47 protein-coding genes and 1 pseudogene (1 of these 48 running past the window's edge) are annotated in these 57,671 nt (G+C 56.0%); 21 read left to right on the forward strand and 27 right to left on the reverse strand.

Translation table 11 applies throughout. The features are described 5' to 3' along the window. Window positions 1-221: 221 nt before the first annotated feature. The 3 genes from PGS25_RS07240 to pgeF are packed head-to-tail and all read right to left on the reverse strand — an operon-like array spanning window position 222 to window position 3,825. Window positions 222-1,118, reverse strand: a complete 897-nt coding sequence (locus PGS25_RS07240; protein WP_118753670.1) for a DMT family transporter — start codon at window positions 1,116-1,118, stop codon at window positions 222-224. Between the two features lie 30 nt (window positions 1,119-1,148). Next, window positions 1,149-3,005, reverse strand: a complete 1,857-nt coding sequence (locus PGS25_RS07245) for an ABC transporter substrate-binding protein (RefSeq protein ID WP_118753669.1) — start codon at window positions 3,003-3,005, stop codon at window positions 1,149-1,151. A 19-nt stretch (window positions 3,006-3,024) separates the two neighbouring features. Further along, entirely contained in the window at window positions 3,025-3,825 is an 801-nt protein-coding gene (gene pgeF / locus PGS25_RS07250) for a peptidoglycan editing factor PgeF (protein WP_118753668.1), read from the reverse strand. Between the two features lie 506 nt (window positions 3,826-4,331). Here pgeF and rny point away from each other — a divergent pair. Next, on the forward strand, window positions 4,332-5,876 hold the full coding sequence (gene rny, locus PGS25_RS07255) for a ribonuclease Y (RefSeq protein WP_117752096.1): 1,545 nt from the start codon (window positions 4,332-4,334) through the stop codon (window positions 5,874-5,876). A 59-nt stretch (window positions 5,877-5,935) separates the two neighbouring features. On the opposite strand, the gene PGS25_RS07260 is transcribed toward rny, so the two are convergent. From PGS25_RS07260 to PGS25_RS07280, 5 genes are all read right to left on the reverse strand, one after another. Then, entirely contained in the window at window positions 5,936-7,663 is a 1,728-nt protein-coding gene (locus PGS25_RS07260; protein WP_270418122.1) for a sensor histidine kinase, read from the reverse strand. Continuing rightward, a complete protein-coding gene (locus PGS25_RS07265; protein ID WP_270418123.1) occupies window positions 7,660-8,337 on the reverse strand; it encodes a response regulator transcription factor in 678 nt (225 codons plus the stop codon). Before PGS25_RS07265 ends, PGS25_RS07260 begins: the two co-directional genes overlap by 4 nt. A gap of 155 nt (window positions 8,338-8,492) precedes the next feature. Continuing rightward, window positions 8,493-9,284 carry an HAD-IIA family hydrolase gene (locus PGS25_RS07270; protein ID WP_270418124.1) on the reverse strand — a complete coding sequence of 264 codons (792 nt, stop codon included), beginning with the start codon at window positions 9,282-9,284 and terminating at the stop codon, window positions 8,493-8,495. A 487-nt stretch (window positions 9,285-9,771) separates the two neighbouring features. Next, on the reverse strand, window positions 9,772-11,097 hold the full coding sequence (gene aspS / locus PGS25_RS07275) for an aspartate--tRNA(Asn) ligase (RefSeq protein WP_110435888.1): 1,326 nt from the start codon (window positions 11,095-11,097) through the stop codon (window positions 9,772-9,774). 108 nt (window positions 11,098-11,205) lie between these two features. After that, window positions 11,206-12,651, reverse strand: a complete 1,446-nt coding sequence (locus tag PGS25_RS07280; RefSeq protein WP_270418125.1) for a lipopolysaccharide biosynthesis protein — start codon at window positions 12,649-12,651, stop codon at window positions 11,206-11,208. A 184-nt stretch (window positions 12,652-12,835) separates the two neighbouring features. Here PGS25_RS07280 and csaB point away from each other — a divergent pair, with 184 nt between their 5' ends. From csaB to PGS25_RS07340, 12 genes are all read left to right on the forward strand, one after another. After that, window positions 12,836-15,058, forward strand: a complete 2,223-nt coding sequence (gene csaB, locus PGS25_RS07285; protein ID WP_270418252.1) for a polysaccharide pyruvyl transferase CsaB — start codon at window positions 12,836-12,838, stop codon at window positions 15,056-15,058. Window positions 15,059-15,182: 124 nt separating this feature from the next. Further along, entirely contained in the window at window positions 15,183-16,370 is a 1,188-nt protein-coding gene (locus tag PGS25_RS07290; protein WP_270418126.1) for a glycosyltransferase, read from the forward strand. A gap of 277 nt (window positions 16,371-16,647) precedes the next feature. Then, complete coding sequence (purE, locus tag PGS25_RS07295; protein ID WP_119190085.1) at window positions 16,648-17,139, forward strand: 5-(carboxyamino)imidazole ribonucleotide mutase; 492 nt, start codon at window positions 16,648-16,650, stop codon at window positions 17,137-17,139. Window positions 17,140-17,275: 136 nt separating this feature from the next. Then, window positions 17,276-17,986: a phosphoribosylaminoimidazolesuccinocarboxamide synthase gene (gene purC / locus PGS25_RS07300; RefSeq protein WP_110435883.1), complete on the forward strand. Its 711-nt coding sequence runs from the start codon at window positions 17,276-17,278 to the stop codon at window positions 17,984-17,986. A 42-nt stretch (window positions 17,987-18,028) separates the two neighbouring features. Further along, a complete protein-coding gene (gene purF / locus PGS25_RS07305; RefSeq protein WP_118761493.1) occupies window positions 18,029-19,501 on the forward strand; it encodes an amidophosphoribosyltransferase in 1,473 nt (490 codons plus the stop codon). 161 nt (window positions 19,502-19,662) lie between these two features. Next, complete coding sequence (gene purM, locus PGS25_RS07310) at window positions 19,663-20,703, forward strand: phosphoribosylformylglycinamidine cyclo-ligase (RefSeq protein ID WP_270418127.1); 1,041 nt, start codon at window positions 19,663-19,665, stop codon at window positions 20,701-20,703. Window positions 20,704-20,853: 150 nt separating this feature from the next. Beyond that, complete coding sequence (gene purN / locus PGS25_RS07315; protein ID WP_118286178.1) at window positions 20,854-21,477, forward strand: phosphoribosylglycinamide formyltransferase; 624 nt, start codon at window positions 20,854-20,856, stop codon at window positions 21,475-21,477. 17 nt (window positions 21,478-21,494) lie between these two features. Next, window positions 21,495-22,208 carry an IMP cyclohydrolase gene (locus PGS25_RS07320; protein ID WP_117492078.1) on the forward strand — a complete coding sequence of 238 codons (714 nt, stop codon included), beginning with the start codon at window positions 21,495-21,497 and terminating at the stop codon, window positions 22,206-22,208. 30 nt (window positions 22,209-22,238) lie between these two features. Continuing rightward, on the forward strand, window positions 22,239-23,414 hold the full coding sequence (locus tag PGS25_RS07325) for a phosphoribosylaminoimidazolecarboxamide formyltransferase (protein WP_118753662.1): 1,176 nt from the start codon (window positions 22,239-22,241) through the stop codon (window positions 23,412-23,414). Next, window positions 23,414-23,947, forward strand: a complete 534-nt coding sequence (locus PGS25_RS07330) for a hypothetical protein (RefSeq protein WP_270418129.1) — start codon at window positions 23,414-23,416, stop codon at window positions 23,945-23,947. Before PGS25_RS07325 ends, PGS25_RS07330 begins: the two co-directional genes overlap by 1 nt. Next, window positions 23,948-25,198 carry a phosphoribosylamine--glycine ligase gene (gene purD / locus PGS25_RS07335; RefSeq protein ID WP_270418130.1) on the forward strand — a complete coding sequence of 417 codons (1,251 nt, stop codon included), beginning with the start codon at window positions 23,948-23,950 and terminating at the stop codon, window positions 25,196-25,198. A 76-nt stretch (window positions 25,199-25,274) separates the two neighbouring features. Further along, window positions 25,275-25,799 carry a hypothetical protein gene (locus PGS25_RS07340; RefSeq protein WP_270418131.1) on the forward strand — a complete coding sequence of 175 codons (525 nt, stop codon included), beginning with the start codon at window positions 25,275-25,277 and terminating at the stop codon, window positions 25,797-25,799. Between the two features lie 292 nt (window positions 25,800-26,091). On the opposite strand, the pseudogene PGS25_RS07345 reads toward PGS25_RS07340, so the two are convergent. Then, window positions 26,092-26,409, reverse strand: a pseudogene (locus PGS25_RS07345) (MobA/MobL family protein); the annotation flags it as partial. Window positions 26,410-26,426: 17 nt separating this feature from the next. Then, complete coding sequence (locus tag PGS25_RS07350) at window positions 26,427-27,140, reverse strand: peptidoglycan DD-metalloendopeptidase family protein (RefSeq protein ID WP_270418132.1); 714 nt, start codon at window positions 27,138-27,140, stop codon at window positions 26,427-26,429. 357 nt (window positions 27,141-27,497) lie between these two features. Between PGS25_RS07350 and PGS25_RS07355 the strand changes: the two genes are divergently transcribed. Both PGS25_RS07355 and rmuC read left to right on the forward strand, forming a co-directional pair. After that, a complete protein-coding gene (locus PGS25_RS07355; protein ID WP_117492072.1) occupies window positions 27,498-28,163 on the forward strand; it encodes a GTP pyrophosphokinase in 666 nt (221 codons plus the stop codon). An 11-nt stretch (window positions 28,164-28,174) separates the two neighbouring features. Continuing rightward, window positions 28,175-29,638, forward strand: a complete 1,464-nt coding sequence (gene rmuC / locus PGS25_RS07360; protein WP_243022911.1) for a DNA recombination protein RmuC — start codon at window positions 28,175-28,177, stop codon at window positions 29,636-29,638. A 653-nt stretch (window positions 29,639-30,291) separates the two neighbouring features. Here the strand turns inward: rmuC and PGS25_RS07365 are convergent. The 13 genes from PGS25_RS07365 to hcp all read right to left on the reverse strand — a co-directional run bounded on the left by PGS25_RS07365 (window position 30,292) and on the right by hcp (window position 47,326). Further along, window positions 30,292-30,576, reverse strand: a complete 285-nt coding sequence (locus PGS25_RS07365) for a hypothetical protein (RefSeq protein WP_270418134.1) — start codon at window positions 30,574-30,576, stop codon at window positions 30,292-30,294. Window positions 30,577-30,734: 158 nt separating this feature from the next. Then, on the reverse strand, window positions 30,735-31,031 hold the full coding sequence (locus PGS25_RS07370) for an alcohol dehydrogenase catalytic domain-containing protein (RefSeq protein WP_270418136.1): 297 nt from the start codon (window positions 31,029-31,031) through the stop codon (window positions 30,735-30,737). Between the two features lie 73 nt (window positions 31,032-31,104). Beyond that, entirely contained in the window at window positions 31,105-32,034 is a 930-nt protein-coding gene (gene pfkB, locus PGS25_RS07375) for a 1-phosphofructokinase (protein WP_118729169.1), read from the reverse strand. A 227-nt stretch (window positions 32,035-32,261) separates the two neighbouring features. After that, on the reverse strand, window positions 32,262-32,771 hold the full coding sequence (locus PGS25_RS07380; RefSeq protein ID WP_442865249.1) for an IS3 family transposase: 510 nt from the start codon (window positions 32,769-32,771) through the stop codon (window positions 32,262-32,264). Between the two features lie 221 nt (window positions 32,772-32,992). Next, window positions 32,993-36,583: an S-layer homology domain-containing protein gene (locus PGS25_RS07385; RefSeq protein ID WP_270418137.1), complete on the reverse strand. Its 3,591-nt coding sequence runs from the start codon at window positions 36,581-36,583 to the stop codon at window positions 32,993-32,995. A gap of 181 nt (window positions 36,584-36,764) precedes the next feature. Continuing rightward, a complete protein-coding gene (locus PGS25_RS07390; RefSeq protein ID WP_270418138.1) occupies window positions 36,765-37,898 on the reverse strand; it encodes an ABC transporter substrate-binding protein in 1,134 nt (377 codons plus the stop codon). A gap of 313 nt (window positions 37,899-38,211) precedes the next feature. Next, window positions 38,212-39,771 (reverse strand): response regulator, encoded by a 1,560-nt coding sequence (locus PGS25_RS07395; RefSeq protein WP_270418139.1) that lies wholly within the window; start codon window positions 39,769-39,771, stop codon window positions 38,212-38,214. Next, a complete protein-coding gene (locus PGS25_RS07400; RefSeq protein ID WP_215705374.1) occupies window positions 39,768-41,204 on the reverse strand; it encodes a sensor histidine kinase in 1,437 nt (478 codons plus the stop codon). Before PGS25_RS07400 ends, PGS25_RS07395 begins: the two co-directional genes overlap by 4 nt. Further along, window positions 41,197-42,141 carry a substrate-binding domain-containing protein gene (locus PGS25_RS07405; protein ID WP_270418140.1) on the reverse strand — a complete coding sequence of 315 codons (945 nt, stop codon included), beginning with the start codon at window positions 42,139-42,141 and terminating at the stop codon, window positions 41,197-41,199. The genes PGS25_RS07400 and PGS25_RS07405 overlap by 8 nt, the downstream gene beginning before the upstream one ends. 404 nt (window positions 42,142-42,545) lie before the next feature. Next, complete coding sequence (locus PGS25_RS07410; protein WP_270418141.1) at window positions 42,546-44,198, reverse strand: putative manganese-dependent inorganic diphosphatase; 1,653 nt, start codon at window positions 44,196-44,198, stop codon at window positions 42,546-42,548. Window positions 44,199-44,427: 229 nt separating this feature from the next. After that, window positions 44,428-44,868 carry an L-2-amino-thiazoline-4-carboxylic acid hydrolase gene (locus PGS25_RS07415; RefSeq protein ID WP_270418142.1) on the reverse strand — a complete coding sequence of 147 codons (441 nt, stop codon included), beginning with the start codon at window positions 44,866-44,868 and terminating at the stop codon, window positions 44,428-44,430. A 383-nt stretch (window positions 44,869-45,251) separates the two neighbouring features. Continuing rightward, window positions 45,252-45,659, reverse strand: coding sequence for a flavodoxin family protein (locus PGS25_RS07420; RefSeq protein WP_270418143.1), 408 nt, complete (start codon window positions 45,657-45,659; stop codon window positions 45,252-45,254). Window positions 45,660-45,754: 95 nt separating this feature from the next. Further along, the gene (gene hcp / locus PGS25_RS07425) at window positions 45,755-47,326 is read right to left on the reverse strand and encodes a hydroxylamine reductase (RefSeq protein ID WP_116705611.1); all 1,572 of its coding nucleotides are present in this window, start codon (window positions 47,324-47,326) and stop codon (window positions 45,755-45,757) included. Between the two features lie 60 nt (window positions 47,327-47,386). On the opposite strand from hcp, the gene PGS25_RS07430 reads away from it, so the two are divergent. Beyond that, complete coding sequence (locus PGS25_RS07430; protein ID WP_270418145.1) at window positions 47,387-47,515, forward strand: hypothetical protein; 129 nt, start codon at window positions 47,387-47,389, stop codon at window positions 47,513-47,515. A gap of 402 nt (window positions 47,516-47,917) precedes the next feature. Continuing rightward, complete coding sequence (gene mgtE, locus PGS25_RS07435; RefSeq protein ID WP_270418147.1) at window positions 47,918-49,312, forward strand: magnesium transporter; 1,395 nt, start codon at window positions 47,918-47,920, stop codon at window positions 49,310-49,312. Window positions 49,313-49,371: 59 nt separating this feature from the next. Here mgtE and PGS25_RS07440 read toward each other — a convergent pair whose 3' ends face one another. Beyond that, window positions 49,372-50,622, reverse strand: a complete 1,251-nt coding sequence (locus PGS25_RS07440; protein WP_270418148.1) for a Cna B-type domain-containing protein — start codon at window positions 50,620-50,622, stop codon at window positions 49,372-49,374. 43 nt (window positions 50,623-50,665) lie between these two features. Here PGS25_RS07440 and srtB point away from each other — a divergent pair, with 43 nt between their 5' ends. Next, window positions 50,666-51,211: a class B sortase gene (srtB, locus tag PGS25_RS07445; RefSeq protein WP_270418149.1), complete on the forward strand. Its 546-nt coding sequence runs from the start codon at window positions 50,666-50,668 to the stop codon at window positions 51,209-51,211. A gap of 51 nt (window positions 51,212-51,262) precedes the next feature. Here the strand turns inward: srtB and PGS25_RS07450 are convergent, their stop codons facing one another. After that, entirely contained in the window at window positions 51,263-52,153 is an 891-nt protein-coding gene (locus PGS25_RS07450) for a LysR family transcriptional regulator (protein WP_117752182.1), read from the reverse strand. 348 nt (window positions 52,154-52,501) lie between these two features. On the opposite strand from PGS25_RS07450, the gene PGS25_RS07455 reads away from it, so the two are divergent. From PGS25_RS07455 to sdaAA, 3 genes are read left to right on the forward strand one after another with little or no spacing between them, the layout of a single operon-like run. Continuing rightward, a complete protein-coding gene (locus PGS25_RS07455) occupies window positions 52,502-53,722 on the forward strand; it encodes a dicarboxylate/amino acid:cation symporter (RefSeq protein WP_118479883.1) in 1,221 nt (406 codons plus the stop codon). 12 nt (window positions 53,723-53,734) lie between these two features. Beyond that, the gene (gene sdaAB / locus PGS25_RS07460) at window positions 53,735-54,403 is read left to right on the forward strand and encodes an L-serine ammonia-lyase, iron-sulfur-dependent subunit beta (protein ID WP_116705615.1); all 669 of its coding nucleotides are present in this window, start codon (window positions 53,735-53,737) and stop codon (window positions 54,401-54,403) included. Window positions 54,404-54,418: 15 nt separating this feature from the next. After that, window positions 54,419-55,288 (forward strand): L-serine ammonia-lyase, iron-sulfur-dependent, subunit alpha, encoded by an 870-nt coding sequence (sdaAA, locus tag PGS25_RS07465; RefSeq protein WP_270418151.1) that lies wholly within the window; start codon window positions 54,419-54,421, stop codon window positions 55,286-55,288. 158 nt (window positions 55,289-55,446) lie between these two features. Here the strand turns inward: sdaAA and PGS25_RS07470 are convergent, their stop codons facing one another. Both PGS25_RS07470 and PGS25_RS07475 read right to left on the reverse strand, forming a co-directional pair. Continuing rightward, window positions 55,447-56,454 (reverse strand): ATPase P, encoded by a 1,008-nt coding sequence (locus PGS25_RS07470; RefSeq protein ID WP_270418153.1) that lies wholly within the window; start codon window positions 56,452-56,454, stop codon window positions 55,447-55,449. 83 nt (window positions 56,455-56,537) lie between these two features. Continuing rightward, window positions 56,538-57,671: the 3' portion of a carbon starvation CstA family protein gene (locus PGS25_RS07475; RefSeq protein ID WP_270383954.1), read on the reverse strand. 372 nt of this gene lie beyond the right edge of the window; 1,134 of the gene's 1,506 nt are visible here — the last part of the coding sequence; the start codon falls outside the window, past its right edge; its stop codon occupies window positions 56,538-56,540.

Raw genomic sequence — 57,671 nt, forward strand, 5'->3', positions numbered from 1 at the left:
ACCGCTCATCAACAGCTTATTTAGTATATCAAAACCAGAAGTGTTTGTCAAGAACTTTTTTCAAATTCTTTTTTGAAGAATCAAGTCGTTCCAAATCAAACTTTTCGGTTTTGCGCTTGTCTCTGAGAGACAGCTTTAATAGAATACCAAATCCCGGAGCATTTGTCAAATACTTTTTTCGTTTTTTGCAAAGAATTTTGCTGCAAACGAAAAACGGCGGCTCACGCCGTCGTTTTCTCTTTCTCTCGATGTTCGGACAAAATCAAACCGCTGAGCGCCAAAACCGTGCCAAGCCACATGATCGGCGTCATGGTTTCGTGCAGAATCAACGCTGAGCTTACTATTGTAATAACCGGCGTTGCATAAATGTACACGCTGGTTTTCACCGGACCAAGCAGGAAAACCGCGCGATTCCACGTCACAAAGCACGTTGCAGACGCACAAAGGCCCAGAAACAGCAGATTTGCCAGATGAACCGGCTGCGTCCACACGCTCAAACCGGGCGGAAACCCTTCAATCACCGCAGGAACGAGCAAAAACAGCAAACCGTATCCAAAAATGCGGCAGGTAAGCGGAATGGTACGGTAGCCCATGTGACCAAGCTGGCGCACGAGCACCGAGTACACACCCCAGACCAACGCCGCGCCTACGCCGAGCAGTGCGCCAATCGGGCTGAAATGCAGCTCACTGACGCCCGCGAGCGACACGAGCGCGACACCCGCCATCGCACAAACAAAGCCGAAAAAGAACCATTTGCTGAGTTTTTCGTGCAGCACGACCGCTGCGATCAGTGCGGTAAACAGCGGCGCTGCCGCTACGATAACGCCGACCAGCGACGCGGAAATGTACGTCAGCGCAATATTTTCCATCAAAAAGTACAGCGTAACGCCCGAAAGACCGGCCAGCGCAAACAATCCCTCATGCCACCTTTTCTGCGGGCGCATGAGGCCCTTGCCCACGATGAGCAGCACCAGAAAGCCGAGCGTGAACCGCGCCACCATAATCTCCAGCGGCGTGAACGCGCGCAGCAGCACCTTGGTGGAGACAAACGTCGTACCCCAGACAAGCACGCTGAACGCGCCGAACAAATGCCCCTGTATTCTGTGATTTTCCTGCATGATATTCTCCTTTTCAGCGAAAACGAGCGGTTACGGCTTGACCCAGTTCTCCTGTCCTGCGAATGCGTTATACGGTGCCGGATTGAAATGATTGATCAGACCGCTTCTGAGCACAACCTGCTGCCGCTCAAATGCCAGCGGAATGAGCGGCATTTCATTCAGGAACGTCGTGTACAGGCCCTCCGTATTCTCGCCGCTGCGGTACGCCGTGATGGCATTGCTCATGTCCTCACTCGAGTACGAGCCATAGTTCAGTCCGCCCTGTGGAGACAGCAGCGGGCGCAGATCAAAGTCCGGCGTCAGCTGAACTTCGCCGTAGTACGCGTCGAACGAGCCGCTCTGCAGCATGGAAACATAGGTGTCATACGGCTCCTCATCCACCGTGACATTGACGCCGTTCAGTGAATTCCACGATGCCGCAACCTGTTTTGCCGCCGCTACTTTAAACGCGTTGTCCGAGTTGACGAGCAGGCGGAACGAAAGCTGCACGGTCGCCGCGTCTGTCACTATCGTATCGGTTACTGTGGTATCGGTCGAGCCGGAATTGTCTGCAGAATCGGTCGAATCGCCGGAATCCGTGTTCTCATTGTCCAGAAGCACAACTTCCCCGTCCGAAACCGTCGAATCAGTCTGTTCCTTCGACGTGCGCACGGTCAGAAAATCCACCTTGTAATCGGTATCGCTTGCCCGGCCGCTCGTATAATAGATAAAGTCGCCGTCCTCGTCGTAGTAGCCGTCCTCCTCAGAAGAGTCCGAGTCATCATCGGAACCGTCTGTAGAATCCGAACCTCCGTCCGAAGAATCGGTGCTGCTGTCACTGCTGCCCGCAGAAGATGCACCTTCCTGTGCCGCCTCGCGCAGCAGCTGCGCCGCGGTCATCAAATCTGCCGACAGGCTGTACGACACGCCGGTATCTGCCGGCTGCGGATTGATCGGCAGCACCGCCGGATCGGCATAATCCTGCAGCTGGGTTGCGCACAGTCCCTGACGGCTGATCGCCATGGAAAGCGCCTGCCGCACTTTTGCATTTGCGAACTGGCTGTTATTGTAATTCAAACCGATATAATGCAGCATAGCACTGCTCACCGGAACGGTATCGACCTCGCCGGTGAACGCAATATTCTGGTCGTCCGGCGCAATACGCGCGCTGCGCATGATGGATACATCGCCGGTGCGGAAGCTGGTGTCCGCCGCATCCGCGCGCGTCATTTTGACCAGCGTAATGTGCCGAATGGTGCCGAGAAAGCCGCCGTGCCAGTTCTCGTTGGCCTCCAGCGTCCATGCGGCGCCGTTCTGAACCGGCTTGTACGGTCCGGTGCCCTCTGCGAACTCTCCTTCGTCCGTCGTACCCGCCCGATAGATCGGAATATCCAGCAGTTTCGGGAAGTTGACGTTCGGCGACGCAAGCGTAATGCGAACCATGCGCTTTGTCACCGCTTCGATTGAGGAAACCTCGGTCAGTCGGTTGTGATACGGCGAACTTTCGTTTTCCAGCACAGTCTTGAGACTTTCGGCAACATCACTTGCCGTCAGCTCCGCACCCGACCAGAACTTGATGCCTTTTTTAATCGTAAAGCTGAACGTGGTTCCGTCGCTCGTATAGTCCTCGCACAGCTCGTTTTCGAGTGTAAAATCGCTTTTTATCTCAAAAAGGCCCTCGTAGAGCGCCTCACGCAGCATGCTGTTTACCTCGGTGCCGTCCATGACCGGATTGAGCGTTGTGCCCGAGCGATACCACGCCAGACCGAAATACGCGTCCGACACATCCACGTTGTCTACCGGTGCGCCGTCGCCGTCGTTTCCCTTTCCGAACGGGAACGTGCAGCCGCTGAGCACGACCAAAGTTGCCATTGTCAGCGCCAGCGCACGTTTTTTCCAACTTTTCATTGCATTTGATCCTTTCCGCTTACAGACAGATCATGCCGCCCTGCACGCCGCGCACGCCGTGCGTTACGCGGTGCGACCAGAACTCATCCGAATGACACATGGTGCAGATGCCGCTGTCGATCACATTTTCCGCCGAAAGTCCGGCATCCTTCAGCAGCTTTACGCCAATGCCCTGCAGGTCCACATGGAATTTCGGACCTTTCTCCATGATGAACGGATGCACCTGTGCACCGAGCAGCTCTTCCATCGCTTCCGGCACATCCGCATCGGTCTCGAAGCACTCCTGCCGGATGGACGGACCGAGCACCGCAAACAGGCTTTCTCGCTTGGTGCCGAGCTGCTCCGCCATGACGTCCACGGTTTTGGGCAGAATGCCCGCCGCCATGCCGCGCCAGCCGGAATGACACACGCCTGCGGTGTGCGTCGCAGGATCATATAGTAAGGTGACAACACAGTCCGCATAAAAGCCGATGATGGGCGTATCCGGCAGCGCGGTCACGATCGCGTCCGACTGCCACTCCATCGGGCGGTGCAGCCCCATGCCGACCTTGTCCTCGGTCACGACCGACACCTGCGTGTCGTGGATCTGCTTGGTGAGCGTCATGCGCGTCTCATCCACGCCGAGCGTCTCGCCCAGCAGGCGATAGTTTTCGCGCACATTCTCCAACTCGTCGCCGCGGTTGAAGCCTAAATTCAGGCTTTCGCACGCGCCTGTGCTCACACCGCCGAATTTGGTGGTGAAGGCATGCCGCACCGGAATCCGTCGGCAGGTATAATATACGAAAGAACCGCGCTGTACGCGGCACATAGACTCGTTCATAGTCGTTCCTCCTCGTCTCTTCCATGAGGGAATACAGAATTATTATAGCAAATCGCCCTGCTGTTCACAAGAGCGCACACCGACCGTTTTCAAAAAACACCAAAAACCGCGTATGTCAGCTTGTCTTTTTCTTGACAGTTTGACGAATAGGCTTTACAATTAAACATAGTATAATACCTGCTGTAACAGAGCCGGTGCCAATGGTGAGCACGGCTTTTTTCAAAGGCATTATCTGATTGAACCGATAGCTTTATTTCTATCGGAACCGCATTTTTCTTTTGACAGCGCAAAACCCTGATTTTTTCGAGCGAATCTTCGCTTTTTCGGCGTATTCTGCCTTTATTCTTCGCGCAGTGCTCATGCATGCTGCGCGTGTTTCACCGTGGAATCAGCTTGTTTTCTGCCGAACTGCCGCTCTATTGAGAAACAGCACCGCAGATCTGCGGTATTGTCTTGGTTTTGTGCCGTCTCCCAAAATTCGTAAATAGGAGGACACACCAACAGACATGAGCAACATCATCATACCGATCATCACCGGTATCGTGTGTCTCGCAGTAGGCGTAATCATCGGATTCCTGTATCGCAAGAGCGTTGCGGAAAAAGAGATCGGCTCTGCCGAGACCGAGGCCACCCGCATCATCAACGAAGCAATCAAGGCCGGCGAGACCAAAAAACGCGAATCCATACTCGAGGCAAAGGACGAAATCCACAAGCAGCGTGTCGAAGCCGACCGCGAGCTGAAGGAACGCCGCAATGAGACCCAGCAGCTTGAGCGCCGCCTGATTCAGCGCGAGGAAGCACTGGACAAGAAGAGCGATATGCTCGACCGCAAGAATGATGACCTTAGCCGCCAGCTGGACGCAAGCCAGAAGGAAAAGGAAGAACTCGAGCGCATCAAGCTCGAGCAGGTAGAAAAGCTGGAGCAGATTGCCAGCATGACCCGTGACGAAGCACGCGATATGCTCGTCCAGTCCATTGAAAACGAAGCAACCCACGATGCAGCCGTCAAGCTGCGCGAGATCAATCAGCGCCTGAAGGACGAGAGCGAGCAGACTGCCCGTGAGATCATCTCGACCGCAATCCAGCGCTGTGCCGCCGATCAGGTATCCGAGGCAACCGTTTCGGTTGTTCCGCTGCCGAACGACGAGATGAAGGGCCGCATTATCGGCCGAGAGGGCCGCAACATCCGCACGCTGGAAACCCTTACCGGCGTAGACCTCATCATCGACGATACGCCCGAAGCTATCACCCTGTCCTCGTTCGATCCGGTCCGCCGTGAGATCGCACGTCTGGCCCTCGAAAAGCTGATCGTTGACGGTCGTATTCATCCGGCCCGCATTGAGGAAATGGTTGACAAGGCTCGCCGTGAGGTTGAGCAGATCATCAAGAGCGAAGGCGAGCGTGCTACCTTCGAGACCGGCATCCACGGCATTCACCCCGAGCTGGTCAAGATCCTCGGCCGCCTGCGCTACCGCACCAGCTACGGTCAGAACGTCCTGCAGCACTCCATCGAGGTGGCTCACATTGCCGGCATGATGGCCAGCGAACTGGGTCTCGATCCGGTTCCGGCACGCCGCGCAGGCCTGCTGCATGATATCGGCAAGGCCATCGACCACGAGGTTGAGGGCAGCCACGTTCAGATCGGCGTAGACCTTGCCAAGAAGTACAAGGAATCCCAGCCGATCATCCACGCCATCGAGGCACACCACGGCGATGTAGAGGCAAAGACCATCGTAGCATGTCTGGTTCAGGCAGCCGATGCCATCTCCGCTGCACGTCCGGGCGCTCGCCGCGAGAACCTGGAAAACTATATCAAGCGTCTGGAAAAGCTCGAGAGCATCGCCAACGAGACGCCCGGTGTTTCCGGTTCGTTTGCCATTCAGGCAGGCCGCGAGATTCGCATTATCGTCAATCCGGAGAAGGTTTCGGACGACAAGATGGTGCTTCTCGCCCGCGAAATCGCCAAGAAGATCGAGAACGAGCTGGACTATCCCGGCCAGATCAAGGTCAACATGGTACGCGAAACGCGTGCGATCGACTACGCAAAGTAAGCAAAATCATACCCCGCAAGAGATTCTCTTGCGGGGTATTTTTATGCCCTTTTCAGCTTTTAATCTTTATTGCAGACAATGAACCGCATGCCGCCCTTTATATTTTCCGCCTTGCAGGTCAGACCGTGCAGCGCAAGGATTTTCTGCAGAATGGCCAGTCCCAGTCCGTGCCCGCCCGCTCGGTCGCGGGCCTTATCGCCACGGTAGAACATCTCGAACAGGCGCGGCAGCTCGGTCTCCGGAATGGGTTCGCAGTCGTTTTCGACGGTCAGCAGGTGATTACGGCTGTTCGTCAGCCGAACGGACACGCGCCCGTTTTCCGGCGAATACTTGGCGGCATTCTCCAGCAGACAGCCGACGGCACGCCGCAGCAGCGTTTCGTCGCCGCGGATACGCACGCCGTCCGCAATATCGGCGGTCAGGCGGCGTTTTTCGAACAGCGGCGCGTACTCGGTCAGTACATCGCGCACAAGTGCGGTCAGATTGAGCGTTTTGCGGTTTTTCAGCTCGTCCGTGCGGTCCAGACGGGTGTAATCCAGCATTTCCCGCACCAGACCGTTCATCCGGTCGGTCTCCTGCTCGATGGCGGCAAGATACCGCGCGTTTTCCTCGGGCGAAATGTCCTGCGCGATGGCCTCGGCGTACCCGCCGATGAGCGCGAGCGGCGTTTTCAGGTCGTGGCTTGCCGCCGAAACAAACTGCTGTCGTTTGTCCTCGAGGTCGCGCTCGCTATCCCAGCGGGTGTGCAGTGTGGCAGCCATTTCGCTCAGCGCACGGTTGAGTTCGCCGATTTCGTCTCCGCGTTTCAGGTCGGGCTTGAACTCGTCGAATGCAAGGTTTGCAACCAGATTTGCTTCTCGCGCCGTGTCAACCAGTGGGTCAGCGACCATGCGGCGCACGATTTTATAGAAAATAAACAGGAAAATCAGATACAATGCAATCGTGATGAACGGCATACCCCAAAAGAGATCCTCATATGCAGCTTCCTTGTCAATCGGCGCAGTGGCCATGACCATTCCATGTCCATATCCGATCGTGCTGGACAGGGACAAAAAGATAGTAAAATATCCCCCTGTATGATCCACTTTCACATTTTCTCCGTTTATGCACCGCAGTTTGGTTTCCAGATACTTTTTTTCCGCAAAGTATACTTCCATATTCGAATCCTTGTCAAAGCACCACTGCGGCATTTCTTCCCATTGACCGACCTCTTCAACCGGTGTCTGTGCCGTCCATTCATAATCATACGCACCTACGCAGATTCGGTTCGGAATATATATCGTATGACCATTGTTTTCGATTTTTTTGCCATATATCATTGCAATGTATCCCACGTCATCTGAAAAGCCTTTTTTCGGCCCGTATACCTCACGCATCTCACGAATATCCTGCTCGGCAAAATTGCTGATGTCAATATCGGCATCGGCATTCTTACCATACAGCAGCAGCGGCGAACGCATCGTGACCCAGTTTTCCTGTCCATCATAATACTGCACGACATACGCTTTTTCACTATCCCAGATGGAATATGCCAAATCACAACGCATTTTATCGTATTCCGGCGTATTGGCCGACGGCATATCATCAGGGTCATACCCTTTTTCTACCAACGTGTGTTCAACACGCCAGCAAATATCGTTAACTTCCATACCTGCCCTGTACGCTGCGACAACCTGTGCGTTTTCAATCAATTTGAATGTCCACAGTCCAACAAACACCGCCAGAATCACTGCCACAACCGCGGTCAACCTTGCCGCGATGCCGATTTTGTGAATTCGCTTTGTCATGTCGATCCCCCCAATCGGTAGCCCTTGCCGTACACCGCACGGATATGCTGCGAGGCTGTTCCAAGCGCTTTACGCAGACTGGCAATGTGCCGGTCGATCATGCGCTCGTCCCCGTCGAAATCCGTGCCCCATACCCGCTCGATGAGCAGGTCGCGCGACACCGTGCGTCCCTGTTCGCGCAGCAGCAGCTCGAGTATCTTCGCCTCCTTGGGACGCAGATTTATTGGGTTTCCGTCCACCGCTACCGTGCCCGAGGCCGTGTCCATCAGGATATTCGCGTAGCCGAGCTCACTCGCGCCCAGCCGCAGACCGCGGGCCCGCCGCATGAGCGCCTGCGCCTTTGCCACCAGCACCGGAAACGAAAACGGCTTGGTGATATAATCGTCCGCGCCCGCGCGGAACCCTGCCAGCGTGTCACCCTCCTGCCCGAGCGCCGTGACGAAAATGACCGGTACGTCGCTCTCCTGCCGCACCGCTTCGCAGACCTCCAGCCCGTTCAGATGCGGCATCATCACATCCAGCACCAGCAGGTCGAACGGCTGCGCCTGTGCCAGCACGAGCGCCTGTTCGCCGTCATACGCCGGTGTCACCGCCACGCCCGCCGCCCGAAAGAAATCCTGCATCAGCGCGGATAACGCCTTGTCGTCCTCTGCTAAAAGAATGTGTCCTGCCATTTGAGGTGCCCCCTCTCTATCTGTATCTCACTGTTACGACTATCCTTTTCCTGTATTTAGTATAGCATAGAATTGTCCATTCTTTATCCAATGAAAAAAGCCTTTCCGAAATTTTTTCGGAAAGGCTTTTGTGTAGTTCGATTTAGACGGCTTCTTTACGCCTGCGGCGGGATACAGCCGACACCATCCAGAATAAAGTGCGGACGGTATGCGTAGTTCTCCACATCCTTGCGGGTAGTGCAGCCGGAGAGCACCAGAACGGTGTCCAGACCGGTTTCGATGCCGGCAACAATATCGGTATCCATGCGGTCGCCGATCATAGCCGCCTCGTGCGAGTGCACACCAAGCAGGCGCAGACCGGTACGCATCATCAGCGGGTTCGGCTTGCCGACATAGTACGCGGTCTTGCCGGTGGCCAGCTCGATCGGAGAAACCAGTGCGCGGCATGCCGGAATAATGCCCTGCTCGGACGGGCCGGTCAAATCGGAGTTGGTGGCGATCAGGCGCGCGCCCTTGTTGATCAGATCAACGGCCTTGAGGATGGTCTGATAGTTGTAGGTGTTGGTCTCGCCCGCAATAACGTAATCCGGGTCCACATCATTCATCACGATGCCCGCCTCGTACAGCGCACCAACCAGACCGGGCGCGCCGATCACATACGCGGATGCGTGCGGCTTCTGGCTGGCGATAAACTTTGCCGTAGCCAGCGCGGAAGTGTAGAAATGCTCCTCACCGATCTCCAGACCCATGCGGGCCAGCTTCTGCTGCAGCTCGAGCGGCGAACGCTCGGAGGAGTTGGTCAGAAAGAGGAAGCTCTTGTTCTCACGCTGCAGCCAGTCTACAAATTCAGGTACACCGGGCAGCAGACGGTTGCCGTGATAGATAACACCGTCCATATCGCAGATGAAGCCTTTCTTCTCTCGAAGCAGCTCTAATTCTTCGTTCATTATGCTGATCTCCTTTCGGTAGGCGACCCATGCTGAAACAGCATAGCCGGAAATCTTTTGTCCATTCTTATTATGCGTAAAATTTCAGCCAACGTCAAGGGCCAACCGAGGAAAAAATGTTAAATCCTCGTAAAGAGCTGAAAAGAGAGCGGAGAGCGAGGAGTGGAGAGTGAAGATTTTCTTCTCCGGGCGCATACCAAAGGACACAGGCGGCTCTGCCGCCGTGTCCCGCCGCGCGAGATTTCAGTACCCGTTTCACCGTCAGACCGCACAGCGCGTGAAATGGAGCGCCTCCGACGCGACAAAAATGGCCCGGCTCCGCCGGGTCATTTTTAACAAACACGAAAACACCCCGAAAACCGGAAAGTTTTCGGGGTGTTTTCGTGCAATAGGTGTTCCCGCCCTGCCCGTAAAGCGGGCACGCGCGGCGACACCGTCCCTCGTACCAAAGGCCGCTTTGCGGCCTTTGGTACGAAGCGAGAGCCTTTTACGGCTCGAGGCGGTTCATATCACGCGGGAACATAGAAGCCTCGCGGATGTTGTTCAGCCCCAGCAGCTGCATGGTCAGGCGCTCCAGACCAATGCCCAGACCGCCGTGCGGCGGCATACCGTACTTGTGCAGCATGGTGAAGGACTCAAACAGCTCGGCGTTCATCTTGCGGGCCGCCAGCTTGTCCATCTGCTCCTGATAATCGTGGATACGCTGACCGCCGGTGGTGATCTCCAGACCGCGGAACAGCAGGTCGAACGACAGCGCCAGCTTCGGGTCCTCCGGATCATCCTTCGCGTAGAACGGGCGCTTTGCGGACGGGAAGTGAGTTACAAATACGAAATCAGAGTCGTGCTCCTCCTTTGCCCACTGGCACAGCAGCACTTCTTCGTCCGGGTTGAGGTCGTAACGGTTCTTGGACTTGTGACCGAACTTCTCCTCCATGATCTGCTTGGCCTCGTGGAAGCGGATAGTCGGGATTTCCTTGATCTCCGGAACCTCGGCGTTCAGCATAGCGAGTTCCTCAGCGCAGTGCTCCTTAACGTAAGCCATAACGGACTTCAGCATGCCGGTCTCCATTGCCATTACATCGTACATGGAATCAATGTAGGCCATCTCGAAGTCCAGACCCATGTACTCGTTCAGGTGACGAGAGGTGTTGTGACGCTCTGCACGGTAAACCGAGCCGATCTCGTATACACGGCCGAATGCACCGGCGAGGTACTGCTTGTGGAACTGCGGGGACTGTGCCAGATAAGCCGGGGTGCCGAAGTAATCCAGCTTGAACAGGTTTGCGCCGCCCTCAGCGCCTGCAACTACGATCTTCGGGGTGTGGATGTGGGTGAAGCCCTGCGACTGCATATACTGTGCAAAGCCGTCAGCGATCGCACCCTGTACGCGGAAGATCGCCTGCTTGCGCGGATGACGCAGCGTGATCGGACGCAGCGGCAGATCAACATCAAGGGACAGGCCCATATACTTCTTGCCGAGCGGTACCGGCAGCTGGTCGTACGGCTTGCCGAGGATGGACAGTGCGCTCAGAACGACCTCAACGCCGTGCTCTGCACGCGGCTCCTCACGAACGGTACCGGTAACCTCGAGTACCATTGCGTCCTTGACGTCCGAACGCTTGATGCCGCCGATCTCGTCACCCTGGAAGGTGCACTGGATCAAACCGCGCTCAACGCGCATTACAACAAAAGAAAAGTCAGACATATCGCGTACACGGTGAACCGTGCCGCGGAACGTGACCTCGCTGCCGACTGCTTCGCAGACGCGCTTTACGGTGTCAACGTACTGACCCGCTTCATGAATCATTTCCATAATATTACGCCTCTCTGTTTACAATTTTCAGATAGAGTTATTGTAGCATGGATTTACTGCCGTGACAAGGTTTTACCAGTGAAATCCACGCTGTTTTGACAATTTTTCTTATCGTTTCAGCCTGCGGAGCACCGCCTGTACTTCCTCGCGGCCCTCACCGCTGACGATAATACACACCGCATAAACGCCCGCACCGACCACGACAGCCGCGCCAAGGCGAATGAGATTGCCGACCGGCAGCAGCGTGCATGCAAAGGCCGCCGCACCGCACAGCAGCGCCGAAACGATGATGCGCACCAGACTGATCGGTGCCACACGGAACAGGAATCGGCTGCGCACGCGCACACAGGTAATGATAAAGTAGGACGCAAATGCGACCACCGAACCGAGCGCACCGCCCGTAAATCCGAGGGTTTTGAGCAGAATGACACTCGAAACCACCTTGATAACTGCTGCGATCGCGCTGTTCTGCAGAACGTGTACGGTGGACTGCTCCAGCTCATACGCCTTGTTGGCGTACTCGGTCAGGCCCATGAACAGCATGGCAAGCGCGGTATATGCGATGACCGGCGCACCGGCGGCATACTTCGCGGGGAACAGGAACCGGCTGAGCGGCAGCGCCACCGCAGTCAGACCCGCAACAGCAGGCACAGCGATCAGCAGATACAGCCGCACGCCCTGATCGAGCAGCGGCTTTGCCGCGGCTTTGCCGCCCTCGCGCCAGCCGCGCAGCACGGCAGGATACACGCCGCGCATAATACCGACCGAGATCATCGTGAACAGACCACTCGCGATCGAGTTGTTATTCGAGTAGTATGCGTACAGAATGTTGCCGTAAAAGCCGACAACGAGGTATTTGTCGATCTGGTTAAGCAGCGCCACCGAGATGGAAACGCCCATCAGCGGTACGCCGTATTTGAGGAACCTGTTCAGCAGCGGCTTGGAGAAATACTTCAGCCGCACAACAACCGGCAGGCTGAGCGCAAACACCGCACCGATGGTGGCTACACCGTCCGCAATAGTGTTGGCAAAGATGGCCGGGAACGGCGACGGGTAATTCGACTTGCCGCCGACGAGCGCGAACGCAACCGCGAGCTTGAGCACCGCCGAGGTCAGCGACCACAGGATGGAGGCTTTCACGCGGCCGAGCTGAATCAGCGCCGCATTGAGCACCTGAAACGCCGTGTAGGTGCAGAACATCAGCGCACCGCCCAGATAAACCGGACTTTGCGTCACAGCTGCCGTAATGCAGCAGCCGATGGCAACAAGCACGCACAATCCCACATAGATGGTAGAAACCGTGGAGAACAGGCCGCGTCCTTCATCGGCGCGGTACTCCTCACCGACATAGCGGGTGGCGGAATTCGCCATCCAGCCCGCAAGGATGAGGTACAGCAGCTGTATCGTGGTGTTGGTCAGGTTGAATGCACTGACCGCACCCTCCACAAAGATGTGGGAATACAGCGAGGAACACCCGATGACGAGCAGTCCCTCGACCACCTTGGCCGGCAGGAACAGCATAGCATCGCGCGTCATGGTATTTTTAGAGGACAAAAGAAAAACCCTCGCTTTCCGTCAGATAAAATCAGTATACCATGTTCTGAGCAAAAAAACAAACTTCGTTTGCCAAAATACTGCCGAAAAAGACGACATTTACCGCGTCCGAGTTTTGCAATCCCCCTGTTTTCATGGTATACTGATTATACTTGTCAAGTGGAGGTATTTGACTTTGCGAATCATGCATGTAATGGGCGGCGGCGATGTAGGCGGCGCCAAGACCCAGATTATGAATACCGTGACCGGACTCAACCGCAATAACGATGTGATGCTCATCTCGTTCCGCGCAGGTCCGTTTGCGGATGAAGCGCGCGAGCGCGGCATTGATGTGCGCGTGATCGAGCGGCACAATCCGTTCCGCGCGGCACGGACCATGCGCGACCTGGTAGATGCGTTCAAGCCCGACATTATTCACTGCCACGGCGGTCGTGCCAACCTGATGGGAGCCATGGTGCGCCGCAGCCGTCAGGTGCCGATCGTCACGACCGTGCACTCGGATTACCGGCTGGACTACCTCGGCAGTCCGCTCAAGCAGTACACGCTCGGCACGGCGAATGCCATCGCGCTGCGCTTTCTCGACTTCTATCAGCCGGTCGCAGACCGTATGGCGCGCACGCTCATCGAGCGCGGCTTTGACCCGGAGCGCATTGTAAAAATCTACAACGGTATGGATTTTGATCGTCCGGAGGGTGAATTTGACCGTGCGGCCTATCTGCGGGACACCTACGGTGCCGAGATTGAGGACGGTGACGTGCTGTGCGGCATTGCCGCGCGTCTGACCGCCGTCAAGGATATTGCGACCACCATCCGCGGCTTTGCCGAGGCGCTGAAATCCGCGCCGCAGCTGCGCCTGTTCATCGCCGGCGACGGCGAGGACGAGGACATGCTCAAAAAGCTGTGCGACCAGCTCGGCGTGCGCGAGCGCGTGACATTCTGCGGCTGGGTATCGCCGGTCATGCCGTTCTTCCGCGCAATGGATATCAACCTGCTGTCTTCGGTGTCCGAAACCTTCCCGTATTCCATTCTGGAGGGCGTTTGTGCCGGCTGTGCGACCATCTGCTCGGATGTCGGCGGCATGCCCGAACTCATCGACACCGGTGAAAACGGCTATATCTTCCCGGTCGGAGACGATAAGCGGCTGGCGGAATATCTGGTCCGTCTGGGCAACGATGCCGCGCTGCGGCAGAAATTTGCGGATGCGCTGTACGAAAAAGCCTCCCGCGATTTCTCGCGCGACAAGATGTGCGAACGCCAGATGGAAAACTACCGTCATCTGCTGGCACGGTTCCATCGTCCGAAAAACGAGCGTGAGAGCATTGTCATCTGCGGCGCGTACGGACGCGGCAACGCCGGTGACGATGCCATTCTCGAGGCCATTGTGCAGGAGATGCGCCAGCTCGATCCCGAACGCACCATCTGCGTTATGTCGCGCAGACCGAAGGAAACGCGCCTGATCTACCGCACGAACGCCATCTATACTTTTAATGTGTTCTCCGTCCTGCGCAAGTTCCGTCATGCCGCGCTGTATATCAACGGCGGCGGCTCACTCATGCAGGATGTTACGTCCACCCGCTCGATCTGGTACTACTGCTACACGCTGTACGCCGCCAAAAAGCGCGGCTGCAAGGTAATGATGTACGGCTGCGGCATCGGTCCGATCAACCGTCCGGGCAACCGCCGGATGGCCGCCAGAACCATTGATGCATCGGTTGACCGCATCACGCTGCGCGATGACAATTCCCGCGCACTGCTTGCCGAAATGGGCGTTACCCGGCCGGATATCCGTGTTTCCGCCGACCCGACCATCATTCTGACGCCCGCGCCGCGTGAAATCGTCAATATCGCCCTCGAGCAGAGCGGCATTGACCCGAACGGAAAGTATATCGGCTTCGGTCTGCGCAACTGGAAGGGTCTGGACACGGCTCTGCCCGAAATCGCGGCTGCAGCCAACTATGCCTACGAAAAGCACGGCCTGACGCCGGTTTTCGTACCCATCGAGTTCCCGAGCGACCTCATGCCCGCAGAACGTGTCGGCGCACTGCTGCACTGTCCGTGGCACGCCGTGCGTACCCGACAGCCCATCGAAGTCACCATCGGCATCCTCTCCCGCATGAAAACCGTGGTCGGCATCCGACTGCATTCGCTGATGTTCTCCGCCGGTCAGGGCGTTCCGGTCGTCGGCATGAGCTACGACATCAAGGTGGACGGCTTTCTGAAATATATCGGCAGCCGCACCTGCCTGCAGCTTTCGTCCGTCAAGGCAGAGCCGCTGTGCCGCCTCATCGACGAGTGCGTCTCCGGTGCGCTCGATAACGAGGTGCACCGCACCGCGGAAATGCTGAGAGAAAGAGAATCCGAGAATGTGAAGGGTGCAGCGAAGCTGCTGAACATTTCCGAAAACTAAACCGTAGGGCGGGGTGCCCTCACCCCGCCGTCTTTACCATCTGCATACCGCTGACCACGGCGGGCTGAGGGCAGCCCGCCCTACGATATATGATAAAACAATCCACTAAAGGGGTTATATAGATATGAAGAACCACATCGTCTGTCTTTCGACAACGAACTACCATCCTCTGCCGACGCGCAAGCAGAACGTGATGAGCCGTCTGCGCAACAGCGAAATCCTGTATTTTGATCCTCCGGTGTCCATGATCGCACCGCTCAAGGACAAAAAAGCCTCCGCATATATCGAAAAGTACAAGCAGCCCGGCGAAAAGGTCGAGGGGCACGAAAACATCACTGTTTACGCACTGCCGCCGGTACTGCCGTTTTTCAACAAGTTCCGCTGGATCAACAAAATCAACCAGAAACGGCAGGCGGCGTTCATCCGCGAAAAGATGCGCGAGCATGGCTTCGGTGACGAGACCGTGCTGTGGTGCTACTCGCCGTCCTCGTGCGATATTGTGGAGCACCTGCCGCACGCCAAGCTGGTATACGACTGTGTAGACCGTCATTCCGCGTACAAGGGTCACATCAATCCCAAGGTTGTGGACAAGATGGAATGCGATCTGGCCAAGCCTGCCGATCAGGTATTCGCAACCGCAGTCGGACTGGCAGAGACACTGGAAAAGGTCAACCCGACCACCCAGATGATCCCGAACGGCGCGGCTTACGAGATTTTCTCGCGCGTACAGACCGAGAAGGACACCCTTCCCTGCCCGGAGGACATGAAGGATCTGCCGCATCCGATCTACGGCTTTGTCGGCATGCTGCAGGAGTGCATCGACTATGCACTGATCGAAAAGCTGGCGAAGAGCCGTCCGAACGCGACGATTTTCCTTATCGGACGCACGCTGCCGGGTGTTGACCTGACCAACCTCAAGCAGTACCCGAACATTGTATTCCACGGTCTGGTGCCGCAGCCCGAGCTGCCCGCATATCTGGCGCAGATGGACGTCTGCCTGAACGTATTCCGTGCCGGTGCGCTCTCCAAGGATGTTTCGCCGCTCAAGTTCTACGAATATCTGGCAACCGGCAAGCCGATCGTTTCCACGCGCGAGCCGCTGCAGGTCGAGGATTTCAAGGATGTGGTCTACATTGCCCGCAATCCCGAGATGTTCCTGCCGCTGTGCGATGCCGCTGCCAAGGAAAAACGTCCGGCATGGACGGAAAAACGCCTTGCCTACGGCGCGCAGTGCTCGTGGACCGAGCGCGTGCACCAGATGGAAGAGGTGCTTTATAAAAAGGGCGTTCTGCACGAAAGTGCAGAGGAGTAAAATTTATCTTTGGGCATTTACACAAATCCCGAAAAAAGCGGGTAAAATACTTGCATTAACAAGTTAAATTAGCTAAAATAAATATGTATCGTCACCGTTGGTTTTAAGAAAGAGGTGTACACATGACCGGCAGCGTATTTTTGAACCAGACTGCAGCTGAACAGTTTTTCGTTCTCGGGCATTCGTGCATTCTCTCGGGCATCGGTGCACATAAATGAGCGATTATAGGGCACGGGTATACCCGTGCCCTCATTTGTTTTTGTAGGAGGAATAACAAATGAAAAAAGTTCTCGTTGTCATGGGATCCGACAGTGATCTCAAGGTAATGGAAAAGTGTGTTGACCGTCTGAAATCGTTCGATATTCCGACTGAGGTCCGCATCTGCTCCGCGCACCGCACCCCGGCCGCTGCCGAACAGCTGGCGAAGAACGCGGCAGCCGAAGGCTTCGGCGTTATCATCGCGGCAGCAGGCAAGGCCGCACACCTCGGCGGTGTACTGGCGGCTTACACCACGCTTCCGGTAATCGGCGTGCCGATGGCCACCAGCGTGATGGGCGGCATGGACAGCCTGCTCTCCATCGTGCAGATGCCCAAGGGTATTCCGGTGGCAACCGTTGCGATCGACGGCGCAGACAACGCCGCCATCCTCGCAGCACAGATGATCGCCCTGTCGGATGACGCGCTGGCAGCAAAGCTTGCACAGTTCAAGGCCGATATGGCAGCGGAAGTTACCGCAAAGGACGAAAAGGTTCGCGCTCAGTTCGCGTAATCTATATAGGTATCTCTGATACCGCATCCCCGCAAGGTAAAGGCATTGGGGCCGCTCCCATTGGCAGCTTCGATGTACAACCTGCAAACAACATTGTTTCAAATTAACACTACTTATACAAATGGAGGAATTGGACATGGAAAAGAAAGAACAGCTGTACGAAGGCAAGGCTAAGAAGGTATTTGCTACCGACGATGCAAATCTCGTAATCGTTGACTACAAGGACGATGCAACCGCATTCAACGGTGAGAAGAAGGGCACCATCACCGGCAAGGGCGTTATCAACAACGTAATGAGCAATCACATGTTCCAGCTGCTCGAGCAGCAGGGCGTGCCGACCCACTTTGTTGAGCAGCTCTCCGAGCGTGAGACCCTGGTAAAGAAGGTCTCCATTGTACCGCTGGAGGTCATCATCCGCAACATTTCCGCCGGTTCCTTTGCGAAGCGTTTCGGCGTGGAAGAGGGCATCGTATTCGACGAGCCGACCATCGAGTTCTCCTACAAAAACGATGAGCTTGGCGACCCGCTCATGAACGCTTACCACGCGATCGCACTGAAGGCTGCTACCCGCGAGGAGATCGAGACCATCAAGGCAATGGCCTTCAAGGTAAACGAGGTTATGAAGCAGTACTTCGATACCCTGAACGTCATCCTCGTTGATTTTAAGCTCGAGTTCGGCAAGACTGCGGACGGCAAGATCGTTCTCGCAGACGAAATCTCTCCGGATACCTGCCGCCTGTGGGACAAGACCACCAAGGAGAAGCTGGATAAGGACCGCTTCCGTCGTGACATGGGCGGTGTCGAGGAAGCATATCAGGAGATCATGAAGCGCGTTATGGGCAAGTAAGCCCATCCGCAAGGCAAGATTCGGACAAGAAAAGGCTGAAGAATGAAATATCGTATTTTAAGAAAAAGCAGCACTCCGTTTGACAAGGTGCATGAGGAGTGCGGTGTATTCGGTATCGCAGCGCCGGAAGGCAAGGAGATTTCCGCCGCGCACGACGCGTATACCGCACTGTTTGCTCTCCAGCACCGCGGTCAGGAGGCTGCCGGTATCGCCGTAAACAAAAACGGCGTGATCCACTGCCATAAGGACACCGGTCTGGTCAGCGCCGTGTTCAATCAGGACATCCTGGACAACATGCCTGGCTCGATGGCCATCGGTCATGTGCGCTACTCCACCACCGGCGATACCCGCCGCGAGAACGCGCAGCCGATCTCCATCACCCATGTAAAGGGCAATCTTGCGGTTGCACACAACGGCAACCTCGTAAACGCAGGCGAGCTGCGCCGCGAGATCGAGCTGGACGGCGGCATTTTCCGCTCCTCGAACGACACCGAGGTTCTGGTATACACCATTGTTAAGGAACGCCTCAAGTGCGGCTCTATTGAAGAAGCCGTTATGAACACCATGCACCGCATTGAGGGTGCCTACTCTCTGGTCGTTATGTCTCCGCGCAAGCTGATCGCGGCACGCGACCCGCACGGCTTCCGTCCGCTGTGTATCGGCCTGCTGGACAACGACTGCTACATTTTCGCTTCCGAGACCTGCGCTCTGGACGCGCTCGGTGCAAAGTTCATCCGCGATGTAGAACCCGGTGAGGTCTGCGTTGTCGAAAACGGTGAGCTGCGCTCCATGCACTGCGGTATCGAGTGCAAGTCCTCCGCGTGCGTATTCGAGTACATTTACTTTGCCCGTCCGGACTCCATCATCGACGGTGCATCGGTTGAGCTGGCCCGTCAGGAGGCCGGCAAGTACCTGTCCATCGAGCATCCGGTCGGCGCTGACGTGGTTATCGGCGTACCGGATTCCGGTATTCCGGCAGCGATCGGCTACGCAAAGTTCTCCGGCATTCCGTACGGCGTGGGTCTCATCAAGAACCGCTATATCGCCCGCACCTTTATCCAGCCGGGCCAGGACAAGCGCGAGCGCTCGGTGCGTCTCAAGCTGAATGCCCTGCGCACCGCCATTGAGGGCAAGCGCGTGATCATGGTCGATGACTCCATCGTCCGCGGTACGACCTGCGGCCGTCTGGTAAAGCTGCTACGCGATGCAGGCGCGGCTGAGGTTCACATGAGAATTTCGGCGCCACCGTTCCGTCATCCCTGCTTCTTCGGCACGGATATTCCGGAGCGCAACCAGCTTCTCGCCCACAACCGCACGGTTGAGGAGATGCGCGAGATCATCGGCGTGGATTCGCTCGGTTTCCTGTCGCTTGAGGCCTGCCGCAAGATCGCAGTCGGCTGCAAGCTGGGCTTCTGCGATGCATGCTTCTCCGGCGAGTACCCGATTCCGGTACCCGAGCAGGTGGATAAGAACATGTTCGAGATCGAGATTCCGCTCCCCGCTAACAAAGACTAACTTTTGAATTGAGAATGGAAAATGGAGAATGGAGAATTGCGGTACGGCGCACCGCGCCGCATAAAATAATCGCGCATTGCGCGAATCCGCAATTTTCCATTTTCAATTCTCAATTTTCCATTTTTCTCGTTCATACGATAAATGAAAGTGAGATGTAAAACATGAGTGTAAGCCGTTCTGAAAGCTACAAGGCTGCCGGCGTTGACGTTACCGCAGGCTATGAAGCGGTCAAGCTGATGAAGCCGATGGTAGAAAGCACCTTTACCAAGGGCGTTATGGGTACGCTCGGCGGCTTCGGCGGCCTGTTCCGTCCGGAGTTCAAGGGCATGAAGGATCCGATCCTCGTTTCCGGTACGGATGGCGTCGGCACCAAGCTCAAGCTGGCGTTCCTGATGGACAAGCATGACACCGTTGGCATCGACTGCGTTGCCATGTGCGTAAACGACATCGCCTGCTGCGGTGCACAGCCGCTGTTCTTCCTCGACTATGTTGCAGTCGGCAAGAACCATCCGGAGAAGATCGCACAGATGGTTTCCGGTATCGCAGAGGGCTGCCGTCAGGCAGGCTGCGCGCTGATCGGCGGCGAAACCGCTGAAATGCCGGGCTTCTATCCGGAAAACGAGTACGATATGGCCGGCTTCTCTGTCGGCATGGTTGATAAGGAAAAAATGATCGACGGCACCGGCATCAAGGCCGGCGACGCGCTGATCGGTGTTGCCTCCTCCGGCGTACACTCCAACGGCTATTCTCTGGTTCGCAAGACGCTCGGCATCAACGAGAAGTCGGTTCGCCGCTACATCGACGAGTTCGGCAAGACCCTCGGCGAAGAGCTGCTGACCCCGACCAAGATCTACGTTAAGGCGATCCAGTCCCTGATGGGCAAGGTTGAGGTTAAGGGCATCAGCCACATCACCGGCGGCGGCTTCTATGAGAATGTACCGCGCATGCTGCCGGCAGGCATCGTTGCCAAGATCGAGAAGGCTGCTATGTCGGTTCCGCCGGTATTCGACCTGATCGCAAAGACCGGCAAGATTCCGGAGCGCGACATGTACAACACCTTTAACATGGGCGCCGGTCTGGTTCTGGCCGTTGCCGCTGAGGACGCTTCCCGCGCGGTTGCAGCAATTTCCGCTGCAGGCGAGCAGGCTTATGTGATCGGCGAGTGCGTAAACGGCGCCGAAAAGGGCGTAGAACTCGTTTAAGTAAATTGAAAATGGAGAATTGAGAATTGGCGCTATCCTTGCGCGGGTTTCGTCCGCGCTGCGTGGTTCAGTGCAAAGCGATGTATTGAATAATCGCGTTCTGCACGAATCCACAATTCTCCATTTCATTTGTTTTTTGGAGAAAAATAAATGACAAAAATTGCAGTTTTGGTTTCGGGCGGCGGCACAAACCTGCAGGCGCTCATTGACGCACAGCAGGCGGGCAAGATCGAAAACGGACAGATTTCGCTCGTTATTTCGTCCAACCCGAAGGCGTATGCACTCGAGCGTGCCGCAAAAGCGGCTATTCCCTCCGAGGTGCTGCGCCGCAGGGACTTTTCCGACGCGGAAGAGTACGGCAAGGCGCTTACCGCTCTGCTGGAGAACGCGGACATCGGTCTGATCGTGCTCGCAGGCTTCATGACCGTCCTGCCGGACAGCTTCTGCCGCCATTTTGAAAACCGCATTATCAACGTACATCCCTCGCTCATCCCCTCCTTCTGCGGAGAGGGCTTCTACGGTCTGCGCGTGCATGAAGCCGCGCTGGCAAAAGGGGTAAAGGTTACCGGTGCGACCGTGCATTTTGTATCCGAAGTGGTAGACGGCGGCGCAATCATCGCGCAGAAGGCCGTTGAAGTGGAAGATGGCGACACGCCGGAGACCTTGCAGAAACGCGTCATGCAGAACGCGGAGTGGATTCTTCTGCCGCAGGCAGTATCCGACTTCTGCGCAGGCAGACTGCGCGTGGACGGCGCTATCGTCCATAAAAACTGAACAGGAGTGACAGCATTATGAGCAAGAATGTTTTTGACATCAGCCAGGAGCTGATGAGCAACGCATATCCCGGCCGCGGCATTATTCTCGGTCGCACCCCGGATAATAAAAAGAATGTTATCGCCTACTTCATCATGGGCCGCTCAGAGAACAGCCGCAACCGCGTGTTCACCGAAACCGAGGACGGTATCCGCACGGAGGCATTTGACCCGTCCAAGATGGTCGATCCCTCGCTGATCATCTATCATCCGGTGCGCCTGTACAACGGTACTCTGGTCGTCACCAACGGCGACCAGACCGATACCATCGTGGACTATCTCAAGCAGGGCAAGAGCTACTTTGAGGCGCTCCGCACCCGCCAGTTTGAGCCGGACGCCCCCAACTACACCTCCCGCATTTCGGGCGTTGTCAACCCGGACGGCTCCTACAGCCTGTCCATCCTCAAGAACTTCACCTCGGACCGCACCGCCAACAAACGTTTCTTCTATGAGTACGATAAGCCGGTTGCCGGTCTGGGCCATTTCATCCATACCTATCAGTGCGACGGCGATCCGCTGCCGCCGTTCCGCGGCGAGCCGAAGTGCATCCGCATCGAGCTGCCCATTCACGAGTTCACCAACCTGCTCTGGAACAGCCTGAACGAGCAGAACAAGGTTTCGCTGTTCGTGCGCTACGTCGATCTCGAGACCGGCGAAGTCGAGCAGGAAATCCGCAACAAGAACGCAGAATAACTGCGGCCTGATGAGCAGAAAGGACTATTTATGAAAGAATTAGCCTTAAAATACGGCTGCAACCCCAACCAGAAGCCGGCCCGCATTTTTATGACCGAGGGCGAGCTTCCGATTGAGGTGCTCAACGGCAAGCCGGGTTATATCAACTTCTGTGACGCATTCAACTCTTGGCAACTCGTCCGTGCGCTGAAAAAGGCGACCGGTCTGCCGGCAGCAGCGTCCTTCAAGCACGTTTCTCCAGCCGGCGCGGCGCTCGGCAAACCGCTGACCGATGTCGAGAAGCAGATGTACTTCGTTGACACCGACAAGGAGCTGTCTCCCATCGCATGCGCTTACATCCGTGCACGCGGCGCTGACCGTCTGTGCTCCTACGGTGACTGGGCGGCTCTGTCCGACACCTGTGACGCAGACACCGCTTCCTACCTCGCACACGAGGTTTCCGACGGCATCATCGCGCCGGACTTCACCGCTGAGGCCCTCGAGATCCTCAAGACCAAGCGCAAGGGCGGCTACAACGTTGTCAAGATCGACCCGAACTACGAGCCAAAGCCGATCGAGCAGCGCGACATTTTCGGCATCCGCTTCGAGCAGGGCTACAACAACTACGAGATCAACGAGAGCCTGCTCACCAACATCGTTACCGAGAACAAGAATCTGCCGGAGAGCGCCAAGCACGACATGATCCTCGCGCTCATCACGCTGAAGTACACCCAGTCCAACTCGGTCTGCTACGTCAAGGACGGCATGACCATCGGTGTTGGCGCAGGTCAGCAGAGCCGCATCCACTGCACGCGACTCGCCGGCAACAAGGCCGACAACTGGTTCGTTCGTCAGCATCCGAAGGTTCTCGGTCTGCAGTTTGTTGACGGCATCCGCCGCCCGGACCGCGACAACGCGATCGACGTTTACACCTCGGACGAGTACGAGGACGTACTGGCTGAAGGCGTATGGCAGAAGACCTTCAAGGTAAAGCCGGAGGTGCTCACCGCTGAGGAAAAGAAGGCGTGGATTGCAAAGAACACCGGCGTAACCGTTGGTTCGGACGCATTCTTCCCGTTCGGCGACAATGTAGAGCGCGCACGCAAGTCCGGCGTTGAGTACATTGTACAGCCGGGCGGCTCCATCCGTGACGACAACGTAATCGAGACCGCGAACAAGTACGGCATCACGATGGCGTTCACCGGCATGCGTCTGTTCCATCACTAATGAAACTGCTGAAAGGCTATTATGCCTACTTAGCCGTATCCGGCGGACTGCTGCTCAGTCTGGCCGCGCAGCACAACTGGGCACTGCAGATACTGGCGTTCGCGCTGGTGTCTGCCGGTGCGCTGTCCGTGCAGAATGCGTCCCGCTGGTACATGCGCGCAAGCATTGCCGCGGACGTGACGATGGCGTTCAGGCTCATCCTCGGTCCGGCAGTCATCCCGCCCTGTCTGCTGCGGATTGTGCTGCAGTATGCGGCGCTCGTGCCGCTGCTGCTCACCGGCTGCATGCTGCTGATGGGTGTCAAAGACCAGATGCACAAGATCGAGCACAGCACGCTGCCCGAATGGGTTTTGCTGGTGATCTGGAGCGCGGGCTACATCCTCGTGCTCGTGAGCGCACCCGGCTGGCTGAACGACTATCTGTTTAACACCGTCTGGACGCTGGCCAATACCTGCATCTCCATCGGCACAGTAGCACTGATCGTAGAAATGTTCCGCGCACAGCGCATATACCTACAAACGGAGGAACAATAAATGAAAGTTTTGGTTATCGGCGGCGGCGGCCGTGAGCACGCCATCGTCCATACATTGAAGAAGAGCCCCAAGGTGGACCACATCTGGTGTGCGCCGGGCAACGGCGGCATTGCCGCTGAGGCGGAGTGCGTTGCCATCAAGGCGACCGACATCGACGGCATGGTGGCTTTCGCCAAGGAGCACAATCCGGATCTCGTTATGGTAGCACCGGACGACCCGCTTGCACTCGGCATGGTAGACGCGCTCGAGGCCGCAGGCATCCGTGCCTTCGGTCCGCGCAAGAACGCTGCTATTATTGAGGGTAGCAAGTCCTTTGCCAAGGATCTGATGCAGAAATACAGCATTCCGACCGCTGGCTACGCCGTTTTTGAGAACTCGGCGGATGCCATCGCGTACATCAAGAAGAACGGTGCGCCGATTGTTGTCAAAGCGGACGGTCTTGCACTCGGCAAGGGCGTTACCGTGGCTATGACCGAGGAAGAAGCCATCGAAGCAGTCAAGGACGCGATCGACGGCGGCGCATTCGGCGGCGCCGGTGCGCGTGTTGTTATCGAGGAGTTCCTCACCGGCCCTGAGGTTTCCGTGCTCGCCTTCGTTGACGGCAAGCATCTCAAGACCATGCCGTCCGCACAGGATCACAAGCGTGCCTACGACCATGACGAAGGCCCGAACACCGGCGGTATGGGCGCATTCTCGCCATCCCGCTTCTATACCGACGACATTGCTGCCGAGTGCATGGAGACCATCTTCAAGCCGACTGTTGCAGCCATGGAGAAGGAAGGCCGTCCGTTCAAGGGCGTGCTGTACTTCGGTCTGATGCTGACCCCGAAGGGCCCGCGTGTTATCGAGTACAACGCTCGTTTCGGCGACCCGGAGACGCAGGCTGTTCTGTCCCGACTGGACACCGACCTGTTCGACATCTTCAATGCCGTTATCGACGAAAAGCTCGAGGATATCGACATCAAGTGGGCGGACAATGCCGCCTGCTGCGTCTGCATGGCGTCCGGCGGCTATCCGAAGGCCTACGAAAAGGGCAAGGAGATCACCGGTCTGGACGATGTGACCGACTCGTTCGTATTCCACGCAGGCACCGCTGTCAAGGATGGCAAGCTGGTCACGAGCGGCGGCCGCGTGCTCGGCGTAACGGCAGTTGCCCCCACGCTCGACGAAGCGATCCGCAAGGCGTATGCCGATGTCAAGAAGATTCACTTCGATAAGGCGCATTATCGCACCGATATCGGCGTAAAGTAATATTTTACGTTTATTGTAGGGCGGGCTGACCTCAGCCCGCCCTACATTCTGCGTGAATGGAAGAAAGGAAAAAAGAATGAAAATCGAACAGCAAAATCAGATTTTAGGCTGCATGAACGATGTTCTCAACCAGAACGGCTTCCGTGCGGAAATCATGCAGAAGGACGGCGCACCGACCATTCTGCGCTGCGAGGCAATGCGTCAGGGCAAGGTTGCCAAGGACGTTGTGATTGAAGCCTGCTTCATCCCGATGCAGCTGCCCGCAGAGGACATGGGTCTGCTGCAGTTCTTCGTTACGCTGTTTCAGGGTGCCCCGGAAAACAACAAGGTGCAGCTTCGTCATGCGTGCGATTACTGCAACAACTTCTGTGCGCTCGGTTCGTTCGGCTTCTTTGAGGATGCCGGTCAGATTTACCTCAAGCACAACACTCTGGTGGACGGCTCTCTCGAGCTCGAGAAAATCATTCCGTTTGTGGCGGATAACATTTCCGTGCTGATTGCGGCAGTCTCCCGCTTCATCGACGGTCTGGCGCAGATTGCCTATGCAGGCATGACGCTCGACGCTGTTATCGAGCAGGACTTGTTCCCGAAGCTCGGCTGAAAAGCATAAAAACACCGCAGAGTAAGGCTTAACCGTCGTAAGGAACTATAAGTCCTGCGGTTAGGGCAGAGAACGGTGTGACCGTTAAGGTCACGCCGTTTTTTTGCGTCCAAGGGTAGATTCTGCAATCATGGGTTCTGCCAGTGCGGGGATTTCCACATGGTCCCTTTCAAGAATCCGCGAAATCTGCTCCGGGCCTTTGCCGTCAATGCAGAGGTCGAAGACGCGCTTGACAATCTGGGCAGCATCCTCATCCAGAATCCACTTGTCCTTGCCGCTGCTCGTTGCCCTATCTGCCGTGTTCGTCCAAAGGGCGAATGGGACACATGACATGAAAGTGCGGATTGGAAATGCCGACGTCCTCCTTGTCGAGAGAATGAACGGCAAAGTCCACTACCATACCCCGGCTCACAAAGTTCTCCAACAAAAATTGCCTTGCCAGAGCGATGTTCTCCTGCATGGAAAACTCGTTCTGCAAGGCAATGTCAAAGCGATACGCAAGCTGCGCTTTCTTTCCGTATTCGGCTTTCTCCACCGCGTTCCAGAGGGTTTCTCGGTCTGCATACTCCGATGGCGCATGCGATGGCAACAAGATTTCAGAGCAGCTCACGCACAGTCTGTGTCGATTTACTCCGGCTCATCCTCATCGAGCAGCGTGAGTACATCAATCGGCGCGTCATTCTGCGTCACCTGCACATGCACATGGGTGCCGAGTGCGGATTCTGCGGGAATGCTGTCCGCGCACACGCCGAGCGCCTCACCGGCGGAGACAACCTGCCCTTCCTGCACGCGTACATCGTCCATGCCGCAGTACGACGAGGTCAGGCCGTTATTGTGCGCCAGCGTCACACAGGTGCCGTACAGGCCATCCTCGGCAATCTGCTGCACAGTGCCGTCGGTCAGTGCGAGCACGGTTTCGCCGGCTTCTGCAGAGAAGTCCGTGCCGGCATGAACACGCCAGTCACCCATGGTCGGCTGGAACAGCAGCGTGTCACCCGAAAACGGCGTCAGCACGGCTCCGGACACCGGCCGCACATACACAGGGGCGCTGACCGTCACCGCCGGTTCCGGCTCTGCCGCCGCGACCGGCTGTTCCTCGAGCACTGACTCGGGTTCCTGCTCCTGCTGCGGAACGGTGGCCGGTTCGGCCGGTGCTTCGGCGGTCGAGTCGGCCGGTGCGATGATAGGCATGCCGGTGTCCGTCTCGATCGCGTTCTGCCGGTGTGCATTGCCCCAGATCACCCATGCGGATGCGGCGATGATGAGCGCGCACAGCGAAAGAATGGTGTAGAATCCGCGGGTAGAGAGCACCGCGGTGTGTTTGGATTGATATTGCTTCATGTCCCTTTACCTCCGTTGCTGACAGTATGGTCGGCTGCTGCGGAAAATATACGCGTCAATGAAAATTTGCTGCACAGCGAACACTTCATCGGCAGATGCCGGATAGCCCACAAAAGGTGGGACGTCTGCGGATTGTACCCAATCGCCGAATGTGGTATACTATAGCAGTTCAGACAAATACTGCAACAAGTGCGCACATACAGCACGCAAATACCATCGTCAATTTCACTTGACATGCGACAGCATGCCTGCGTAAAATTTCCTTGCTCTTTACGCGCTGTACACGCTGCTTTTGCTGCATTATTCATCCGAACTGCTATAAACAAAGAAAAGAGAAACGCAAGGAGGGTAAAGACTATGGAACTGGCTGACTTTTTCGCAATTGACCGGCTGTCGCAGCACGACGAGGAACTGCTGATCGAATCCGCGATGCAGATGCAGCAGATGATGCTGCTGTACGAATCCGGCATCCGTGAGATCAAGACCAAGCTGGATATTCTAAGCGATGAGTCGCGTATTTCGGGCAAGCCAAGCCCGATTGATGCCATCAAGAGCCGCATCAAAAGCCCGCGCAGCATTATCAGCAAGCTCAAGCGGCGCGGATTCCCGATCACGCTGCAGTCCATGATAGACAATCTAAACGATATTGGCGGTATCCGCGTGATCTGTCCGTTTATCGAGGATATTTACACAGTAGCGGACATGCTCATGCGGCAGGATGACTTGACGCTGATCGAGAAGAAGGACTACATTGCCAATCCCAAGCCGAACGGCTACCGCAGCCTGCATTTGATCCTCGAGGTGCCGATTTTCCTCGCGGAACGCACGCAGCCGGTACGCATCGAGCTGCAGATTCGCACGATGGCGATGGATTTCTGGGCCAGCCTGGAGCACCAGCTGCGCTATAAATCCGATGTGGAGATTCCGGAGCATGTATCCGATGATTTGAAGAAGTGTGCGGATGTTATTGCGGAGACCGATCAGGAGATGCAGCGCATCGCAAAAGAACTGAAAGTGCTGTAAAAGGAGAAATTATGCAATACATACCCATTATAACCCTGATTCTGGTTGTTATTCTGTTGGGACTGGTCATCGTCCTGCTGACCCGCAAGCCGGAAAAGCCGGAGCTTCCGCAGCAAATTGACCCAACCGCATCCATTACTGCGCTCGGTACGCTCGTGACACAAAACCTGCGCGAAGGCCGGGAAGCACAGAGCAATCAGCTTTCCGCGATGGATAAGAGCCTTGGCGACAAAATGAGCGGTCTGACCGATCAGCTCGGTCGGTTTGAGACGCGTCTGCAGGGCTTTACGGCGGAAACAACGCAGAATCTGACCAATATCCGCGAAACCGTGGACAAAAACCTGCACACCTTCACGGGTGAGACAAAACAGAATCTGGAAACCATCCGCAGCACGATGGACAAGAATCTGCACACCTTCACCGGCGAAACCAAACAGGATTTGGAAACTATCCGCGAAACGGTAGATAAAAATCTGCACACTTTCACGGGTGAGACTAAGCAGGATTTGGAGAACATCCGCGTTACAGTGGATAAAAACCTGCGTGCCATGCAGGAGGACAACAACAAAAAGCTGGACGATATGCGTCAAATTGTAGACGAAAAGCTGCAGAAAACGCTGTCTGAGCGCATGAATGAGTCATTCAAGCTGGTCAACGAGCGTTTGGAGCAGGTTTACAAGGGTCTCGGTGAGATGCAGACGCTGGCACAGGGTGTCGGTGATTTGAAGAAGGTGCTCACCAATGTCAAGACCCGCGGCATTGTGGGCGAGATTCAGCTGGGCGCGATCCTCGAGGACATTCTCGCGCCCGAGCAGTACGAAACCAACGTGGCGACCGTGCCGAACAGCCGCAATGTGGTCGAGTATGCGGTCAAGCTGCCCGTTGAGGACGGCAGCTTTGTCTGGCTGCCGATCGACTCCAAGTTCCCGGGAGACACCTACGGGGCGCTCCGTGATGCGTACGAGGAAGGCTCGCGCGAGCAGATTGACGCATGCGTCAAGCAGCTGATCGCCACCCTCAAATCCGAGGCGAAGGACATTCACGATAAGTACCTTGCGCCGCCGCATACGACCGAGTTCGGCATCATGTTCCTGCCGTTCGAGGGACTGTATGCCGAAGCCGTCAGCCGCGGCATGGTGGAGATTCTGCAGCGCGACTATCATGTCAATCTGGCCGGTCCGAGCACGATGGCAGCGCTGCTGAACAGCCTGCAGATGTCGTTCCGCACGATTGCGATTCAGAAGCGCTCGGGTGAGGTCTGGAGCGTTCTGGGTGCGGTCAAGACCGAGTTTGACAAGTTTGAAGCCTGCCTGACGCAGACGCAGAACCGACTCGATCAGGCGAGCCGCGAGCTGGATAAGCTGGTCGGTACGCGCACGCGCGCTATCCGCCGCAAGCTGAAGGGCGTTACCGAACTCAGCGAGAGCGAAACGCAGAAGGTTCTGGATATCGGCACTGATTCGGAAGAAGAGTGAAGAGATTCTTAACCGCTTTCTCGGCAAAGGAAAACACCGCAGAGCAAGGCTTAATAGTGATAAAGTACTATTTAGCTTTGCGAGGGGCAGAGAACGGTGTGACCACAATGGTCACGCCGTTTTTCTGCGTCCAGGGGTAGATTTCGCAACGACTCCATCCCAAACTTTGTGTGTCTACGATCTCTACTACGCCGCAATCTAATTTCCCTCGCTCTATCATTTTGCATCACTACCTCATATGCAAGAAAAAGCCTAGCTTTTGCTGAGCTTTTCGACTCTCGTACTTCGTGCGGCAGCACGCATAAAATAGAATTTGCGGAGCAAAATCATAAATTCCGAGAGCATGTATCTCGGAATTTATACAAGGGAAGAAAAAATGTGCCTGTAAGGCGCGGTTTTTCTTCGGAATTCGATCGAAAGCGTGGTTTCGATCGAGAGGCTGCTCGGAAAACGTTAGTTTTTCGACAGCCTCCGGTTATTTCGTTTGAAATAACCGGTTTTTCTTATTTTCTGATTCTGTTAAAAGTTTTTGTTCCGATTTGCGAGGGGCAATACACAGATACTGCCGCCGTATCGGCGTATGAGCCGAATATCTGACTCTAACCCCAAAAGAAACCCTGTCTGTTCCAACAACAGACAGGGTTTTCTCACTGTTACAGCACCTTTTTTTGCCGCCCGGAAGCTTTGACAGATTGAGCGTAGTCGCGGCCGAGCACGGCGCTGCACAGCTCTACCACGGCTGCGACCGGTGCATAGCAGAATACATCGTCGAAGCCGGTGCCGCCGGTCATTTCGCGCAGCTCTGCCGCCGAATTTTCCATCTTGCCGGTGTTGACAAAGTGCAGGTCGATGCCATCCTTCTCCTTAACCTCTGCGGGCAGAAACAGCGCCTCGGCGCGTGCCAGACGGTCCTCGTTCACATCGGTCACAACGACCATGGACGGACGTCACGGTGTAGCGCATACGTCAGCGCACCCAGACCCATCGGACCGACGCCTGCCATTATGACCAGCTTGCCGCCCTTTTTAATACCCATTTCGTGGTGATAAACACCTATCTTGGTGTGATAAGCGGCGTTAAGCACCGACCGAGCAGCTCATCGTCTCCGCAAGAGACGCCTCATAGTAAGCGCAGGCTGCAGCGTGAACTTCATGCCCGGCTTGAATTTATCCTGATGCTTCGCGCCAACCTTGACGATATCGCCCGCGAACTCGTGCCCCATGACGGCCGGATGCTCAGCTACATCGGGATGCACGCGCTTGTGCTCGGTGCCGAGGATGGCACACTTGTAGGCGGACATACAGATGCTGTCGGATACGACCTTGACCAGAATCTCATCATCGCGGATTTCCGGCAGTTCAAAGGTATCCAGACGCAGGATCATTCGCAGCATACAGACGTACATCTCTTGCTTTCATAATAAAACTCTCCTTCACCATATCTTAAAACACGATAGATTTCAGCAATTACAGCTTGGAAAAACGTACTTTCGGAAGCAGCGCCTCGATAACCGAGCGCTCGGCGGCCTGTGTGCCGCTGCACATGACATTCGCGGCTCCGGTTGCAGTCGAGAGACGGACCGCGTTCTCCTCGCTCATATCCTGCGACTCGGCATACGCCAGCGCGGCCACCACGCTGTCACCCGCACCGACCGTACTGCCGACCGGAACCTTGAGTCCCTCAGCGTAAATCGTGCTGCCCTTGCGCAGATACAGCGCACCGCGGCCGCCCAGCGAGATAACCACCCGTTCGATACCGCTCTCCAGCAGCTTTTGACCTTCTGCGGTCAGTTCTTCGATGGTTTCCAGTTTTCTGCCCGCCAGACGCGACAGTTCATCATCATTCGGCTTGATGAGGTACGGCGCGGCCTTTAAGCCTTCCGCCAGTAAAGCGCCGTCCGCATCGAGGAACACCCGCGCACCTGCGTTTTTGCATGCGCTCGTCCACACGCGATAGGTTTCCTGCGGTGCGCCCTTCGGCAAGCTGCCCGCCAGCACCACAATGTCGCCTGCGTGCACCTCAGCCAGAAGGTCGTTCAGCAGCGCATCTAAATCTGCATTCGTAACGGTCAGACCCGGCTCGTTGATGTCGGTATTCGTGTGACCGACCCGGTCGATAATTTTGATATTCGTGCGGGTCTGCCCCTCAACGAACCGGAACTGCGTGGTGAAATTCTCGTTTTCGAGCAGCTTTTCAAGTGTTCTGCCGCTCTCACCGCCCAGAATGCCGACGGCGCGGCTCTCGCCGCCCAGCTTGGCAATCACTTTGCTCACGTTAATGCCCTTGCCGCCGGGATCCGTGCGCATTTCCGTGATGCGGTTGACCGTGTCAAGCGCAATACCCGGAATTTCTACCGTTTTATCCAATGCGGGGTTGAGTGTTACCGTATAGATCATGGAATGACTCCTTCCAGATATTTGAAACCATTGAAACAAAAGCTATAATCAAAATAGCAACAGTCCACATAAGCGTCAATCTGTTATTTCAACAAATAATCCCTTTCGTTTTTGTAAAGAATCACAAGAGCACATTCTCCCTGTAAATTCTGTTCTGCGTGCAAAAGAAGCGGCAATGCAGATAAAGTGCCCCAAAAAGTTAGACAATCTTTTGAAGTAAAAATTGTTCAAGCTGCCGAAAGGGCTTGTTGGCTGTGAACCGCAGGCGACAAGCCCTTTAATTTTGCCTTGATTCTGCGGTTGTTGTAGTAGTCCGGATAGTCAATGAGTTCCTGCTTGAAGTGCTCCATGGACTGAATTTTTTGCAGATACAGCAGTTCACTCTTGAGCGGTCCGAAAAAATTCTCAATCACAGCGTTGTCTAAACAGTTGCCCTTCCGGCTCATGCTTTGACGGATACCCTTTTCACGAAGCATCCACTGGTATTGCTTGTGCTGGTACTGCCAACCCTGATCCGAGTGCAGGATTAGATTTGTGTTGTCCGGAATTTTTGCAAATGCCTTGTCCAACATCGTTGTCACCATGCTTAACACAGGTCGATCCGAAATCGTATAACTGACCAAATCACTGCTGTGCAAGTCAAGAATGGGCGACAAATACAGCTTTTCCCCGAACAGGCTGAACTCCGTCACATCCGTTACCCATTTCAGATTTGGCTTCCGCTGTGATACGGCGATAGCCGTACCTCGAGCATCGTTTCGACACCAGTTTCTTGAATTCTGGTGTGTATCGTTTGTTCGGTACTCCTTTTGGCATTAAAATCACCCCATCTGTTAGATAGTATATCACACTGTCTAACAAATGGGGTGCTGTTCAATAATCTCTCCTGGTTTTTCCTGTTCCTGAACGCAAAGGGTCTCCCGCCAAATGGCGGGAGACCCTTTCTCATTTTATCGGCTTATTTACCGGTCTTTTCACACAGATTCTGCATGATAACAGCTACCTGTGCACGGGTGGCCGTGCCCTGCGGGTCAAAACGGTTGCCCGATTTGCCGCTCAGCAGACCAGCCTTCTGCATTCTGGTTACAGCGTCCTTCGCGTAAGCGCGGATGCTTGCGCTGTCGGCAAATGCAGCTGCACTGCCGGTTTCCTCTACCTTGGTGCCGGTGGCGGTCAGATAATTATCCATGATAACCGCAGCCTGCTCACGGGTGATGAGCGCATTCGGATTGAAATGCGAAGCGTCCACGCCGGAAACGATCTTATTGGCTGCTGCCCAGTTGACGTATGCGTTGTAGTACATTTTGCTGTCTACGTCGGCAAACTGGCTCTGGGTGTTGTACGCGGAGATATCTGCGCCTGCCATACGGCCAAGCACGGTGACAAACATGCCGCGGGTCATACCCTCGTTCGGGGAGAAGGTGGTTGCGGTCGTGCCGTTGAACAGCGCCTTATCGGTCACATATTCGATGGCATCCTTTGCCCAGTGGCCCGCGATGTCGGTAAAGGTGCTTACCATACCCTCAACGACCTTAACATTCTTGCCCACGGTGCCGTAGTCGTCGTAATCCACAGAGTAATCGTTGAATACATCATCGGATTCGTAGCCTACTGCATCGGTGAAGGTGCCCTCGTTCCAGTCTGCCAGCGTTGCCCAGGTATTGGTATTGCCGGCCTTGACGGTGTACGCGTTGATAACCGGAATATCGGTGGACTTCTCTGCAACAGAGGAGTTCAGTACGGTAGTAACGCGAACATACTTTGCACTGCCCAGTGCGGAAATATCAACCGTGTTCTTGCCGTTCTTCAGCTCTGCAGACTGAGAAGCCTTTACGGTCTTGCCGTCGTCCGAGGTCTCAACGGTTGCGGTTGCAGAAGCCGCGCCGGTAATCTCTGCGTTATAGGTAAACTGTGCTGCACTGCCGGTCATTGCGCGCCACTCGGTGGTGTGCGTGCCCTTGGTGACGATATTCTCCGGTGCGTAATCCAGCCATACGACCAGCTTGTCGCTTTCCGGACCCTTTGCAGTCGGATTTGCGTAAATCTGCTTGTTCTCCTCTGCGGTCAGCTTGGTGGTATAGAAGCGGAGCTGGCCGATGTCGCCCGTCAGCATGGTGTGCGTCTTGCCGCGGCCGCGGCCCGTCAGCAGATGACGGTGGAATGCAAAGCCGGAGTACATGGACTTGCCTTCCCAGTTGCGGATCTCAGAATCAAAATCCGGTGCATCGGTGTGACCGCTTGCCTTGGTATCCTCGTAGCTGTCACCGCCGGTTGCACGATCAAAGCCGCCGGTGTACTGTACCCACTTGCCGAGGGTAACGCCGCCGCCCATATTCTCGTCGTCGTTCCAGAAGTACTCGCCGTTATCGTTGTTAAAGCCAACGCCGTAGGTAACCATGCCGGTCTTGCGGACTGCCATGCGGAACAGGTAGTTGGTGCCGTAGCTGATGGAAGCGCCCTTCATCAGCAGCGGGTTGTGGTCCCACTCATCGCCCGTTGCCAGACGATCGATGTTTGCCCAAACCATGCCGGTAACGCCGTTGTCTACCACATAGTTCTTGTTATCCGGAATTTCCACATAATCATCCACGCCGTCCAGGGACAGACCCCAGCCGCCGTTGTACTTAACGAGCGTCGGATTGCCGCGGATGATACCGTCGTTGCCCTTGCCGGACTTATCCTTTACGATCGGGGTGCCCTGAATAGAGCCGAGCACGGCAACGGTCTTCTCTGCCGAGTTGCCGACCTTGACGGTATAGCTGCCGCCTGCCGGTGCCTTGTAGGCAAACTCAACCGTGCGGGTCTCGCCTGCCTTGAGCGCAGTCTTCTGCGAGGTAACGGCTGCGCCGTTGATGTACAGCACTGTCTCTGCGGTGCCGTCCTCATTGCCGATGTTCTGCACATCCGCCTTGGCGTAGATGACATCGCTGGTCGGCTCGCTTACCGTGCCGCTGCCAAGCTGCAGGCGCAGGTTGCTGTAGGCGTAGGTCGCCTTGCGGAAGGTAACATTGACCGTCTTGGTGTAGCTGTCCAGCTTGAGGGTATGCGTGCCGAGTGCAGAAAGCGTCAGCGGTGCGCTCAGCGTTGCGGACTCTCCGGGATTCAGACCGACAACACGCTCCTTGCCGCTCTTGCCGAACTCATACAGCCAACGGTCGGTGCCGTTGTCCTTGACACACATGGAGGCGGTCGCCAGACCCTTGCCGACATTGGTCACCTTTGCGGATACCGTAACAGTGCCGTTGGACTGAACGGTGTCCGGGGTGATGGAAATATCGCTGTACGCCAGCTTGGCGCCGTCCTTGGACAGCGTAACCGTCTCAAATACCTTCTCGCCGTCGCTGCTCAGACCCAGGTTCTTATAGGTCAGCAGACCGTCCTTGACGGTTACTTCGAGCATATCGCCCTTGCCGGTTGCAAGCAGGTTGGGATAGTTGTCGTTTAGGCGCTGATCCGGCTTGCCGGTGTCGATCTTGCCGTCACCGATGCGGGCATCGCCCTGGGTTACATACAGGGTATCCGCGCCGCGCTTCGGGTCAGCAGAAGCATAGCGGGAATACAGATGGGTATGGCCGCTGAACATGATATTCACGTTGCCGTTCTCCACGATGGAGGGAACGTACTTGCGGGTCAGGTCATCCTCGAACGGATGGTGCATGGTAACAACGCGGAAGTCAGCCTTCTTGGCATTGTCGGTTGCAAGATCAGCCTTGAGCCAGTCGAGCGACTCGTTTACAACAGCCTTGGTTGCCGCATCTGCCTCGCCGCCGCCCGCAGTGGAGTTCAGCTCGAACAGCGACCACGGGTTGCTGTCCAGCATATCGAAATGCACCGGACCGCAGTCAAACGCTACGTTGCGTCCGGTCTCGTTGGACTTATACTGCTCCTTCTGCACCTTGGTGACATACTCATCAAAGTAGGCACCGTAATCGTGGTTGCCGCTGTTGTAGATAACCGGCACATTGTGCAGGAACGAGCCGACATTCTGGAACCAGTACGGGAACTGATCCTTCTGGGAGCCGGTGCCCTCTACCATATCGCCGGTATGCAGGATAAAGTCCGGATCGAACTGTGCGATCACGTCGGAAACCTTGGTTGCCGTTTCAAAGCGATGGCTGTCGCTGACAACCACAAAGCGGATCTCATTCGAATTTTCGGGCAGCGTGCGGAAGTGACCATCCATAGTCTGTCCGTCCTCGGTCTCAACCTTGTAGGTATAGGTCGTACCCGGAGTCAGATCGGTCAGGCGGGCACGATACATGTGCATGCTCTCACCCTTAAACTTTTCGCCCTCCTCTACCGGAACCTCGAGCGTTTTCTTGTCCGCATCGCTCGTACCGTAGGTAATGGTGGACTTCATCGGTTTATCCAGTTCCCAAACGACAACCATGCCGTTTGTTTTCGGGGTCATCAGGTACGGACCCGTCAGGAAGGAGCCGGTATCCGTCCTTCCGATTGCGAAAGCAGTGCTCGGCACCAGTGTTGCCAGCATCACGGCCGACAGCACACCGCTGAGCAGCCGCCGCATACGCGAAGATTTTTTAGCCATTTTCTTTTCTCCTTTCTCTTCACGGTACGGCTGCTGCCATACCGCCGCGTCTATGTTAAACCTTTTAAGTTAAGGCAATACCGCATAATTGAACAAGAGTGATTTGCGAGTAAATTTTGCGTACTGACGAGGCCCAGTTTTGCGGTAATACTTGATGTATTACCGTGAAACTGCAACAAAGTCAGGACACAAAATTTCCGCAAAGCACCGCCGCTTTAATTGTGCGGTGTTGCCTTAAGGTTCGCGCGCCGTAAATATGCGTGTCGAAGTACGAAATCAGCCGCGTGCGGTTCTCGCCTGCCCACTCCAAATCGTAGGTGATGAGCTTGACCTCGTCCAGCGGCGGCAGTCCATCCGCTGCGCGGGCGGTGCTGTTTGCCGGAAGACGGCAGCTTTTCGCTTCGATATAGCATTCCTCTCCGCGGGAAGAGGTCAGCCAGTCGATAAAGATGCGGGCGTTTTCGCGCTCCTGCTCCGGTGCACCACGCACAAGCGCGCACGCGCCGATCTCATAGCCGGTGCCGTCTGCCGGACTGCGCACCGCAATGGGATAGCCATCCAGCGCCGCACGGAAGGCGTCGTGCGAGAACACAATACCGACGGCGTATTCGCCGTTTTTTACCCGCTCTGCCGGCTCCACACCCGAACGGGTGTACAAACCGACGTTTTGGTCTAATTTTTGAAGATACTCCCACGCCTTGTCCTCGCCGCGCATCTGCACAAGCGTTGCCAGCGTGGTATACGAGGTACCCGAGCTTTTCGGAGTTGCCATCACAATCTGCCCTGCCAGTGCTGGCGACAGCAGATCGTCCCAGCAGGTCGGCATCGGCGTTCCCGTCCGTGCAAACCAGTCGGTGTTGCAGGCGAAGCACAGCGTACCGATGTAGATCGGATTCCACACGCCCTGCTCATCCTGATAGGCTTCGGGCACATCGGTCAGCTCGGGACTTTGATACGCCTCCAGCAGACCGGCCTCTCGCAGCTGAATATAGTTATCCGCCGAGCCGCCCAGCAGCACAGAAGCCTGCGGGTTGTCCCGCTCCTGCTCGAGCCGCGCGGTCATTTCTCCGGCAGGAAGATGAATACAGTCCACGGTGATGCCGGTATCCTTGCGGAAGGCACTGCAGTACAGCAGCGTTTCCGACTCCGGCAGCGGACTGTAAACGGTAAGATGGTCATATTTCGGTGTTTCTGTCCCCTCCTCCATCGCATGATCGTGCTCCTGCGGTGAGGGATCGTTCTGCTGCTGACCCGTACAGCCGCAGAGCAGTCCGGTCAGCAGCAGAACAACAGGAAGAAAACATATTCTTTTCATAGCTTCCACCTCGACACAAAAGGCGGGCAGTTTTTCTCTGCCCCTATACTATAACAGTTTAAGCGGCTTCGCTCTACCGTCCATCATCCGATAAAATTTTACCATTCAAGAAGGCCGTTCCTGAACGGTGAATTTCTTACGATATTATTTTAGGCAGTACCGCATAATTAAGCAAGAGCGATTTGCGAGTAAATTTTACGGACTGACGAGGCGTGGTTTTGCGGTAATACTTGATGTATTACCGCAAAATCACAACAAAGTCAGGGCACAAAATTTCCGCAAAGCGCCGCAGCTTTAATTGTGCGGTATTGCCTCATCTCTCTTCCGACCGGCTGCGGTACTCGCGCGGCGAAACACCGACGTGCTTTTTGAACAGATAGCTGAAATAGTGCGAATCCTGATAACCGACGTCGAACGCAATATCGCTCATGCGGCTGTTGCCCTCGGTCAGCAGATGCTTTGCCGCCTCGATGCGGACAGCGGTCAGATATTCGACAAAGGTCTGACCGGTCTCCTGCGAAAACACGGTGGAAAAATGGTTCGGACTGAACCCGACCTCTGCCGCCACCATGTGCAGCGAAATACCGCTGTCCGCATAATTTTCGCGGATAAACTCCTTTGCACGGCTGATCTCCGCGCTGTATCGCACATTCTGATGGCGATAACACAGACGAGTCATGCGGCCGAGCACCTCGGCGGCACAGGCCTTTGTGCCCTCGAGCGTCGCCGCCTGACCGAGCACCGCCTGCGGATCCTCCGGAGGCGGAATGCTGCCTGCCTGCACCTCATCAGCCAGCTGAGAGGCCGTGACGAGCAGGTTCATCAGCAGATAATATCGGTACAGCACGCTCTGCACGTCCTGCGCCGCAGAGCCACCGAAGTAGCCCTCGACAATACGCGGCACGTCCTCGGGGGCGGCATGCCGCAGCTTGTCCGCCAGCGAGCCGCCCGCCGAGAAATCGAACTCGTGCTGCACACCGGCAAAGTCCGTGCTGCCGAATACGCCGTCCTCCGCACATGCGGAGGCCTGCAGCAGTGTATCCTTCGCTGTGCGGTAGCTTTCCGGCAGGGCGCTGACACGGGAGACCGGTGCGCCGATCGCGCACAGCGCGTTCCAGCCCAGCACCTGACAAAGCTCGTGCCGCAGGTTCTGACAGAACTCGTAGGCGGTTTCGCGCACAGCTTCCTCGGTCTCTCCGCGCAGCAGGAGTATCAGCCGGCGGCTGCCGCGGAAAAAGGCGCAGACCTCGCTTTCCTCACCGCACAGACGCTCGGTCAGTGCGCGCACCTGCTCCTGCACGGCATTTTCCGGCAGGCGCACGATGCACACAAGATACTGCTTCGCTGTCAGCAGCAGCCCCCAGCGTTCTCCCTGTACAGCCGCCTCCGCAGTCGGCACGCTGCCCAAGAGCAGGTCGTTGAGAAAATGCTCACGCAGCACGTCCTCCTCGTGTTCGCTGCGGCTGTTTGCACCTTCCGAGCGAAGCTGCTGCTGCTCCTGCTCAATCTGCTCGGCAACCTGTCCAAGCGTTTCAAGCAGCTGCGCCGAGCTGACCGGCTTGAGCAGATACGCGTCCGCGTGCAGCGAAACCGCCTTCTGTGCATACTCAAATTCATCGTGTCCGCTGAGGAACACAATACGCAGCCACGGCATGGTGCGCCGCACAACCTTTGCCAACTCCAGACCATCCATAAACGGCATGCGGATGTCCGTAATGAGCACATCCGGCTTCATTTCCATCAGCATAGGCAGTGCCATTTCGCCGTCCGGCGCTTCACCTGCAAACAAAAAGCGTTCCTGCTCCTTTTCAATGCAGTTGCGGATGCCATCCCGGATGATCTCCTCATCATCCGCAATAAATACACGCATCATAGCGTTTTCCCCTCCTGTTCGTCCGGTACGGTGAAGCTGATGCGTGTGCCGTGCCGGTATTCACTCTCGATCGTCAGTCCGCAGCCGTAATACAGCCGCAGACGCTGTTCCACATTGCGCAGACCGTAGCCGCCCTTGCCGTCCGGGTCAAGCGGAGCGCCGTTCTGCAGCGAGGCCCGTACCTCGGCAAGACGCTCGGGTGTCATGCCCATGCCGTTGTCCTCCACGGCGAAGTACATGCCGCCTGCCTGCCTGCGGCCGGTCACGGTAATCTGTCCTCTGCCGCGCCTGCGCTTAATGCCGTGATAAATCGCGTTTTCAACCAGCGGCTGCAGCACGATTTTCAACATATACCGCTCGTGCAGCGCGGGATCAATATCAATCGTATACCGCATGATGCTGCCGTACCGCACCGACTGAATCTGCAGATAGTTTGCAACGTGCTGTTCCTCGCGCTCGACCGTTATGTAATCCGCGCCGCGGCTGAGCGAGATGCGCAGAAAGCCGGTGAACGCCATCGTCATCTCGACGACCTCGCTGTTGCGGCCCTCTTCAGCCAGCCAGACGATGGTTTCCAGCGTATTGTACATGAAATGCGGCGTAATCTGCGCCTGCAGCGCCCGCAGTTCAGCTTTTTTGATGGTCTTTTCCTGCTCGACCCGCTCATGAATGAGCGCACCCAGCTGCTCCGCCATTGTATTGAGATCGCGTGTCAGCAGATGCAGCTCGTCGATCTCGGTCGGCGGGACGCGCTCGGTCAGCTCACCGGCGGCAATGCGGTTGGCAAACTGCTCCAGCTGCCGCAAAGACGCGCCGATCGCACCTTCCAGATTGTCAGATGCCCGAATAGTCAGCCAGATCATCACGCCGACCAGCGCAATGAGTGCAAGCGCTGCCGCACCCAGTCCGTGCTGAATGCAGGCGTTGAACCGGCCCATGCGGGCGATCTCATTCTCGATATAGCGGTCAAGCATGCTGCCCGCCAGATGGCCGACGCTGTGAATCTCGCGGTACAGCGATTCGTTGCGGCTGACTGCGGCACCGGCGTCCATCTGCGTTTCCAGCTGATCAACGTAGCTGTCGATCGTGCGGATGGCGCGCAGCGCCGCGTTGAGGTACTGTGCCTCGTCCTCTCCGGCACTGTCCAGCATATCGTTCAGTTCCCACAGAGCACTGTCGATCAGCATCCGCTGCCGTCCATCCTCGAAGGAAATACGGCCGGAAACCACGTTCCACACCTCATCCGGCAGATCCTGCACCAGCACAGTGCGGACCTCGGAGGCACGGGTCGTCAATGCAATATCCGCGCCATAGCGCTGTGTCAGCACAACCAGCAGACCTGCCAGCACGCACACCGGTAAAATCATGCAGACCACACTGCGCAGCAGCGACCGCCGCAGCAAGCCGTGCAGGCTGTGATGGGATTTACGCATCGGCTGTTCCCTCCTCCGTCAGCACGGCGGTGTCCGCCAGAGCGATATAGGGCTTCCACGGTGCCTTCGCAATCTGCTGGGCTGCGTCTGCGGTCAGCTCGGCCAGCTGGGTGTCATCCAGCGCACCGATTACGGCAACCTCCCCTTTTTTCTGCAGCGCGCGCAGCTCCGCACCGCCGCCAAACGCACAAATCAGCACATCCTTGCCCGGTTTGCGGCCGTGGCTGTGCAGATAATCCACCGCACCGAGCGCCATCGCGTCATTCTGGGCGAAAATGTAGCCGATTTCGTCCAGATGATCCTCCATCTCCTCCAGTATTTCGCAGCCGCGCGAGCGCATGCCGTCGCCGCACAGGCTGTAGGTTACGGTCAACCCGTGTTCCTCCAGAGACGCGCGGCAGCCGCGTGCAATCTCTCTTGCATCCGAAGCATTTACCGTGCCGTAAAGCTCCAGTACACCGTCCCGCGGCATGCGCTGCTGCAGAAGCGCATCCGCCGCCTGCTTGGCGAGCGACGCATAATCAAATCCTATATGCTGCAGCGGCACATCATCCACGCCGCGTATCGCGCGGTCTATCGACAGCAACGGCACGGAGGCGGATTTTGCTTCGCGCAGCACGTTGTCCCAGCCGCTTTCCACCAGCGGCGTAAATGCGATTGCGTCCACCTGATACACGATCAGCGCACGCACGGCTTCAATCTGTGCCTCCTGCGTGCGCTCGACCGGCATTTCCAGCACTTTGAAGCCATGTTCCTCCGCCGCATGTACAAGCGCTTCGGACTGCGCTTCGCGCCGGTCATCCTCTGCCGCCGTGGTGACAATGCCGAGCACCGGCACATGGGCATTCTCTTTTTCCGGCTGCGCCAATCCCTGCAGCAGCCGCAGCAGCACAACTGTGCAGAGCAGCAGCAATGCCGCCCCTTTCCATCGCTTCATGGTTTTCTCTCCGTTTCTTGTTCTCTCCTGAATGATTTAATCATATCACACTTTGGAGGAATGAGCCAAATGTATTTAACCATAGTATAAAAACTATCCAAATAAGCGCCCATGATATTGTGCATATTCCCTCACTTAGACAGAGAAATATCTTCCGGCGCAGTCGGATCTACTTGCATTGGCTGTTGATCTGCGGTATAATATGATTACATAAGGAAAGACAAAAGTGCACATCGTGCACGCGAAAAGCCCCGGTGTTCCAGCACCGGGGCTTTGCAAATTCATCAAAACCGGGGACATGCGCCTCGGTTTTGATACTTATAGAGGGAGAAAGTTTCTGCATAGGAACTTTCGGACGACTTTGGAACGGCCTGCGGTCCGCTCCCGCTTTTACTCTGCAAATCTTACCCAATTTCCTCGTCGTGCTCCATGGCTCTGACAAGCGGCGCCACCATCTGCTTCTTCCGGCTGACAACGCCGGGCAGGACGACCGAATGCTCGCCGCAGTCGGTCTTGAAGGCCGCACGAACCAGCTGCTGCGCGCCCTTGCCGACGTAGAGCAGCTCTGTTTTTTCCTCGATAATGTTGGTCAGCATAGCGAACAGCATGGACAGACCGCTCGATGCCAGGCAGCTTTCCATGTACTCGAGCATTTTATCACGGATGCCGGACAGCTCGTTCTCACTGACACTCGTCACCTGCGAAATCGCAATCTTCTGATTCTGCGCCTGGAAATACTTGAAATCCATGTGGAGCAGCTCATCCATCGAGCGATCGAGCAGACGCGAGCTGGAACGGAACATTTCTGTTGCATACTGCTTGATGTCCAGACCGGCGATTTTCGCCAGCTCTTCTGCAGCCATGCGATCAAGCGGCGTACACGTCGGCGAGCGGAACATCAGCGTGTCCGACAGGATTGCCGAGCACAGCAGACCCGCGATTTTCGGCTCGATCTCCACGTTGTGCTCATGGTACATCTGCGTGATGATGGTCGCGGTGCAGCCGAGCGGCTGATTGCGGAAGTAGATCGGTCCGCTGGTCTCCACCGAGTCAATGCGGTGGTGATCGATGATCTCAACAATATTGGTCGAACGAATGCCTTCGGCGGCCTGATCGCGCTCGTTGTGATCGACCAGAATGACCGACGGACGCTCCAGATCCAGCAGGTTACGCTGTGAGAACATTCCGACGTATCGTCCCTGTTCATCCATCAGCGGGTAATAGCGGATACGCTTTTTGGAAACCGTGCGCTTTACATCCTCAACCGTTTCCTCCGGCTCGAAGGTGATAAGACCCTTTTTCCGCATCACATGCCGCACCGGAACCGCCTGACCGATAACCTTGACACAGGTGTAGGTATCATACGGGGTGGCGATGATGGAAACGCCGTTTTCCGAGGCCAGCTTTCGGATGGTGCGCGAAACCTTGGAGCCGAGGCCGATGACTATGCAGCCGGCGCTCATCTCAATGGCGCACAGTTGGCTTTCATAGCGGTTGCCGAGAATAACCATATCATTTTTGCCGATGTAGTCCTCGAGCACGTCCGGATTAGCCGCCGCAACGACCACACTGCCCTGCTCAAACCGCTGGTCAATGTCGCCAACCTCGAGCGTGCCGTCAAGCACATCAACCAGATTGCGATAGCTGGTCTTGGCCTCCGCCAGCGCATTGGCGTCCTGATCCTCGATGTAGAAGCGCGCAATATCGCCCAGCGTCAGCAGACCCTTCAGGCGGCGATCCTCATCAACAACGGCCAGCGTCTGAATATCATTTTCGTTCATGTAATCCCATGCACGGTGCAGCGACAGCTCCTCGCTGATGCCCGGCACCTCGCGGTACTGCACATCGCTCAGGCGCGGCTCAAACGACTTGATGTAGCGCGGCGGCTCCACGCCGAAGCGTTCGAGCACAAATTTGGTCTCCGCATTGACGTGACCCGCGCGGCAGGCTATGTATTCTCCGCCGGTCAGCCTGCGCTTGAGGTGCGCGTAGCAGATTGCAGAGCAAATGGAATCCGTATCCGGATTGCGGTGTCCGATAACAAAAACTGGGTTCATGCACTGATGCTCCTTTATGTGATAAGGGATGGCTCCCCTTCGGAATCCGTTTGATAGAATGAAACCTTGTGGTTTGATTGTATCATTTAACCGGGAAAATCGCAAGATATGGAAGAGGAATCCGACTCAAAACCATCTGCGGCCGCACTGCGTAGGCGATGGAGCTGACCGCACGGATTCCGCCGCTGCACCGAAAATCCTGCCGAAGTCCGCTTCTCTGTCTGCTCGCCTACCTTTTGAAAAACCGAAAATCGCAGCAGTCACCGCCGCAGCCCAGCGTTTTTGTGCGCGAAAAGCCGAGCTTGTGCAGTCCGCCGTAGGTCACGTCATCCACGTCGCAAAACAGCGGACACAGCTCCGGACAGCCGTTTTCCCGGCACGCCGTGTGCCAGAGACACTTGGTAATCGACGCGGAAAAGTGCGTTTTGTCGTGTTCCTGTGTGCTCTCCCACAGGTCGGAGGTACGCATTATCTTGAGAAAGCAATAGCTGTAAATCCGATAAAATCCCGGCACAAACTCCATTTTCGCCGTGAAAGCGTGCTTTTCTGCCGCCACCCAGTCCATCATGTACGTCCGCATGTGCGTAAAGGTTTCCTCCGCAGGCAGCTCTGCCTGCAGCACCTTGTACAGCGCAATGCGCGGCAGAATGGTCTGCACCAGTGTTTTCATCTGGTTTTTGGACCTATTTGCTGCGGTTTTGATTAACCTATCCAGCATTTTTTCCTGTCGTAAAAACAGCGAGCCGCCCCTGCTTCCGCCGAAGGTCTGTATCAGAAATACCTTGATTTGCTTTTGCTGTTTGCTTTGCATAATTCCTTCATCTCTTTGCTTTTATGGGATTCCGTGTCAATCCATAGTTAGTTCACCCTAACTATACCACACTGACTTCCAATATGCCACCCTGATACACAAAAATCCCTGCCGATAATCGACATAGTATTGCTTTTTCGGCATAGCCTGATCGAGCTTCACTTCCCATATCATTCCGTCAGATACTATGGCGCACATCAAAAACGGCTCTTTCCCGAAGGCAAGAACCGTTTCCCTTTGTCTTACATACCCAGAAACTGTACATACTCTGCGGCGGACATCAGCGGCGCATCCAGTTGTGTACGGAGCTCTGCTGTGACCTCGCCCTGTGCCGCAAACTCATAGCCGGCCTGCTCGGTCAGCAGCGGACTTTTGAGCGGGATCAGCCGGTCTGCAAAATTCTTGAGCAGCGCCGTCATGTTCCACGAGTACACTGGCGAGTCCAAGCAGACCACATCCGCAGACTGATATGCGCGAAGCAGCTTCTCCATGTCATCGTGCTGCACGCACTGTCCGATGCTGTAATCGCCAAGATGGTACAGCTCGGTTTCCGCTCCGGCACGAGCCGCGCCCGCCAGAAAGACCCCGAGCATGCGTCCAGCGGCACTCTTTTCGCCCACTGGACTGCCGTTGAATGCCGTAAATTTCATTGTTTTCTTTCCTCTTTCGTTTGCTGAAACCTATTGCAGCAAGCAAACGAGAGGGAAACAAGGAACGCTCCGTAGCGTCCAAAAAGCTCGCCGGTTTATCCCCTTCCCAAAATCGCATCCAGGTCCTGCTGCGGATTGGTGGTCGGGTGCAGATCGTAGGTCTCCACCAGTGTTTTGACCACGGTTTCCGACAGAAACGCCGGCAGCGTCGGTCCAAGGTAAATATTCTTCACGCCGAGCGCAAGCAGCGTCAGCAGGATGCACACCGCCTTCTGCTCGTACCACGAGAGCACGAGCGTGAGCGGCAGGTCGTTGACCGTGCAGCCGAACGCATCCGCCAGTGCAAGCGCAACCTTGATGGCGCTGTACGCATCGTTGCACTGGCCCATATCCAGAATGCGCGGCAGGCCGCCGATTTCGCCCAGATCGAGGTCATTGAAGCGGTATTTGCCGCACGCAAGCGTCAGAACCAGCGTATCCATCGGCGTGGATTTGACAAACTCGGTGTAGTAATTTCTGCCCGGATGCGCGCCGTCACAGCCGCCGACTAGAAAGATATGCCGCACCTTGCCGCTCTTGATGAGCGAGATGATCTCCTCCGCGTGAGCCAGCACCGCGCCGTGTGCAAAGCCCGTCATCAGCATATGCCCGCCGTTGATGCCGCTCATGCTGTGGTCGTGCTCGTACCCGCCGAGCGCGAGCGCCTGCTCGATGATGGGCGAAAAGTCCTTGCGGCCGCACGCATCCGCCTCGATATGGCGCAGACCCGCATAGCCCACCACCGAAGTCGTGTACACGCGGTCCTGATAGCTTGGGCGCTGCGGCATCAGACAGTTGGTGGTGAACAGCACCGGCGCGGGAATGTTCTCGAACTCCGTCTGCTGGCTCTGCCATGCCGTGCCGAAATTGCCCGCAAGGTGCGGATGTTTTTTCAGTCCCGGATAGCCGTGCGCGGGCAGCATTTCGCTGTGCGTGTAGATGTTGATGCCCTTTCCCGCCGTCTGCTCGAGCAGCTGCGCCAAGTCGCCCAGGTCGTGCCCGGAAACCACGATGAACGGGCCTTTTTTGATGTCGGTCGGCACTTTTGCGGGCTGCGGCGTGCCGAACGTGCCCGTATTGGCCTCATCGAGCAGCTCCATGCACCGGAAATTCACCTGCCCGAACTCGACGATCAGCGCCAGCCATTCCTCGACCGAATGCGGGCGATTGACCGCGCACAGGCCCTTGTAAAACCACGCGCTCACCTCGTCATCCGTGTAGCCAAGATTCATCGCGTGGTGTGCATAGGCGGCCATGCCTTTCATGCCGAACAGCAGCGTGGAACGCAGCGAAACCGTATCCGTGTCGCCCTTCCACAGCTCCACGACCGCACACGGTTTTCCGCCGAATTTCTCTCGTTCCGCGCGTACCCGCTCGGTGAATTCCGCAATCGCCTGATTGTCAAAATTGACATTGGTCAAGGTGATGAACAGGCCGTCCATCAGCAGCCGGTCGACGATTTGTGTGCGTTGACCGGCCGCAGCTGCCGCCTCGGCCAAGCGAATGAGTTCGTACACCAGCTCATCCTGCAGCGCTGCCGTATCCGGCTGCTTGCCGCAGACACCCACGCTCACGCAGCACTTGTTGCCTGCGGTCTGCTGGCACTGAAAGCAAAACATATCTGACATGAAAACACACTCCTTTTACGAGTAGTGTTGCCAAATTTGTCAGAAGGTATGCGTTGTTTTTTGTTTCTTCAGCTGCTTCTGCGCCTCCAGATACATGGGTTCGGTATCGCACCGATCGTTGGTATCCTGCTCAGCGAGATTGCACTCGACGGCAAGGCGTCTGCTCTGTCCACCGAAGCGTTTCAGTGAGATCGGTTTGGGTAATCTTCCAAAATCATTCGTACACCAAGACAATCACATTCCCGTGTCGTCAGCCTTTTGTCTCCCCATGCGCGATACTGTCCGCAAATTTTATCCATATTGTTAAAACTGTGAAAAATGCCTTGCATATTCCACATAAAAAGTGCTATAATCATTGCGAAAAAATAAAAAAGGAGGCAAGCCCTATGGACAGTTGTGACAGACGAAATGTACATATGACGATGGATACAGACTATACTGCTGTTTCGAGTGTCCGTAAGCATCCTCTTTTGAAATAAGCGCTGAGCCTTGCTCCATCGTGATGAACAAGTCCACAACTGATGTTTGTGTCACTGTATCTGTTACGGTGGATTTTTTGTGCCCTTTTCCGGGCACAGAAGGAGGCTGATTATGAAAAAAGCAACATGGAAAAAAACATCTTTTGCCGAGAAAATCGTTGAGATCATCCGCACCTCCCCTTCGATCAATGAGATGCGGGAACAGCTGCAGGATTATCACGACAACGATATCGCACAAAGTCTGCAATTCCTAAACCGCGCGGAACGCAATCTGCTGTACAGCGCACTTGATGCGGAATGGCTGGCGGAGATCATCTCCTATCTGGATGATCCGGCAGAATACATTGATGAAATCGGCATTGACAAGCTGGCCGAAATTCTGAACGAAATGGACGCGGACGACGCGGTCGATCTGTGGGAGAACATCGACGAGAGCGTAAAAGTAAAGCTGCGCCCGATGATCGATGACGAAACCAAGTCAGCCATCCTGCTTATCAATTCCTATGACGACAGCGAAGTCGGCAGCCTGATCACGACCAACTACATCTGCATCAAGCAGAACCTGACCATTCGGCAGGCCATGCACGAGCTGGTAAAGCAGGCCGGTGAAAATGACAACATTGGAACGATTTATGTAGTCGATGATAAAAACCGCTTCTGCGGTGCAATCGACCTGAAGGATCTCATCGTTGCCCGAGAGAACGTTCCGCTGGATTCCATAATCAGCTACGCGTATCCGTATCTGCTCGACCACGAGAAAATCTCAGAGAGCATCGAGAAGATCAAAGATTATGCCGAAGACTCCCTGCCGGTGCTGAATAAGGACAGAAGGATCATCGGTATCATCACCGCACAGGACGTTGTCGAGGCCGTGGATGACGAGCTTGGCGAGGACTATGCAAAGCTCGCCGGTCTGTCCGCCGAAGAGGATCTCAACGAAACCACCAGGGAAAGCATGAAAAAGCGCCTGCCGTGGCTGATCATCCTGCTGTTCCTCGGCATGGGCGTTTCGACCGTTGTCGGTGCATTTGAAGGCGTTGTAGCCGTGCTGCCGGTCGTTATCTGCTTCCAGTCGCTGATTCTCGATATGGCCGGCAACGTCGGTACGCAGTCGCTGGCAGTTACGATTCGTGTGCTGATGGATGAAAAACTGAGTGCTAAGGACAAGCTGCACCTCACCTTCAAGGAAATGAAGGTCGGCACCTGCAACGGCGCGCTGCTCGGCATTATGGCACTTGTCTTTCTCGGTGCATACATAGCGCTGTTCAAGGGCTATGCCATCGGACATGCGTTCCTGATCTCCGGCTGCGTCGGCATATCACTGCTTGTGGCGATCGTGATTTCCAGTCTGGTCGGTACGCTCGTGCCGATCCTGTTCCATAAAGTCAAGGTGGACCCGGCGGTTGCGTCCGGTCCGCTGATTACGACGATCAACGATCTGGTTGCCGTTGTAACCTATTACGGTCTGGCATGGCTGCTGCTGATTCAGCTTTTGCATATTGTTTGAGCGAAAAAACACCCTCTATATCGGATGATATAGAGGGTGTTTGCTATCTGTTTTTGCTTTTAATCGTGCTTTCTGCGGATACCGAAGTACGCCAGTCCCATTGCGGACAGACCGCACAGAGCCGCCCACAGACCGCCGATATCGCCGGTTTTCGGAACGCTGGACGTCGGAGTCTTGCTGTCGGGAATGTTCACTGTCTTCGTTTTATCCGGCGTCTTGGTCTGTGTTTCCGGCTTGGTCGTCGGAACCTTGCCGTCCGGGATGTTCTCCGTCGGCTTCAGCGGATCAAGCGGTGTAGGCTGATCCGGAATGTCAACCGGAGGCTTCGGATCGGGATCGGGAGTCGGTTTCGGGTCCGGCTTGTGGTGACCGCCGCCGCCACCGCCGCCGCCGGATCTCTTGCTGTTGGTGATGGTGAAGCCATCTGCCATGCTGCCGGAAATCGAGGTATTAAAGCCGTCAACGGCCTCCTCTTCGACGGTATAGGTGTAAGCGCCGTCCAGATTTGCAAAGGTGTACGACCAGGTTTTGCCGTCCTTGTCGGTGGATCTTTCGCTCAGAAGCACCGTACCAATCGCGGTTCGCGTGCCGTCCTTCGCAATGCGGATAAGGTTTACGGTAACAGCGGTCGGATACGCGCTTGTGCCGCTCCAAACCTTGTGTACGGTGAGGGAAACCGGATTTTCCAAGGTGTCCTCACCCGGAATGATCACTTCTCCGTTTGTGCCGACACCGCCGCCGCGTTCTGCGGTATTGCCCATAATCTTGAGCGGTGCGGTTTCAGCCAGTGCCTTGCTCTCTGCGGAAACAACAGCCTTGAGACCGTAGCCCTTGATCGCACCGGAAGCCGGTTCAACCGGAGCACCCGGGTTCGCTGCATCGTAGCGGTTGCCTCCGAAAGCGCCGTAGTTTGCATCACCCGCGCTGATTGAGGTATCGCGGTACCAGGTTACCAGTCCGCCGCCGTACATCCTGCCGCTGAAGCTGGTGGAATACGCCTCGCTCCACTTGAGCAGGAATGCCGCATCATCAGCAGATTTGCCTGCCGTATTGCCGAATACAGCTGCATCCGTGCCAAGGCTTACCGTGCCCACCGGGCAGGACCAAATGCCGCCACCCTGAATGGCTGCCGTGTTTGCGGTGATAAGCGCATTCTTAATCGTGATCGACCACGGTGCATGGCTGACGTAAACGCCGCCGCCCTGTCGATACGCCGTATTGTTTACAATATTGCCGCCTTCGAGTACAACGCGGTCTCTGCCGGACCAGCTGTATACACCGCCACCGCAGGAAACGCAGACCGAACCCAAACCCGCTCCGTCTGCCGACCCATATGCACAGGCGCTGGAGCAGATGGACCTGCCTGCTCTGCAGCAGGTCAACAGTGATGTCATCGGCTGGATTGCCATTCCGGGCACCGAGATTTCCTATCCGCTGGTGCAGGGCACGGACAACGACTATTATCTGACACACACCTGGAACCAAAACAGCAGCGCAGTCGGCGCGATTTTCATGGACTGCCGTTGCTCTGCCGATTTCAGCGGCTTTAACACCATCGTGTACGGTCACCGGATGAACAACGGCTCGATGTTTGCCGCGCTGAAGCACTACAAAAAGCAGGATTTCCTGCAGGCACATCCGCAGGTATATGTGACCAATGCAAGCGGAACCCATGCGTACAGCATCTACGCGGCCTATGAGGCAGCGCTTGACGGAACCGCGTATTACAGTGCGTTTTCCGATGAAACGATCAAAAAAGCCTTCATTGACGAAGGCGTTTCCCTGTCGGTGATCCGCACCGGCGCAGTACCGACCGTAAACGACCATATCCTCACGCTTTCCACCTGCACCGGCAACGGGCACGCAACCCGCTGGGTAGTGCAGGCGGTCATGGAATAAAAAAGCATCCCGCTTGCTGTGCTTCAGCAAGTGGGATGTTGTTATATACTCTTATTCTTCCTCGTCCGCCAGCTTTGCCACGCGGACAAATTCATCCATTTCGCGTGTGCGCCATTTCTCCTTGTGGCTGAAAATCTGGCGGTAGAGCGAAATATAGCAGTCCTCGACCGACAAACGGATCAGCCTTCCCTCTTTTACGCTGTTCTCGACTGCGTACCACGGCAGAAAGGATACACCGCGATCAATCTCAAGCATGCGAATGAGCAGCGAGGTATCACCGCACTCGAGCGACGGCGTAAGGATGGTCCGCCGCGCGGCAAGACGGCGGTTGAGTACACGGCGATAATTATCCTGCTCGGTAAGGAAAAAAGGCTGCGTGAGCAGTTCCTCAATCGTCAGCTCTTTTCCGCCTAGCTCCTCGCGCAGCGATGCAGACGCCACAAATACGATCTCCTCGCGCTGCTCCATCAGCTTGTTCCAGTTGTTGCTGTACAGCGGCTCATCGAGCACATAGATCATGTCCAGCTCGCCGCGTTCCATGTGCTCGATCAAATCTTCCGGCTCACCGACCGTGATGCGGATAGACACTTTCGGGTTGAATTTGCGGTACAGATGCAGCACTGTCGGCAGCTTGAGACATGCAAGCGACTCAATCGTGCCGATATGCAGCGAACCGTGCAGCTCTGCCGTGGATGTGACCGACATGCGCGCCTGATTGACCTGATTCATCACGTCGCACGCATGGCTGAGAAAACGCTCGCCTGTGTCGGTCAGCGCGATACGCTTTCCCATGCGGTCGAACAGACGTGTGTCCAGTTCCTCCTCCAGCTGGCGTATCTGCACCGTTACCGCCGATTGTGAGTAGCCGAGGCTCTCTGCTGCGCGTGAAAAACTCTTAAACTGTGCTACCCGAATAAAGGTTGCAAGCTGCCGAAGCTCCATGGATTTCCCTCTCCCCCCTATATTATCAATATTTTGAATCGAAATGATAAAATATATGAATTTGACTTAACCCATTAAACAGAATATACTAAATCTGCAAAGAGGTCAAGAAAGAAATTGGAGGTTTACCACAGATTTTTTATTTATCCTTTTTGCACAAAAACCGCGTCCTATTTTACAGCATTTCGCCTAAAATAGGCGGTTCTTTTTGTGTCCGGAGGCAAAAAATCTCGGCAGACTTCCACGGCAGCAGACCAAAGAGGGGCAAACAAACGGCCTGCGCCGCAAAGGGTAACACCGCATAACCGAACTGTGTGGTGCTGCCCGCCAAAAAAGGAGGAAAAAGAAATGGAAGAAAAGAAAAAATTCAAACTCGGATTACTGCCCAAGCTCATCATCGCCATCATTGTCGGCATCCTGTTCGGCCAGTTCCTGCCGGAAGGCTTCTGCCGCTTTGTGGTAACGCTCTCGTCGTTCTTCAGCCAGTTCCTGTCGTTTATCATCCCGCTGATGATCCTTGCGTATGTTACCATGGGCATTGCTAACCTCAAGAGCGGCGCGGGCAAGCTGCTGCTCATCACGGTTGCCATCGCCTACTGCTCGACCCTGATCGCAGGCTCGGCTTCGTTCTTTGTAGCCGACACCCTGTTCCCGCACTTCATGAGTGCGGACGCGCTCGACAAGATCGCCGCAACCGCAGGCAACTCGCTGGAGCCGTACTTCAGCCTGGAAATTCCGGCGCTGATGAACACGCTGTCCGCTGTTGTTACGGCGTTTGTGCTCGGTCTGTGCATGTCCAGCCTGCGCGGCAAGACCATCGGCGACACGCTGTACAACGGCGTTTCCGACTTCTCCGGCATCATTGACTGCGTACTGCACAAGGTCATCATTCCGCTGCTGCCGCTTTACATCTGCGGCACGTTCACCGATATGACCAAGTCCGGCAAGACCTTTGCCATCCTCGGTATTCTGTGGAAGGTATTCATCGTTGTTATCATCATGCACCTGATCTGCATCTGCATCCAGTTCGTAATTGCAGGTCTGGTCAGCCACAAGAACCCGTTCACGCTCATCCGCAACCAGATTCCGGGCTACGCAACCGCACTGGGCACCCAGTCCTCTGCGGCTACTATTCCGGTAAACCTCCAGTGTGCTGAGGCAGACGGCGTTTCCTCGGAAATCCGCAACTTTACGGTTCCGCTGTGCGCGAACATCCACATGGCAGGCTCGATGATCACCATCACAGCCTGCGCTACCGCAGTCTGCCTGATGAACCAGCTGCCGATCTCCATCGGCACGGTCATTCCGTTCATCATGACCCTCGGCATTGCCATGGTGGCGTCCCCCGGTGCTCCGGGCGGCTCCATTATGACCGCCCTGCCCTTCCTGTACATGATCTTCGGCACCGAGGCCGGCGACCCGAGCGGCCCGATCTGCGCCATCATGGTTGCATTGTACATCACGCAGGACTCGTTCGGCACCGCCTGCAATGTTTCCGGCGACAACGCCATCGGCGTGATCGTGGAGACCATCTACCGCAGGTTTATCTGCAAATCCTCCGCTCAGTAAGGAGAATCCCCTATGTCCTTTATCAGTGTTTTTGATGTGCTGGGACCGAATATGATCGGTCCCTCCAGTTCCCATACCGCCGGTGCCGCCGTTATCGCGTATCTGGCGCACAAGATGATCGCGCCGCCGCTCAAAAAGGTGGATTTCACCCTGTACGGCTCGTTCGCCAAGACCTATCACGGCCACGGCACCGACCGCGCCCTGCTCGGCGGCATCATGGGCTTTTCGACCGACGACACCCGCATCCGCAATTCGTTTTCGATTGCGACCGAGCGCGGTCTGTCCTACTCATTCACGCCGTGTGAGACCGAGACCGATGTTCATCCGAACACCGTGGACATCCACATGGAGAATGCCGCCGGTCAGGTGATGACCATCCGCGGTGAGTCGCTCGGCGGCGGCAAGTGCCGCATCGCGCGCATTAACGGCGTTGAGGTTGACTTTACTGGTGAATACAGCACGGTCATCGTCGTTCAGCAGGACAAGCCGGGCGTTGTGGCGCACATCACCAAGGTCCTGAGCGACAAGGGCGTAAACATTGCGTTCATGCGCCTGTTCCGCGAGTCCAAGGGCAACACCGCCTACACCATCGTCGAGTCGGACGGTCATTTTCCCGAGGGCATTGAGGAACCGCTTAAAAACAATCCCAACGTCCACGACGTCATGATCATCGAACCGTAAGGAGGAGAGCAGATTATGGATTTCAAAAACGCATCCGAGCTGCTTGCACTCTGCACGCAGCAGCAGCTCCCCATCTCCGAGATCATGCGCCGCCGCGAGTGCCAGCTGGGCGAAACCACACGTGATGAGGTCACGCACCGTATGAAGAGGGCACTCGAAATCATGCGCTCATCCGCGCTGACACCGCTCAAAACGCCGGTCAAGTCCATGGGCGGCCTGATTGGCGGCGAAGCAAAAAAGCTGGCGCAGCACGCGGCCAAAGGCCGCTCCATCTGCGGGGATGTACTGCACAAGGCGGCGCAGTACGCGATGGCCGTGCTCGAGGTCAACGCCTCGATGGGCCTTATCGTGGCCGCGCCGACCGCAGGCAGCGCCGGTGTTCTGCCGGGCATGCTGTTTGCCCTGCAGGACCGCTACAACATCTCGGACGAACGGCTGATCGACGGCCTGTTCAACGCCGGTGCGATCGGCTACCTTGCCATGCGCAACGCAACCGTTGCAGGCGCGGTCGGCGGCTGTCAGGCTGAGGTCGGCATCGCATCCGCGATGGCGGCCAGCGCGGCTGTCGAACTGATGGGCGGCAAGCCTGAGCAGTGTCTTGACGCGGCCTCCACCGTGCTGATGAACATGCTCGGTCTGGTCTGCGACCCGGTCGGCGGACTGGTCGAGTATCCGTGCCAGAACCGCAACGCGGCAGGCGTGGCCAACGCGCTCGTTGCCGCTGAGCTCTCGCTCGCGGGCATTCACCAGTTTATCCCGTTCGATGAAATGCTCGATACCATGTACGCGGTCGGCCGCCGCATCCCCATCGAGCTGCGCGAGACTGCCCTCGGCGGTTGCGCTGCCACACCGTCTGCATGTGCGAAATGCGGACTGTGCTCTTAAATCAGATCATATCGATACTCTTTTTCGCAGGACATTCCCACCCCTCGGGAATGTCCTTTTCGCTTACAGAATAAGCTCTTATCATGAAAGCAGAACCGCCCAAATCGAACTATCCCTCCCGGGCAGTAATCGGGAGGGATAGTTGTATCATCTGATTGTTACTGATACTCCGCATTGAGGAACATGGACTTGATGGCGACAACCTCATCGTATTCCTCCTGCGAGACGGTGACATCCGCATTCAGCGCCTTCAGGTCAGCCTTCACAACGTCGAGCGCCTGCGCAGCGGTCACTGCGCGGCCATCCATGACGGCACGCTGCATGCGGCGCAGCACAACCGGATGTGCATAGCGGGCCGGCAGCGGGAAATTCAGATAGTCCGCAAGGTAAGCCTGCATTTTCTCCTGTGCCTGTGCATCATTCTGCATGATAGAGGCACGGTTGTTGCGTGCTGTCGGCAGGACGCTGAAGCCTGCAAACGTGAATATCGCGGCAAGGCCGAACAGCGTAAAATAAATCGAGAACGAGCCGTGACGCACGAAGGAAACGATACCGTAAGCCAGCGCCGCAAATCCCAGCAATGTGATCGCCATAGCGGCCCAGCGGTAGCTGCCGTTCGTACACTGAAAGTTCCGGCGGCGTTTTGCGGCTGCGCTCAGTCGTTCGGCCAGCTCAGGACGGCGCTCCAGATAGTCGATTGCGTTATCGAGTGCCTGCATGGTTTTCTCCGCCTGTGCGCTCATCGGCGGACGATTGCGCTCCTCTTCCTCCCGGCGGGTCTTCTCCTCGGCAATGCGCTGCTCTGCCGCCGCACTGACACACGGAATAGACGGATGCTCAGCTCGGATAACGCTCAGAAACTCATCGACCTGCTGCTCATACTTGAAATTGCACACCTTCTGTCCGCCGTCGAACTCCACGACCAGATAGGACAGCGTGGCGAAAATGCCCTTGCCGGAAAAGCCGCCCTTGCTCATCGCAACGCGCTTGTACACACGCGTTACCATGGAAAACGGAACATAATACCGCCGGTCAATAAAAAAGCTGTTCAAATAGAGGGCATGCTTGCCGATGCCGCACGGACCGATTTTCCGACAGGTTTTTTTATCCTCAGCAAGCGACGCATCATCAATACGTCCCGCGCTGAGCGGATAAGGTTTCAACATTTTCCGTCACCCCGCAATTATCGTTATGGATGGCCGCAGCCGACCGCACAAAGGAACGGCCGGCTGCAGCAATGCTATTATATTCAAGCAGATTTCTTTGCGCTGCGCTTCTTGGTCGCACGAATGAACAGTGCGAGCAGCAGTGCCGCGAATACAATACCGATCGGGTACGCCACTGCGGTATTGTAAATTACCGTGCCGTCCGCTGTCTTGCTGTTCAGCAGGCTGCCGAGGCACTCCGGTGCAAGGATGAAATAGGTGCAGGAAACTGCACTCATGAACGTAGCCGGAACAGCTGCAATCCAGAAGTTCTTCTTTTCGGTAAACAGGTACATAGCTGCTGCCCACAGAACGATCATAGCGAGCGTCTGGTTGGTCCAGCTGAAGTAACGCCAGATAACCGTGTAGTCGATCAGACCGGTTGCATTGCCGATGCCGAGGATAGCGCCGATACCGAGTACCGGGATGCACAGCTTCAGGCGGTTTGCGTACGAACTCTGATCCATGTGGAACCAGTCGGACAGTGTCAGACGAGCGGAACGGAATGCGGTATCACCGGAAGTGATCGGGCAGATAACAACGCCGATCATGGCCAGAGCAATACCAACGCCGCCCATGGTCTTGGAGCATACATCGTAGATCGCTGCGGACTGACCGCCTGCCAGCGCTTCCGCCAGACCGGTGTTGAGACCGCCGGTGACCTCATACAGAGCACAGCCAGCTGCCGCCCAGATCAGTGCGATAATACCTTCGGCTACCATTGCACCGTAGAATACGAAGTGACCCTGCTTCTCGTTTTTCATGCAGCGCGCCATCAGCGGCGACTGCGTGGAATGGAAGCCGGAAATTGCACCGCATGCAACCGTGATGAACATGAAGCTCCAAATCGGCGTGCCGGACGGATGCATATTGTACAGGTGAGACCAAATCTCCGGAATGGTGTAATTCGGGTTGGTGAAGATACCGATGATAACACCGACCGCCATGATGATCAGACACATGCCGAACAGCGGGTATACCTTGCCGATGATCTTATCAATCGAAATAAAGGTTGCAATAAAGTAGTAAACCAGGATGACGATCAGCCAGAACAGCGTGGTCGAAAGCATACCGGACATACCGTTGTTCTTGCACAGCGTAACGATCAGACCGGCCGGACCGACTGCAAATACCGTGCCGACCATGATCAGCAGTACGACCGAGAACACACGCATGAT

The organism is Butyricicoccus sp. AM78-15b2TA (genome assembly GCF_027665985.1).
Classification (GTDB): domain Bacteria; phylum Bacillota; class Clostridia; order Oscillospirales; family Butyricicoccaceae; genus Agathobaculum; species Agathobaculum butyriciproducens.

What these genes read in the sequence shown, in the direction of transcription:
- PGS25_RS07365 (WP_270418134.1), bottom strand. Translation starts at nt 30,576, where the DNA reads ATGGTCGTTGTGACCGATGTGAACGAGGACCGTCTGGCACGCGCCGAG.
- PGS25_RS07350 (WP_270418132.1), bottom strand. Translation starts at nt 27,140, where the DNA reads ATGAAGCAATATCAATCCAAACACACCGCGGTGCTCTCTACCCGCGGA.
- sdaAB (WP_116705615.1), top strand. Translation starts at nt 53,735, where the DNA reads ATGTCCTTTATCAGTGTTTTTGATGTGCTGGGACCGAATATGATCGGT.
- srtB (WP_270418149.1), top strand. Translation starts at nt 50,666, where the DNA reads ATGGACCTGCCTGCTCTGCAGCAGGTCAACAGTGATGTCATCGGCTGG.
- purD (WP_270418130.1), top strand. Translation starts at nt 23,948, where the DNA reads ATGAAAGTTTTGGTTATCGGCGGCGGCGGCCGTGAGCACGCCATCGTC.
- PGS25_RS07290 (WP_270418126.1), top strand. Translation starts at nt 15,183, where the DNA reads ATGAAGAACCACATCGTCTGTCTTTCGACAACGAACTACCATCCTCTG.
- PGS25_RS07370 (WP_270418136.1), bottom strand. Translation starts at nt 31,031, where the DNA reads ATGCTGCGAATGATCCTGCGTCTGGATACCTTTGAACTGCCGGAAATC.
- PGS25_RS07405 (WP_270418140.1), bottom strand. Translation starts at nt 42,141, where the DNA reads ATGAAGCGATGGAAAGGGGCGGCATTGCTGCTGCTCTGCACAGTTGTG.
- PGS25_RS07325 (WP_118753662.1), top strand. Translation starts at nt 22,239, where the DNA reads ATGAAAGAATTAGCCTTAAAATACGGCTGCAACCCCAACCAGAAGCCG.
- PGS25_RS07340 (WP_270418131.1), top strand. Translation starts at nt 25,275, where the DNA reads ATGAAAATCGAACAGCAAAATCAGATTTTAGGCTGCATGAACGATGTT.
- PGS25_RS07260 (WP_270418122.1), bottom strand. Translation starts at nt 7,663, where the DNA reads ATGACAAAGCGAATTCACAAAATCGGCATCGCGGCAAGGTTGACCGCG.
- PGS25_RS07410 (WP_270418141.1), bottom strand. Translation starts at nt 44,198, where the DNA reads ATGAACCCAGTTTTTGTTATCGGACACCGCAATCCGGATACGGATTCC.
- PGS25_RS07420 (WP_270418143.1), bottom strand. Translation starts at nt 45,659, where the DNA reads ATGAAATTTACGGCATTCAACGGCAGTCCAGTGGGCGAAAAGAGTGCC.
- sdaAA (WP_270418151.1), top strand. Translation starts at nt 54,419, where the DNA reads ATGGATTTCAAAAACGCATCCGAGCTGCTTGCACTCTGCACGCAGCAG.
- PGS25_RS07415 (WP_270418142.1), bottom strand. Translation starts at nt 44,868, where the DNA reads ATGAAAACACTGGTGCAGACCATTCTGCCGCGCATTGCGCTGTACAAG.
- purC (WP_110435883.1), top strand. Translation starts at nt 17,276, where the DNA reads ATGGAAAAGAAAGAACAGCTGTACGAAGGCAAGGCTAAGAAGGTATTT.
- pfkB (WP_118729169.1), bottom strand. Translation starts at nt 32,034, where the DNA reads ATGATCTATACGGTAACACTCAACCCCGCATTGGATAAAACGGTAGAA.
- mgtE (WP_270418147.1), top strand. Translation starts at nt 47,918, where the DNA reads ATGAAAAAAGCAACATGGAAAAAAACATCTTTTGCCGAGAAAATCGTT.
- pgeF (WP_118753668.1), bottom strand. Translation starts at nt 3,825, where the DNA reads ATGAACGAGTCTATGTGCCGCGTACAGCGCGGTTCTTTCGTATATTAT.
- PGS25_RS07265 (WP_270418123.1), bottom strand. Translation starts at nt 8,337, where the DNA reads ATGGCAGGACACATTCTTTTAGCAGAGGACGACAAGGCGTTATCCGCG.
- PGS25_RS07455 (WP_118479883.1), top strand. Translation starts at nt 52,502, where the DNA reads ATGGAAGAAAAGAAAAAATTCAAACTCGGATTACTGCCCAAGCTCATC.
- PGS25_RS07320 (WP_117492078.1), top strand. Translation starts at nt 21,495, where the DNA reads ATGAGCAAGAATGTTTTTGACATCAGCCAGGAGCTGATGAGCAACGCA.
- PGS25_RS07400 (WP_215705374.1), bottom strand. Translation starts at nt 41,204, where the DNA reads ATGCGTAAATCCCATCACAGCCTGCACGGCTTGCTGCGGCGGTCGCTG.
- rny (WP_117752096.1), top strand. Translation starts at nt 4,332, where the DNA reads ATGAGCAACATCATCATACCGATCATCACCGGTATCGTGTGTCTCGCA.
- PGS25_RS07470 (WP_270418153.1), bottom strand. Translation starts at nt 56,454, where the DNA reads ATGTTGAAACCTTATCCGCTCAGCGCGGGACGTATTGATGATGCGTCG.
- purE (WP_119190085.1), top strand. Translation starts at nt 16,648, where the DNA reads ATGAAAAAAGTTCTCGTTGTCATGGGATCCGACAGTGATCTCAAGGTA.
- PGS25_RS07330 (WP_270418129.1), top strand. Translation starts at nt 23,414, where the DNA reads ATGAAACTGCTGAAAGGCTATTATGCCTACTTAGCCGTATCCGGCGGA.
- PGS25_RS07450 (WP_117752182.1), bottom strand. Translation starts at nt 52,153, where the DNA reads ATGGAGCTTCGGCAGCTTGCAACCTTTATTCGGGTAGCACAGTTTAAG.
- PGS25_RS07395 (WP_270418139.1), bottom strand. Translation starts at nt 39,771, where the DNA reads ATGATGCGTGTATTTATTGCGGATGATGAGGAGATCATCCGGGATGGC.
- hcp (WP_116705611.1), bottom strand. Translation starts at nt 47,326, where the DNA reads ATGTCAGATATGTTTTGCTTTCAGTGCCAGCAGACCGCAGGCAACAAG.
- rmuC (WP_243022911.1), top strand. Translation starts at nt 28,175, where the DNA reads ATGCAATACATACCCATTATAACCCTGATTCTGGTTGTTATTCTGTTG.
- purN (WP_118286178.1), top strand. Translation starts at nt 20,854, where the DNA reads ATGACAAAAATTGCAGTTTTGGTTTCGGGCGGCGGCACAAACCTGCAG.
- purF (WP_118761493.1), top strand. Translation starts at nt 18,029, where the DNA reads ATGAAATATCGTATTTTAAGAAAAAGCAGCACTCCGTTTGACAAGGTG.
- PGS25_RS07385 (WP_270418137.1), bottom strand. Translation starts at nt 36,583, where the DNA reads ATGGCTAAAAAATCTTCGCGTATGCGGCGGCTGCTCAGCGGTGTGCTG.
- csaB (WP_270418252.1), top strand. Translation starts at nt 12,836, where the DNA reads ATGCATGTAATGGGCGGCGGCGATGTAGGCGGCGCCAAGACCCAGATT.
- PGS25_RS07270 (WP_270418124.1), bottom strand. Translation starts at nt 9,284, where the DNA reads ATGAACGAAGAATTAGAGCTGCTTCGAGAGAAGAAAGGCTTCATCTGC.
- purM (WP_270418127.1), top strand. Translation starts at nt 19,663, where the DNA reads ATGAGTGTAAGCCGTTCTGAAAGCTACAAGGCTGCCGGCGTTGACGTT.
- PGS25_RS07245 (WP_118753669.1), bottom strand. Translation starts at nt 3,005, where the DNA reads ATGAAAAGTTGGAAAAAACGTGCGCTGGCGCTGACAATGGCAACTTTG.
- PGS25_RS07355 (WP_117492072.1), top strand. Translation starts at nt 27,498, where the DNA reads ATGGAACTGGCTGACTTTTTCGCAATTGACCGGCTGTCGCAGCACGAC.
- PGS25_RS07390 (WP_270418138.1), bottom strand. Translation starts at nt 37,898, where the DNA reads ATGAAAAGAATATGTTTTCTTCCTGTTGTTCTGCTGCTGACCGGACTG.
- aspS (WP_110435888.1), bottom strand. Translation starts at nt 11,097, where the DNA reads ATGGAAATGATTCATGAAGCGGGTCAGTACGTTGACACCGTAAAGCGC.
- PGS25_RS07240 (WP_118753670.1), bottom strand. Translation starts at nt 1,118, where the DNA reads ATGCAGGAAAATCACAGAATACAGGGGCATTTGTTCGGCGCGTTCAGC.